Here is a 57,671-nt window from a genome sequence, read left to right as displayed (position 1 = left end):
CGTGGAACGGGACATAGCGCACCTTCCCCAGCTGGGGATCACTGCGGATCACCTCGAGGATCATCTGATCGATCTCGGAACGGTTCTCCTCCAGCGCATTCGCGATATTGCGGGTGTACCGGCCACACCGCAAAACCTCGGCGACCTCGTCCAGCACGGCCACCGTGATCGGGCGCTCGATGGCCTCGACGATGGCGCCGATCGACCGGTTCACCACGGCCGCGGTGATCCGGTCGCCGAACGCGCGGTCGGCCACCCGGCCCACCCGCACCGCGATCACCACAATGCGCAGCAGCCGGAAACCGCGGAAGAACGGACTGGTCACCGGGATCATGCCGAGGACCTCGTACCAGTAGATGAAGGGGAAGGTCCAGCTCCAGCCCTCACGCCGCCAGCGCCACAGGAATTCGGCGAGGAACACCGCGCAGATGCTGTAGTCCGTGACGCGGATCGTCCGGTAGGTGTGATCGGAGACCGGGAAGAACGTCACCCAGGTGACGAGCGCGACCGAGACCACCGCGAGCCCGAGCATGACGAAATCGGTCCACAGGGTGGGAGGCTTGTGGGGGATTTCATCCTCATCCGCAGCGCCGAGCTCGATCACGACGTCCCCTTCCTCATCGAACGGTCCCGCCAGCGTAGTCGGCGCAAACGACCGCGCGGCGGGCTGCGAGGGGCCGGGCGGCCGGGCCGGCTACTTCCCCGCCCGGATGATCGCCTCGATATTGCGTTCCGCCACAGCGGTGATGGTGAGCGACGGGTTCACCGTCGCGGTGCTGCCCGGGATGCCCGCGCCGTCCATGACGTACAGGCCCGGATGCCCGATGACCCGGCCGTAGGCGTCGGTGGCCTGCCCCAGCACCGCCCCGCCCAGCGGGTGCGCGGTGAAGAAGCCCTGCGCGTCAAAGCCGATCGGCGTGTAGGTCACCAGCGAGCGGTCTGCCTGCGCCACCCGTTGATCGACCGCGCGGCAGGCGGCGACCACCTGATCCTGGGCCGCTCGGGGCCAGCTCAGTCCCACCGCGTTGCGGCCGGCGTCGTAGCCGAAGCGGGCCCGGGTCGGATCCAGCGTGATGCCGAGCGAGGCGATGGCGCCGGTGTCCACCGGAATGCCCGGCACATACCAGCTTTCGAGGTGCAGCGGCATGCCCGCGTCGTCGAAGATGCGGCTGGCGCTGGGCACGCCACCGCCGGTCATGGACAGCGAGCTGACGCTGCGCGCCAGCACCACATCGCCATTGGTGCCCCAGCCGTCGCCCACGTGCTCGTTGAGGTTGCGCAGCGAGCCGGTGGCCTGGGCGCGCACCAGCAGTTCGGAGGTGCCCACCGAGCCCGCGCCGAGGAACAGGCGGTCGCAGGTGAGGGTGCGGCTGCCGAGCACCTGACCGGTCGGCGCCAGCTTGGTCACCGTGACCACATACTTGCCGCTACCGTCCTGGCCGATGGCGTCCACCCGGTGGCCCGGGTAGATGGCCGAGCGGCCGGTGCCCTCGGCGTAGCGCAGGTAGTTCTGGTTCAGATCGAACTTGGCGCCATTGGAATTGCCGAGATTGCTGCGCGACGCGGTGGCCGAGGCCCGGCTGGCGCCCGCCAGCTCGGCGCGGATCACATCCCAGTTGAAGATCGAATCATTGGCCTGCGGTTCGTAACCCGCGGCCCGCACCTGCTGATCCCATACCCGCGAATGGGTGAAGGGCATGGAGTCGTACACGTCCGGCGGCATGGTGGATAGTCGCAGCATCTGGCGGACCCGCGGGTAGTAGACCGAATCGAGTTCGTCGTAGTTCACCACGCCCCCGAAGACCTGGTCGAACAGGTGCCGCGGCGGCGCGACCATGGCGCCGCTGAACACGATGGACCCGCCGCCCACCGCGGCCGCGCGCCACACGTCGATGCCCGGATACTCCGTGACGTCCAGCACGCCACCGAAATCCGAGCACGGCATGGGCACCTTGGTGATGCCGGTGAAGCTGGTGCGATGCCAGAAGCCGCGCCCGTCGGGCAGGTCGTCGCCGGTGAAGATCTCCCGCCACGGGTCGTTGGGCCAGCGCGAGCCGCGCTCGAGCACGGCGTTCTGCACGCCTGCCTCGGCCAGCCGCAGCGCGGTCACCGCGGCCCCGAAGCCGGAGCCGATGACGATGGCCTCGCTGTGTTCCGGCGGATCCGGTAGCGGCGCAAAGATTTCCGGTACCCACGCCTGGTACAGCGCGTTCCACAACGGATTGGCCGACGCCGGTCCGGCGCCGCGACCGGCGGTACCCATCCCGACACCTGCCAGCAGAGCCGCCGAAACGGCAGCCTTCAACACGGCGCGCCTACGCAAGCGGCCACCTCCCTCATCACGCATGGCCGCGCGCGAGATTACCGGCCGGTCGGCAACGCCTCAACAGGTTGGTGGGAGATCACCACCGAGATATGTGGGCCGGCTATGTGTTTCCACACTTCACCGGCATCGCGGGACCGGGCGGAGGCAGGCCGGCGTCAGGCCCGGAGGCGCTCACGGCGGAGCTGGTCGACCTCCGGGAGATCCAGGGCCGGAAGCGAATCCACGCCCAGGGCCCGGGTCAGCAGATAGTCGGCGAGCTCGGGGTTACGGGCCAGGGCCGGGCCGTGCATGTAGGTGCCGAGCACCGAACCCTGGATGACGCCCTCGAGGCCGTCGCCCACCCCGTTGCCGACGCCCTTGGTGACGCGCCCCAGCGGTTTGGCGTCGCCGCCGAGTTTGGTTCCGCCACGGTGGTTCTCGAAGCCCGTGAGGGGCTGTGAGAGGCCCGGGACGAGGGGCTGGGTCGCCACCTCGCCGATGGCGCGCTTGTCCTGCGGGGAGGTGGTGACATCGAACAGGCCGACGCCGTCCACACGTTCCCCGGAGGAGGTCTCGTACCAGTGGCCCAGCACCTGGATGGCGGCGCAGATGGCCAGCACCGGAGCGCCGCGTCCGGCGGCCTCCTGCAGGCCCGGATGGCGCTGCAGGTGGCGGGTGGCCAGGCGCTGGGCCGAGTCCTCCGCGCCGCCCAGGGTGTAGACGTCCAGCGAGTTGGGAACCGGCTCGGTGAGCGGGATTTCGATGATCTCGGCGTCGTAGCCGCGCATGCGCAGGCGCTGGCGCAACACCACGGCATTGCCGCCGTCGCCGTAGGTGCCCATGACGTCGGGCAGGACCAGGCCGATGCGGACGGTCGATTCACTCATGGGCGGGTCCCCGTCTCCAGGTCGCGGTTCAGATCGCGGAACGCGGTGTAGTTGGCCAGCACCTCGACCCGTCCCGGCGGGCAGGAGGCGATGGCGTCCAGCGGATCCGCGACGGTGATGTGCTCGACGCCGGCGTAGGTGAGCCGGACCGCGAGATCGGTGGCGCGCTCGCCGGCGGCCACCACCTGGGTGCCCTCGAAGTGCTCGAAGCGGACGTCCCACAGCCAGGACAGGTCCTCGCCGTCGGGCACCTGGCCGTTGACCGCGATCACCAGACCCGTTGCGGTCGGATCGATCATGGACAGCGCCTCCTGCCAGCCGGCCGGATTCTTGGCCAGCAGCATGCGGGTGCGGCGGCCGTCGACCTCGACCGTCCGATAGCGGCCCGCGATCTCGCGCACGGTGCCCGCGGCGGCCGCGGCCGCGGCCGGATCCGCGCCCAGCGCCACCGCGGCGGCCACCGCCTGCGCGGCGTTGCCGCGATTGGCGCGCCCCGGAAGGGCAAGAGCGAGTGGGATTTCCAGGCCGTCCGGACCGGACAGCGTGTGCTCGCCGACCCGCCACTGCGGCACGGGCCGCTGGAAGTCCGCGCCCGTGCTGTACCAGTGCTCGCCCTCCCACACGATGGGCTCGCCGCTGCGCGGGCAGCTGGTGGCGTCCACCGACCAGCCGCTGCCGGCCGACACCCACACCACGTTCGGGTGGTCGTAGGCGATGGAGGTGACCAGCACGTCGTCGCAGTTGGCGATGAGCACGGCCGCGGGATGCCGCGCCATGCCCTCGCGCAGGCGGCGCTCGATCATATTGATCTCGCCGACCCGGTCCAGCTGGTCCCGGGAGAGGTTCAGCAGCACCACCACCGACGGGTTCAGCGCGTCGGCCACATGCGGCAGATGTAGTTCGTCCACCTCGATGGCGGCCAGCGGCGCGGCGCGGTGCGCGGTGAGCGCGGCCACGATCCCGGCGTCCATGTTCGCGCCGTCGGCCTGGGTGGCGACACTGCTGAGTCCCCGGCGATCCGCGCCGCCGAGGGTCTGCAGCGCCGCGGCGGTCATGCGGGTGGTGGTGGACTTGCCATTGGTGCCGGTCACCAGCACGGTGCGCTTGCCGCGACCCAGCTGGGTCATGAGGGAGGGATCGATCTTCAGCGCGATCAGCCCGCCGATCATCGAGCCGTTGCCGCGCCCGGCCCGCCGCGAGGCCCACGACGCCGCCGTCGCCGCCCGCAGCGCCAGCTGTCCGCGCATCGAGATGTCTGCCACGACGCGAGTTTATGGGGATGGCGGGCGGGACGTGCAGGCGGCATCGGGGCCCACGGCGTGATACGCGCCGCACTCAGCCGTTGTAGAGCATCTTTCGATAGCCCTCGCCCGTGTAGTACGCCTCGAGCTGCTCGAGGGTCTCGGGGGTGGCCGGCTGCACATCCTTCACCAGGCGCGCGACGCTGGGCATCGTGTCCTCGGGCCACTGTTCCGGTTGCCACAGCGCGCTGCGCATGAACGCCTTGGAGCAGTGGAAGAAGATCTGCTCGATGGCGACCTCGATGGCCAGGATCGGGCGATGACCCTTGACCACCATGTCGTCGAAATAGGGTGCGTCACGGACCAGCCGGGCGCGGCCGTTGATCCGCAGGGTGTCGCCGCGGCCCGGAATCAGGAACAGCACGCCGACATGCGGATTGCTCAGGATATTGAGGTAGCCGTCCGCACGGCGATTGCCGGGCCGCTCGGGAATGGCGATCGTCTTGTCGTCGAGCACCCGCACGAATCCCGCCGGATCGCCCTTCGGCGAGGCATCGCAGTTGCCGTCGGCATCGCTCGTGGCCAGCACCACGAACGGTGAGCGGGCGATCCATTCCCGATCCCGGTGATGCAGGGAGTATCGATCCTTGTTCCGCGGCCGCGGCGCGACCTCCCCCAGCAGTTCACGCAGTTCGACCGGGTCCGTGATCTCGCTCATGCCCCCGATTCAACGCGCGGTACGGGCCTCACACCAGCCTTTTTCGCCGGTGTGAGGAAGTACCTCAGGCGTCGAACATGTTCGGCTGTCCCGCCGCGTACCGCTGAATGTCCAGCTGCCGGAACGGCTCCAGCACCTCCGTGCGGTAGAGCGTGAACAGCTTGCAGCGCGGGGCATCCGAGCCCGCCACCTCCAGCAGCTTGTTCACCGCGCCGCGGGCCGCCTCGCACGCGCCCTCCATGGTGGCCAGGTCCACATTGGTGCGCACGTAATCGCCTGCCAGATACAGGTTCTGGAGCGAGTCGGAATGCGATTCCGGGCGCAGCGCCCAGGAGCCCGCCGTATTGATCAGCAGCGGATCGGCATTGGTGTTGCGCTGCTGCGCGGCGTCCCACGCGATGCCGGTGTCGAGGAACCAGGAGTGCAGATCCTCGTCGCGCAGCAGGTCGGCACGATCGTTGAGGTGTGCCTTCAGCTGTGCCCACACCTCGCGCGCGATCTCGTCATGGGTGCACTCCTTGGCCGTCTTGCCGTAGAGCATGCCGGGTGTGTTCCAGTCGGAGATGTCGACCGACAGGCAGTCCTGCACGGTGCCGTCGCCCAGGCCGGTGACCGGGGTGCGGTTCCAGAACTGGCCCTGCGCAATGGAGGTCAGCGACCACGGGGAGTCGACGTAGGCGGTGTGCCCGCGCGCGATATCGGTGGGGCGGCGGAGGAAGAACTGGATGCCGGTCATCCAGTCCACCGTCAGCTGGCTCATGCCCGCCAATTCCGGTCGCAGCGACAGGATTTCGGGCGTCCACAGGGTGCGGGCCACCTCCACGGGCAGTGCGCTCACGAAATGGTCGGCGGTGACCGTCTGGGCCGCGCCCGACGAATCCACCACGCGCGCACCGGAAATGCGCGCGCCCTCCAGATCCAGACCCCGGACCTCGGCGTTGACGAAGGTGACGCCGAGATCCCGGAGGCGGTTCACCCAGGGATCGATCCATGCCTCGTTGGTGGCCCCGTTCAACAGCCGGTCCAGCGCGCCGTCATTGCCGACCTCGAGCGGATTGCCCAGGAACTGCTCGCCCATGGTGCCGATGGTGAGGGTGCTGGCCTTGTCCTCCCGCGCGGCCACCAGCAGTGTGGTGAGCGTGCGCGAGAGCAGCATGCGGAATTCGTTGGAGCGCCTGCCCGCGCCCACGAAATCCCGCCAGGCCATGTTGTCCCACTGCCCGTAGCGGCGGGCGTCGCAGCTGGTGTTGAAGACCAGCAGGCGACTCGCGAAATAGAGGGCATCGCTGGTGCCCATTTTCGTGGAGGTCGTAATGGCCGAGCCCACGGTCTCGCGGAAGTCGTCCGGACTCGACCAGGCCTTGCCGAACTTGCCCATCGGAATGATGGTGTCGTCCGCGTCCTTGCGCGAGAACCGCGCCTCGGGGGCGGCGATCAGGTTGTCCCACACACCATTGGCGTTGCCCGCGAACGGGATTCGCCGCATGGTGTCGGGCAGGTGGCGGTAGAAGCCGGGAAAGAACCGGAAGCCGTGCTCGCCCCACAGCTCCGGCCGCCCGTCCTTGCCACTGCCCGGGACCGCGATGCTGCGTGCCTTGCCGCCCAGGGCCCGCCGCTCGTAGACGGTCACCTCGAAGCCGCGTTCGGCCAGTTCGTGCGCCGCGGTCAGACCCGCGACCCCACCGCCCAGCACCGCGACCCGCCGTCCGGTCTCGGCCCGGGCGGCGGTGGGGCGGGCGGCCCCCGCCGCCACCGCTCCCGCCATTGCCCCGGCTGCGACCGCTCCACGCAGCACTGTTCGCCGCGTGACGGACAAACGCTGTCCTGCCATACCCGTTACCTCCCACGCCTGGTCCGCATCCTATGGAGCTGTCGCAGACAGATGGTCGGTTGGGGTGGAAAATTTCATGCCGAATACCCGGAAGATGGGCGAACTACAGCAAATCGGACTGCTCAGCTAGGCCTCGACGAAATTCGGGTCCAGTTCTGACCGGCGTGTCGGCTCTGCGGGTCGGATGGGTGCGGGCGTGTCGAGCGCTGCCTCCGGCACCCGGACCCGGCGGCCCGCCGAGGTGGCCGTGAAGGCGCCGGCGATCACGATGACGGCCCCGAACAGGGACAACGCGGACGGAGTCTCGTGCAGGAACGCCCAGGAGGCGGCGATTCCCACCACCGGCACGGCCAGCGACAGCGGCGCCACCGTGCCCGCCGGATAGCGGCTCATCAGATAGGTCCACAGCCCCGATCCCGCGATCGTCCCCAGCGCGACGATGTAGGCCAGGGCCGCGTAGGCGGGCCAACCGGTCGCCGAGCAGGAGTCGATCAGATCGTTCCAGCCGGTGGCCGGACCCTCGGTGAGCGCGGACAGCACGAACATCGGGATCGGCGGCACCACGGCCATCCACAGCGTCAGATGCAGCGGGTTCACCTGCTCGGACGAGGCCGCGGCCAGCCGCGACCCGATATTGCCGAAGGCCCAGGCCAATCCGCCCAGCAGGGTCAGCACCAGCGGCAGCAGCGCCGCGTGGTGTGAACGGTCCCACCCGATCACCGCCATACCCGCCATGGCCACCGCGATCCCCGCCAGCTGAATGCCGCGCAGCCGCTCCCGCAGGAACACCGCGCCCAGCAGCACCGTGAACGGCGCCGACGACTGCAGCACCAGCGAGGACAGGCCCGTCGGCATCCCCGCGCGCATGGCGGTGAACAGGAAGGCGAACTGCAGAATCCCGAACCCGATCCCGTACAGCAGCAACCACTTCCACGGCACCCTGGGCCGCGGCACGAACAGCAGCACCGGAATCGCGATCACGGCGAACCGCAGACCCGCGAAGAAGAACGGCGGGAAATGATCCAGCCCCACGTGAATGGCCAGGAAGTTCAACCCCCACAGCACCACGACGGCGAGCCCGAGCAGTCGATCGCGATTGGTCATGCCGAAAATCTTGCGGACGCTAATAGATAAGAACAATCGAATAATTCTGCACCAACAATGTAGTACTACTTAACTATGCCCCAGCCCGACCCACCCCGCTCCGTCCCACCCCCACGCCGCATCCCCCGCGACACCCGCGCCGATGCCACCCCGGACGCCCCGGCGACCGCAGCCCAACCCGGCCCCGCCCCTACGCGGGCGCGACGCGTCAAACCGAGCCCTCCCGACGCGGCCCCGGTCCACGAGGGCGGCCGAAGCACGGGCGAAGCCGCGGAGGTCGAGGGATCCGGCGTGGCACGGGCCGACGGGCCGCTCATGTCACTCGAAAGACTGCGGGTGCTACGGGAATTGGCCGATCGCGGGACAGTTGCCGCAGTGGCGGAGGCGTTGTCGATGACGCCGTCGGCGGTGTCGCAGCAGTTGAAGGTGCTGGCGCGGGAGGCGGGGGTGGCGCTGCTGGAGCCGGACGGGCGGCGGGTGCGGCTGACCGATGCGGGGCGGGCGCTGGTGGTGCGGGCCGATGAGGTGCTCGAGGCCATGGAACGGGCGGTCAGCGAGATGGCGGAGTATCGGGGGTCGCCGCGCGGGCGGGTGCGGGTGGCCTTGTTTCCGTCGGGGGCGGCGCTGCTGCTGCCGCATGTGCTGGCCGAGCTGGCGGACAGCGGGGTGGAGATGGTGGCGCGCGACGAGGACGTGCCGCCCTGCGAGGTACCGCGTTTGCTGGCCGATTACGACGTGGCGCTCACCCACCGTGACGAGCGGGCGCCCTCGCTCAGCGGGCCACGGGTGTCCTCGCGGGTGCTCATGCGCGAGCCGATCGACGTGGTGGTCGCGCCCGATCACCGGCTGGCCCGGCAGGGCGCGGTGGTTCCGGCGGAGCTGTCCGACGAGACCTGGATCAGCGTCCGTACCGGCTTCCCGGTCGACGACGTGCTCCGCTCGATCGCGACCGTCACCGGCGTGCAGCCGCGAATCGCGCAGCGGCTCAACGAGTTCAGCGTCATCGAGGCGCTGGTGGCCACCGGCTACGGCGTCGCCCTCATGCCCCGCCACGCGGTCCGGCACCCCGACCTGGTCATGCTCCGGCTGGCCGGTGTCCGCGCCGCCCGCGTCTACGACCTGGCCACCCGCCCGCATGCCGACAAGCGCCCGGCCGTCGCCATGGTCATCGCCGCGTTCCAGGCCGCGGCCCGCCGCGCCACCGGGACCGAATAGCCCGGTCACGCCGCGCGACCGGGAATCGGAAATCAGCGGTTGACTTGGAGCGCACTCCAGGTCCTACCTTTGCGGCATGAGCATTCGACTCGGGTATCAGATGCCGAACTTCAGCTACGGGGTCGCGCCGCGGGACCTGTTCCCGGCGGTGGTGGCGCAGGCACGGGAGGCCGAGGCGGCCGGCTTCGACGCGGCCTTCGTCATGGACCACTTCTACCAGTTGCCGCTGCTCGGCGCGCCCGAGGAGCCCATGCTGGAGGCGTACAGCGCGCTGTCCGGCCTGGCCGCCTCGACCGAGCGAATCCAGTTGTCCGCCTTGGTGACCGGCAACACCTACCGTAATCCGGCGCTCACCGCCAAGACCGTCACCACCCTGGACGTGGTGAGCCGCGGCCGGGCCGTGCTGGGCATCGGCGCGGGCTGGTTCGAGCTCGAGCACCAGGCCTACGGCTTCGACTTCGGCACCTTCACCGAGCGGTTCGAGAAGCTCGAGGAGGCCCTCGAGATCATCACCCCGATGCTGCGCGGACAGCACTCCACCTTCGACGGCAAGTGGTACCGCACGAACAACGCCATGAACGAGCCGCGCGTGCGCGACGACCTGCCGATCCTGCTCGGCGGCGGCGGCGAGAAGAAGACCTTCGGCCTGGCCGCCCGCTTCGCCGACCACCTCAACATCATCTGCAATGCCTCGGAGATCCCGCGCAAGCTCGAGGCCCTGCACGCGCGCCTGGACGAGGCGGGACGCGACCCGAAGACCCTGGAGACCAGCTTCCTGGCGTTCGTCATCGTGGACGAGGACGGCGACCGCGCCCGCAAGACCCAGGCCGAGATGCTGTCCCGCATCGGCATCACCGATCTGGGCGCATTGCCCAACGAGGCCCTGCGCAACACCCCGGCGGACCGCCAGTTCGTCGGCACCCCCGATCAGGTCGCCGAGCAGATCCAGTCCCGGGTACTCGATCAGGGCATCGACGGCATCATCGTGAACATGGTCACCAACGGCCACGAGGCCGGCGCGGTCGAACTCGCCGGTCGCGCCCTGGCTCCCCTGGTCCGGGGCTGACCCGCTCCCCTTTCCGAGGCCGACTCATAGGAAATGCCCCGCGGTTCAATTGAACTGCGGGGCATTTCGTCGTCGATACCGGATCAGCCCTGCGGCCGGAAACCGTCGCCGTGCGGCGGATAGCCGCCATCACCCTGCGGCGGGTAACCGCCGCCCTGCTGCGGCGCGAATCCACCCTGCGGGGGCTGCTGCTGGAAGCCGCCGTGTGGCGGGAAGCCTTGCTGCGCAGCCTGATAGCCGAAATCGTCGGCCACCATGGCGGCCAGTTCCAGCAGGGCCCGCCGCGTCGGCTTGCCGACCAGTTCGAGGTCGATCTCCGCGCCCTCGGCCAGGTGGTCGTCGAACGGGACGACCTGCACCGCGCGGGTGCGGTCCAGGAACAGCTTGCGCAGCTGGTCCAGGTCCACCGTGGAGGAGCCCTTGCGAGAGGCGTTGACCACCACCACGGTTCGCTCCACCAGCTTGTGGTAGCCGTGGTGGTCGAGCCAGTCCAGGGTGGCCGAGGCACTGCGCGCGCCGTCGATGGCGGGAGAGGTCACCAGCACCAGCGAGCTGGCCATATCCAGCACGCCGGACATGGCCGAGTGCATCAGGCCGGTGCCGCAGTCGGTGAGGATGATGTTGTAGAACTGCTGCAGGATGCCGATGGCCTTGCGGTAGTCCGCCTCGGAGAACGCCTCCGACACCGCCGGATCCTGTTCACTGGCAAGCACTTCCAGTCGGCTCGGCGCCTGCGAGGTGTGGGCGCGCACATCCGAATACCGCGAGATGTGCCCGTCCTCCAGCAGGTTTCGCACCGTGGAGCGGGTCTGCCGGGGCACGCGGTGCGCCAGCGTTCCGAGGTCCGGGTTGGCGTCGATGGCGATCACCCGGTCACCGCGCAGCGAGGCGAAGGTGGAGCCCAGACCGACCGTGGTGGTGGTCTTTCCGACCCCGCCCTTGAGCGACAGGATCGCGATCCGGTAGTCGCCGCGGACCGGCTGGTTCACCCGGTCCACCAGTTGCCGGTACACCACGTCCGCGGCCGACTCGCCCGGGTTGATGGCACCGCCGGACGCCTTGTGCACGGCCCGCCGCCACCCGCTGCGCGGCGCCCGCTTGGCCCGCTTCAACAGGTTCAGATCATTGACCGAATGCCCAGGAGGCATCGGCTGCTGCCCGAACTGCTGCCCGAAACCACCCTGCTGCTGCGGAAAACCCTGCTGCGGCTGCGGATTCCAGCCGGGCTGGAAACCCACCTGGGGCTGCGGCTGGGATAGCTGGGTCTGCGGCGGCGCGGCCGGGGGCGGCGACCAGCTGTAGATCGGCCCGCCCGGTTGATCATTGGACGGCGCGAACTGCCCCGGCTGGCCGGGACCACCGAAATGCCCTGGCTCCCCGGGCTTCTCACCGCCTCCCGGCACGCCCGGCGGCTCGGGGAACACCCGGCGCACCATCCCGTCGCTGCCGATCTCCTGCCGTATCTCGCCGTAGGGCGTCTGATCGCGCACCTCGCCCAGCGGTGCACCCGGCGGCGGAAAACCGCCCGGCACACCGGAATTCGGCGGCGGCGCGAATTGCCCGGCATCCGGCGGCGGGAACGCGCCGGCGGGCGGGAAGCCCGGCTGACCGTACGGCCCGGGCCCGCCCGGCGCGAACGGATTGTGGCCATCGCCCGCGAACGGATTGTGGCCGTCCGGCCCACCGTAGGGCCCCGGGAAGGGACCGTTGGGCGGTGCGAAGGGGTTGGGCCCCTCACCCGGGTGCGGCAGGGCCTGGTCGATCGAATCCGGCACCGGCGGGAAGAATCCGGCGGCCTGCTCCTCGGAATCGCTCGCCGCGCCGTTGTTCTCGGCCGGTCCGTCGGTGTTCACCGCGTCCTGCTCGGCCTCGACATCGGCCACCTCGACGGCGTCGTCGGTAACCCCCTTGCCCTGCACAGGCTTCGAGGTCGAATTCTGATCTTTCGTGGTCACGTGTCCCCCATCTGCTCGACGGCTCGAACAGAGAGCTCGGCGCTAATGCGTCCCAACGCTAGCATTGTTGACCGGTCCGGACGCGGCGAGGCAGAGCCGCCTCCCGGCAGCTTCGGCGCACGGCTGAGTGCCGTTATCACTCCTGCATGCGTGCCTGCGTCGGGTGCCGAACCGATGCTGGACGTACCCGGTGAGTTACCCCGATCCTCGCGAAATCAGTCGTCACGTTCGCGAGGGTCGGGGGAGCAATCCCTCAGGCCCGACGGGCAGCGCGGTTGACCGCGGAGACGACCGCGCGCAGCGAGGCGGTGGTGATGGAGGTGGCGATGCCGACACCCCAGGTGACCTGATCGCCGATGGCGCATTCGACGTAGGCGGCGGCCTGGGCGTCGTCGCCGGAGGACATGGCGTGCTCGCTGTAGTCCAGCACGCGCACGTCGTAGCCGATGGTGGCCAGCGCGTCGACGAAGGCGGCCAGCGGGCCGTTGCCCTCACCGGAGACGGCGTGCTCGACACCGTCCACCTTGACCACGGCCTCGATGTGGTCGACGCCGCCGTCGGTCTCGGCGGCGGTGACCTTCTGACGCATGCGCTCCAGCGGCAGGATCGGGGTCAGGTACTCCTCGGAGAAGACGTCCCACATCTCCTTCGGGGTGACCTCGCCGCCCTCGCCGTCGGTGATCTTCTGCACGGCCTGCGAGAACTCGATCTGCAGGCGGCGCGGCAGCACCAGCCCGTGATCGGTCTTCATGATGTAGGCCACGCCGCCCTTGCCGGACTGCGAGTTCACCCGGATCACGGCCTCGTAGGTGCGGCCGACGTCCTTCGGGTCGATGGGCAGGTACGGGACCTCCCACACGATGTCGTCCACGTCGGCGCCCTGCGCGTCGGCGGCGGCCTTCATGGCGTCCAGGCCCTTGTTGATGGCGTCCTGGTGCGAGCCGGAGAAGGCCGTGTAGACCAGGTCGCCGCCGTACGGGTGGCGCTCGGCGACCGGCAGCTGGTTGCAGTACTCGACCGTGCGGCGGATCTCGTCGATGTTGGAGAAGTCGATCTGCGGGTCGACGCCGCGCGAGAACATGTTCATGCCCAGCGTCACCAGGCAGACATTGCCGGTGCGTTCGCCATTGCCGAACAGGCAGCCCTCGATGCGGTCGGCGCCGGCCTGGTAGCCCAGTTCCGCGGCGGCCACGGCGGTGCCGCGGTCGTTGTGCGGGTGCAGCGACAGCACGATGGAGTCGCGGCGGGCCAGGTTGCGGTGCATCCACTCGATGGAGTCGGCGTAGACGTTGGGCGTCGCCATCTCCACGGTCGCGGGCAGGTTGATGATCAGCGGCTTCTGCGGGGTCGGCGCAATGATCTCGGAGACCGCGTCGCACACCTCGCGGGCGTAGTCCAGCTCGGTGCCGGTGTAGGACTCCGGGCTGTACTCGTAGCGCCAGTTGGTGTCCGGGTAGCGCTTCTCGACCTCCAGGCACAGCTTCGCGGCGTCGGTGGCGATCTTCTTGACGGCGTCGCGGTCGGCACGGAAGACCACGCGGCGCTGCAGGATCGAGGTCGAGTTGTAGAAGTGCACGATCACATTGGCGGCCCCGGCGCAGGCCTCGAAGGTGCGCTCGATCAGCTCGGGCCGGGACTGGGTCAGCACCTGGATGGTGACGTCGGCCGGAATCGCGCCGTCCTCGATGATCTCGCGGACGAAGTCGAAGTCGGTCTGCGAAGCGGACGGGAAGCCGACCTCGATCTCCTTGTAGCCCATGCGCACCAGCAGGTCGAACATGCGACGCTTGCGGGCGGGGCTCATCGGGTCGATCAGCGCTTGGTTGCCGTCGCGCAGGTCCACGGCACACCAGCCGGGCGCGCGTTCGATGATCTTGTCCGGCCAGGTGCGGTCGGGCAGGGTGACCGGCTCGACCTCCTCGGCGAAGGGCCGATACCGGAAGACCGGCATGGAGGAGTTCTTCTGTGTGTTCCAGGCCGGCTGGTCGGCGGGCGCGGGCTTGGACGGCGCGGTGATGGACCGGGTACCGGATACGAAAGCGTCAGCGGCTGACATGGCGATTTATCTCCGAGGGTGTGGCTGGATCCCAGGTATGGGGTAGACCGGCACGGCAGATCCCCGCGACGGGAGCCGGTCCGAATCAGACCCCGTCGCGGCGGCCGAGGAGAAGTGCCCGCTGCATGATGGCGACGAGTTTACAGGGGCGCAATAGATGCCCGGAAGCAGGGGAGGCGGGCGCCACAGCCCGGGCGTGTCACTCATCGGCGGCGATCGGTGCCACATCGACCGACACGGTGATGGTCGATTCCTTGGCATCGGTATAGATGATGCCGCGCAGGGGCGGCACGTCGGCGTAGTCGCGACCCCAGGCGACGGTGACGTAGCGGTCGTCGGCGAACTGGTCGTTGGTGGGGTCGAAGCCGATCCAGTGCCCGGCGGCGCCCGGGAGCCAGACCGCGGCCCAGGCGTGGGTGGCGTCCGCGCCGACCATGCGTTCCTTGCCTGGGGGTGGATCGGTGGACAGGTAGCCCGAGACATAGCGGGCGGCCAGGCCCTGGGAGCGCAGGCAGGCGATGCCGAGGCGGGCGAAGTCCTGGCAGACGCCGTGGCGGGCGGCGAAGACGTCGGCGACGCTGGTGCTGACGGTGGTGGAACCGGATTCGTAGGCGAAGTCGGTATGGATGCGCGTGGTCAGTTCCCGCACCGCGTCCAGCAGCGGGCGGCCGGGCGGGAAGGATTCGGCGGCGTAGGCGGCGACCTCGGGGATGATCTCGGGCGGGGTCAGGTCGAGGGTGAATTCCACGGCGAGCGGGCCGTTCTCGGCGGTCGGGCGGGCCTGCTCCCAGGCCGGCTGCGCGGCCGGCGCGGCGGGCGCGCCGACTTCGACGAGGGATTCGCCGGTCACCTCCAGCCGGCGATGTTCGGCGGTGACGTGGAAGTAGAGGGTGGTGTTGTCGTACACGTCGGTGCCGACCGATCGATCCGACGGGAGGGGATCGACGCGAATGTCGTGGGACAGCAACCGCTGTCCCGGAAACTCGCGCGGTGTCAGGTAGGCACGGCCGTAGGAGCTGCTGACCACGTCCGAGTACAGGTAGACGGTGCGGTGCAGCACCCGGTAGCGGCGCATCAGCCCACCACCCGGGCGGAGCCCCACAGCGGCTGGATCTCGCGCGGCACCGACAGCCGGCTCGCCTCGAAGGATTCGGAGAGTTTGCGCAGCCGCAGGTGGACGCCGTCGAGCAGCTCGGCCAGTTCGGCGCGGCGGCCGTCGGCGACGGTCTCCAGCTCGGCCGGGTCGACGCGGCGCAGCATGCGCTGGGCATCGGCCAGGAGTCGTTGCGGGCGTGAGGATCCGGAGGCCCCGGGCAGTGCCGGGAAGTCGGCCTCGAGGCGTTCCAGCTGGTAGGCCAGCGAGCGCGGGTTGTGCCCGTCGAACAGCAGCAGTCCGGCGACGGCGGCGATGCGGACCGAATCACCGTGGCGGCGGCGGTAACTCACCGCGGAGACGGTGGCCTGCAGGACCGCATCGGTCACCACCCGGCCGACCTCCGGCGGGTAGGCGTCGGTGAGGGCGGCGGTCAGCAGGGCCGACAGCGCCAGCGCGCGCTCGATGCGCCGCCCGATGTCCATGACGTGCCACCCTGTGTCCCGCACGGCCGATTCCGCGTCGATGCCGGTCAGCGACAGCAGGGCGGACAGGGCGCGGGAGTGCACGGCCGACAGCGCCGCGCCACGGTCGCCGCGGACAGCCCGGTACTCCGACAGGGCTCGATCGATGGAGCCGAGCACCATCCAGGTGTCGGGTGAGAGCTGATCACGCACGGCGCGTGCGGCTTTCGCGTAGCGCTCCATGGAGAACGCGACCGAGCCGGGAACCTCACGGTCGACGGTCAGAGAGACCAGGTAGTCGTGGTCGCGGCGGGACGCGCCGGGCAGCGCGATCGGGACGGTCGGCTCGTCGGAGTACTCGCGACGCCGCGGCGGCTGGGATCCGGATCGGGTCCGCGCGGCGGACTGCGCCTCCGGCTGGCGGCGCCTGCGCCGGCGCTCCGGAGAATCACTGTGCACAGCAGTCGGTTTCGGTACGGCGGGCAGCTTCGGCTCGGCCGGGGTCGTGCCGGTCATGCGGGCGAGGGCGGCCATCAGGATGGGCATCGCCTCCGCACCCTCCAGCCACGGCCGGTAGCGGTAGTCCTGGTGGCGCTCGTGGATGGCGCTGAGCAGGCGCACGGTGACCTCGGCGCGCTCGCCGTAGCGGCCCAGCCAGAACAGGTCGTTGAGCACGCGCGGCGAGCTGACCACGTCCATCGGGGCGACCGCGACGACCCGGCGCTCGCGCTCCTCGGGTACCTCGGTGGTGGCCGCGGGCACGGCCGGGACGGCGGCGGGCGCGGCGCGCACCCAGACGTCCTTGGCCGCGGCCTCCCCCACCATGCCCTCGGGTCCGCCGCGCTGATGCAGCTGCCCCAATCCGCCCGGCATGATGCGGTATCCGACGCGTCCGGCCAGAGAGAACAGGCGGACGGCGACCGGGGCGGCAGCGAGTCCGCCGGAGCCGTCGACCGCGGGGGCGACCGAGAAGCGGGCCGGTTCCTGGCCGACCCACTTCCAGCCCTCGGTCTCGATGCGGGCCCGCCATTGCGCGCGCTGCACGGCGGTGAGGATGGGGCCGAAGACCGTGGTGCCGTCCACGGTGGAGCGCAGGATCAGGCGGTGCAGGTTGGCCGTCAGGTGGGAGCGTTCGGAATCGTCTCCGCCCCAGTAGGATTCGATTCCCGGCAGGGCGAGTTCCTCGTCCAGCAACCGCCGTGACAGGCGTGGCAGGAACGCGGCCAGCGCCGGATTCTCCAGCAGTCCGCTGCCCAGGGTGTTGACCACGGTGACCGCACCGCGCCGCAGCACCTCCACCAGGCCCACCACGCCCAGGCGCGAATCCGGCCGCAGGTCCAGGGGATCGGAGAACTCGGCGTCCACGCGGCGCAGCACCACGTCGACCCGTTCGAGCGTGCCCAGCGAGCGCATCCACAGCCGGCCGTCGCGCACCACCAGGTCGGCGCTCTCCACCAGCGGGAAGCCCAGCACGGAGGCCAGATACGCCTGGTCGAAGGCGGTTTCGGAGTGCACGCCCGGGCTCAGCACCACGACCACCGGGTCCTCGTCGGCGCCGCGCGGCGCGGCCTCGATGAGCATGAGCCGCATGGCCCGCACGAACGGGGTGAGCGGACGCGGGCCGGCCAGCTCGAAGGCCTCGGGAATGGCGGCGGACACCACACGGCGGTCGGCCAGCGCGTAGCCCGCGCCGGAAGGAGCCTGCGCCCAGTCGGCGAGCACCCGGAAGCCGCCGTCGCTCCAGCGGCTGACATCGCAGGCGTGCAGGAACAGCTGATGCCGTCCCGGCAGGGAAATACCGTGCGCGGCACGGACATAGCCGCGGTGCGCGAAGACCACCTGCGGTGGCAGCAGCCCCTCGGTGAGGGTGCGGCGCGCGCCGTACACGTCGGTGAGCACCGCGTCGAGCAGCCGGGAACGTTGCACCACACCGGATTCCAGCGCCGCCCACTCGGTGTCGGAGAGCAGCAGCGGAATCGGGTCCAGCCGCCACGGCGAGGGCGTCGCGGCCCCTTCGGAGCCGGTCAGTTCGGTGTAGGTGATGCCGTCGTCCTCGATCAGCCGCCGGACCCGGCCGTCGATGCGGTGCAGTCCGGCCCGGCCCTGGTCCAGGAAGTCGGCGGACAGGTCGGCCCACAGGCCGCGCAGGCGGCCGTCGTGATCGACGAGTTCGTCGTAGAAGCCGCCGGTGGCCAGGCCGCAGGCGTCGCGGGCGCCGGTATCGGCCGCGGCGGCACGGTAATTCGCGAACTCCTCGCCGGGTGGCACTGCGTCGAGCACTGTCACCGCTACCACATCCCCGGGTATGCCTATCGATCGCCGACGACGCCCCACACGGTCCGCGCCCGGCGCAGATCGAGTATTCCGGGCGCACCGACGTCTGTTGCCTGTATGGCCATTTTGGCACGCAAATCCGCGATATCGACCGGGCCCGGGGTGTGCCCGGAGGATTCGAATCGCCGATTGCGCCGGGATTGCGCCACCACCGAATTCACCGGCGGCCCGGCATAGAACATGCCGCCCGGATGGCTCACGTGATACGTGCAGCCGCCGCGGGACAGGCCGGTCTGCAGCTCGACCACGTCGAAGACGAGCGGCGCGTCCACCGTGATCGTCGGATGCAGGGACTCCGGCGGCTGCCACGCCCGATACCGCACGCCCGCGACCTGCACGTCCGCCCGCCCGGCCGGGATGAGGGGCAGCGGGAAACCGTTGCAGGTCACCGCATACCGGTCCCGGTCCGCCCCGGTCACCCGGACCTGCAGGCGCTCGACCGAGGAGTCCACGTATCGCGCGGTCCCGGAGGCGGTGGTCTGTTCCCCGAGGGTGTTCCACGGCTCGATCGCCCCGCGCAGTTCCACTTCCATATCCCCGAGTACCACCGTGCCGAAGCGAGGAAAACGGAACTCCGAGAACGGATCCAGCCAGCTGGTGTCGAATTCGATGTCGTGCGCGCGCAGATCGGCCGCCACCTCGGCGATATCGGCCTGCAGGAAATGCGGCAGCAGGTAACGCCCGTGCAGGATGGCGCCGTGCCGGAGCAGCGGCGCGGTGTAGGGGTGCTCCCAGAACCGCAGCACCAGCGCCCGCACCAGCAGCGACTGCACCATGGCCATGCGGAAGTGCGGGGGCATCTCGAAGCCGCGCAGTTCCACCAGTCCGAGGCGGCCGCGCGCCGAATCCGGGCTGTAGAGCTTGTCGATGCAGAATTCGGCGCGGTGGGTATTGCCGGTGAGGTCGGTGAGCAGGTGGCGCAGCGCGCGATCGACCGCCCAGGGCGGCGCGGCCGGCTCGCCGGGGTCGGCGGCCGCGGCGGCCCGGCTCAGGCGGGCGATCTCGGCGAAGGCGATCTCCAGTTCGTAGAGCGCGTCCTCACGTCCCTCGTCGACACGGGGCGCCTGGGAGGTCGGGCCGATGAAGCGGCCCGAGAACAAATAGGACAGCGCCGGATGCCGCTGCCAGTAGGTGAGCAGCGACACCAGCAGGTCCGGGCGGCGCAGCAGGGGCGAGTGCGCCGGGGTGCGGCCGCCGAGCGTGATGTGATTGCCGCCGCCGGTGCCGCGGTCGGTGCCGTCCACATCGAAGGATTCGGTGCTCAGCCGCGCCAGCCGGGCCTGCTCGTAGAGCGTCTCCAGCAGCCGCGACTGCTCGGCGAAACCGGTGGTGGGCTGGACGTTCACCTCGATCACGCCCGGGTCGGGCGCCAGGGACAAGGTACGCAACCGGTCGTCCACCGGGGCCGGATAACCCTCCAGCACGACCGGCCGGCCGACCGCGGCGACGGCCTCCTCGACCCGGCGCACCAGATCGCAGAACGCGCCGAATTCCTCGACGGGAGGCAGGAATACGAACAGCCGGCCGTCGCGGACCTCGGCGACCAGCGCGGTGATCGGCGCGCGCTCCGCGGACTCCACCACCGCGGGCGGCTCATCCGCGGCCAGCGGCGGGCGCGGCGCGAACGGGTCCGCCTCGGGTCGCGGCGGTGGCGCGTTCCAGGTGACGGACCGCAGCGGCAACCGGAGTCCGGCCGGGGAATCGCCCTCCGTCAAGACGATTCGACCGCGCCGCAGCTTCCAGTCGGCGCTCGCCCACCCGGCCTCGTCGTCCCGGCGGTACAGCGACAGCACGTAGGCGGCGGGCTCGCCGACAGCGGCATCCAGCCGAGCCAGCAGCGCGCTGCGCGCCGACGGCGAATCCGAGCCGCTGTCCAGATCCTCGTCCGCACCGACCGGATCACCCTGTGGCGCAACGGCCTTGGCGGCCATCCGGAGCAGCGAATCCTCGTAGGCGGGCCGCACCTGACCGTCCGGCAGGCCCAAGCCCCGTGCGATGTGGGCGATCACCGCTCGCGCGGCGGCCTCACCCACGTCGCCGGCCTGCGGGAGCCAGGGATGCGCGAGCAGGTCGGGGTGCCGCCACAGTGGTTCGTCGTCGTCGCGCCAGGTCATGGCGATTTCCCAGCGCGGCAGGGGTTCTCCCGGATACCACTTGCCCTGGCGGTACTGCACCAGGCCGGTCGGCGCGTAGATACGGCGCAGGCGCTCGGCCAGGTCGGCGGCGCGTTCGCGCTTGCGCGGGCCGTCGGCCTCGGTGGTCCATTCCGGACCGGTCTGATCGTCGAGGGAGACGAAGGTGGGTTCACCGCCGATGGTCAGGCCGATCCCGGCGGCCTCGGTGCGGGCGTCCACGACCGCGCCCGCGGCGCGGATGCGCTCCCACTGGGAATCGGTGTAGGGCAGGGTGACTCGCGGATCCTCGTGGATCCGGCGCACGGTATTCGAGAAGTCGAGACTGGCGGCGACCGGGTCGGTGGATCCGGTGATCGGTGCCGACGAGACCGGATGCGGGGTGGCGGCCAGCGGAATGTGGCCCTCCCCGGCGAACAGGCCGGAGGTGGGGTCCAGGCCCACCCAGCCCGCGCCGGGCAGGTACACCTCGGTCCAGGCGTGCAGGTCGGTGAAATCGGCGAGCGGCCCCGAGGGTCCGTCCAGAGACGGCACGTCCTGGGCCAATTGGATGAGATACCCGGAGACGAAGCGGGCGGCCAGCCCGAACTCCCGCAGAATGGACACCAGCAGCCACGCCGAATCCCGGCACGAGCCGAGGGCGGCGCGCAGCGTGTGATCCGGCGACTGCACGCCCGGCTCCATCCGGACGGTGTAGGCGACATCATGGCGCAGCGCCTGATTCACCGCGATCAGGAAGTCGATGGTGCGCGGCCGATCCGCCGGCGTGTGGCGGCGCACCCAGTCCCTTACCGAAGCGCCGGGGCCGGAACCGGATTCGCCCTCGTCCACCGGCCGCAGATAGGGCTCGAGGTCGGCGGACAACTGCGGCGAGTAGCCGAACGGGAAATGCTCGGCGTGCTCCTCGACGAAGAAATCGAAGGGATTGATGGCGTCCATATCGGCGATCAGCCCGACCACGATGGACAGTTCCGGCGTGGGCTCGTGGAAGATCAAGCGCGCCAGGAAATTCCCGAACGCGTCCTGCTGCCAGTTCACCCAGTGGTTCCCGGGGCTCACCCGCATCGAGTACGCCTCGATGGCGGTGCGGGTGTGCGGGGCGGGTCGCAGGCGGACCACGTGCGGATGGACGCGCACGGGATGGTCGAAGGAATAGGTGGTGCGATGTTCGAGGGAAACCTTGATCCCCATCTGTCCAGTTCACCACGCGAAGGCCGGGACACGCGGGAGTTTTTCCGACAGCTAGCCTGGCCGGGTGAGCTACGACCTCGTTCTGCTGCCCTCCGGAGCCGCCGTGTCCCCCGCCGAGGTGGACACGTATCTGACCGCGCAGGACGGCAGACCGGCCGGTGACGCCGTCACCGGAATCGCGGCCGAGCTGGACGAGCGCAATGGCGAACTGCCCGAGGCGGACAGCTTCCTGGGCTCGCCCGCCGGCGACGGCGTGCTCGGCGACGCCCTGTTCGTCTCCACCCCCTACGACGCCATCGGCCATGTACGCGGGCTGCTGTTCGAGCTGGGCACCCCGCACGACTACGCGCTGTGGGACCCGCAGCTGGCCTGGTTGGTGGATCCGGCCGAATCGGTCACCGCCGCCGTCACGCACGGCGGGGCGGGTGAATTCCCGTACCTGACACGGCAACTGGTGGAGCTGTGGATTCCGGAGCTGGGACAACCCGGTCCGTATCTGATCGTGGAAACCGGAGATCAGATCTACATCCAGACCTATCGGCATCAGGACGGGCATTACGACCTGGAATACCGGGACGGGTCCGCCGACAAGCATTTCGCCGCCACCGCGAACGACCCTCGAATTGTGGCCGATCTCATCTGGGGCTGGGCCACCGGAGATCGTTCGGGATTCGCCGCACTGGATTGGCAGCGTCTCACGTTCTGACCGTCGAATAACGGACCGATTTCAATTTCCACTTCCAACCCCCCGGAATGAAGGCTGCGCACGCACAGGAAAGCTAGCATTTCGCTAATTGCACGCGGTGTTTCCGAGCTTGTACGCATTACTCACCGAGGCGAGGAGCGAAACATGAAGCTACGCCGGTCGAAGCTACGCCCATCCTTGAAGAACGGGACCTTGCGTAAGGGCTTGGCAGTCGTGGCCGGTTTGGCGGCTACTTTCGCTATCGCCGTGGCATTGCACGCCAGCGGGGCCGGAGCCGATATCCCCAGGAACGTTCAACACATTCCCTGCCCGCAGCCGGCGGCGCTCCCCGCGCCGCCGACCTGGACATAACCCGATCCGGTACCCCACTTACAGGGCGCGACGCCCGGAAAGGGCGCGGCCCAGGGTCAATTCGTCGGCGAATTCCAGATCGCCGCCCATGGGCAGACCCGAGGCCAGGCGCGTCACACTCAGTCCCGGGAAATCGCGCAGCATGCGGACCAGGTAGGTGGCCGTCGCCTCGCCCTCGGTATTCGGATCGGTGGCAATGATCACCTCGGTGACATCCACGCCGTCGTCCTGATTTCCGATGCGGGTCAGCAATTCCCGGATGCGCAACTGATCCGGTCCGATACCCGACAGCGGGTCGAGCGCGCCGCCGAGCACGTGATAGCGCCCGCGGAATTCCCGGGTGCGCTCGATGGCCTGCACATCCTTGGGCTCCTCGACCACGCAGATCATGGTGCGGTCGCGGCGCGGATCGGCGCAGATACGGCACAGTTCACCGTCGGAGACGGTGCCGCAGACGGCGCAGAACCGCACGCCGTCCCGCACCTTCTGCAGGGCTGCCTGCAGCCGGTCGATCTCCGGCGGCTCCACCGAGAGGAGATGAAACGCGATGCGCTGCGCGCTCTTCGGGCCGACGCCGGGCAGCTTGCCCAACTCGTCGATGAGATCCTGAACCGGACCCTCGTACACCTACCCAGCCCCGATCAGAGTCCGGGCAGCGCGCCGCCGCCGAGACCGCCGGCCAGCGGGCCCAGCCGCTCGGCGGCCAGGTTCTGCGCGGTCTCCATGGCGTCGTTGAGCGCGCCGATGATCAGATCCTGCAGCGTGTCCACATCCTCCGGATCGACCACCTTCGGGTCGATGGTCAGCGCCAGCACCTCGCCGGTGGCGCGGATCCGGGCGCGCACCAGGCCACCGCCCGCCTCGCCCTCGACCTCCGACTCCGCGATCTCCTGCTGCGCGGCCATGACGGCCTGCTGCATCTGCTGGGCCTGGGCCATCAACTGCTGGAAATCGAAACCTTCACCGGGCTGCACGGCGCGTCCTTCCTGGGGGATGGTGATCGCTCCCCAGCCTAGTCGGCGACGCGCGCCGCGCTGCTTGACTCTCCCCTCGCTGGAGGGTGTTCGCTAAGGGCATGACGGCAACGGTTCCGATCGGCGAGTTCTCCCGGCTCACCTACCTGACCATCAAGACGCTGCGGTACTACCACGAGATCGACCTGCTGGCCCCGGTGGCGATCGACCCGGGCTCCGGCTATCGGTTCTATTCGACCGAGCAGGTGGACCAGGCGCACCTGATCAAGCGGCTGCGCGAGCTGAACATGCCGTTGCCGGAGATCAAGGCGGTGATGGCCGCCCCGGATCAGGCGGCGCGGGACGCGGCCATCCGGGCGCATCTCGAGCGCATGGAGGCCGAGCTGGTGCGCACCCGCGACGTGGTGGCCTCGCTCCGGGCGCTGCTGCTGCCGTCGACCGGGATCAGCGTCGAATACCGTTCGGTCGCAAGCTATCCGGCGCTGGCCATGACGGCGGAGGTGGCGCGCGAGGACTGCGATGCGTGGTGTGAGCACAGCTACGGAACCATGTACGCGCAACTGGCCGCGGCGAACCTCGCACCCGCCGGACCGGGCGGCGCCACCTACGCGCCGGAGTTCTTCGAATACGACCGCGGCGAAGTCGTCACCTTCGTGCCCATCGACGAGCGGCACCGGGACCGCGTCGACGCCGGGACCGTCCTCGACCTGCCCGCCCGCCGGTTCGCCATCGCCGTCCACGCGGGCCCGTTCACCGAATTCGACCGCACCTATGGCGCGCTGGGCAGCCATGTGGCCGAACACGACACCGCGCTCATCGAACCCGTGCGCGAGATCTACCTGGTCGGGCCCGGTGATGCCGAGCCCGCCGACTACCGCACCGAAGTTTGCTGGCCCATCGGCCGGCTCTGAAGAAGGAGAGAATCCATGGCACTGTCCCTCGGCAATATCGTCTTCGACTGCCACGACGCCGCCGCGCTCGCGGGCTTCTACGCGCAGCTGCTGGACCGCCCGGTCGACGAGGGCGCGAACGAGCATTTCGCGACCATCGACAACGCCGCCGCCACCCCGACGTTCATGTTCGCCCAGGTGCCGGACAAGAACCCGGGCAAGAACGTCGTGCACGTCGACCTGAGTGCGGGCAGCGCCCTGACCGCCGAGGTCGAGCGCGCGGTTGCCCTCGGGGCCAAACATCTCGCGGACTTCGACGAATACGGCGTGAAGTGGGCGACGCTGGCGGACCCGGAGGGCAACCTCTTCGACATCGGCGGCGAGGGCTGACCCCCTAGCTCGCTAGGCGAGCTCGCGCTTCAGGTTCTCGAGCACCTCGGCCTGGATCTTCTTCAGGCCGAGCGGCGCGAAGATGCCCTCGAAGATGCCGCCGATGCCGCCCGCGCCCTTCCAGGTGGTGCGCACGGTGACCAGCGAGCCGGTGCCCGAGGGGGTCACGGTCCAGGCGGTGACCATGGAGGAGTTCGAATCCCGTTCCGTCACCATGGAATCGGAGACCGAGATGGCCGCGCGCACATTGCGGGAGCGCTTCTCGGTGGCCTGCAGCGTCCACTCGGCGACGGTGCCGGCGCCCTGGCCGCCCTCGACCACCTTGTAGTCGCGGTAGTGCGCGGAGAGGATCTTGGGCCGCACTGTCTCGTAATCGGCGATCGCGTCGAGGGTGCGCTTCGGATCCGCCGCGACGACGATCGAACTGGAGGCGCTGACCTGTCCCACCATGTGCTCCTTAGTGATTGCGCGGGCCGACCGGCACTCTGCCCTGCTACCGCTCGGTCATGCTACGCCGCATCCGGCTGCGCCGGTTCGCTGCGCCGGGTCGGGTCGGCCACCTATCCTGGGTGCACTACTGCGGGGGAGGACGCGGTGATGACGCGGTTCGTGACCTGGATCCGGCTCAATATCGACGGTGTCGTGACGCTGGTCGTGGCGGCCACGGCCATTGTGGTCGAGGCCTTCGACAAGTTCGCCAATCTGAACGCGGTGAGCGGCGCGACGCTGCTCGTGCTGAGCCTGCTCGCGCTCACCCTGCTGCGCGACCGCAATCGGACCTCCCGGCTGGTCCGGGAACTGGCGGCGGTCCGGCTGCTGCACGGCGCGGAGATCGATCAGGCGCACGCCCGGGCCCGGCGGGACACCGACAACTGGATCTACAAGGGCGGCACCGGAACCTACCTGCGCGCGGTGACGCTGCCGTATTTCCTCGGGCGGGCGCGGGACGAGAGCCACCTGCTGAATCTGCGGGTAGAGGTGCTGGACCCGGGCAATGAGCAGCTGTGCCTGGCGGACGCGCAGTACCGCAACTCGCTCCAGCCGCAGGGCGATGCCAGCGGGCGACCGTGGACGGCCGACCGCATTCGCAAACAGTCGTACGCCACGGCGCTGGCCTGCGCCTGGTATCGGCAGCAGTCGGAGTTCCTGACCGTCGAACTCGGGCTGTCGTCGACGCTGTCGACCTACCGCTGGGACATGTCGGACAACGTGGTGATCATGAATCAGCGCGGCTCGAAAACCCCGGCGCTGCTGTTCGAGCGCGGCAAACCCCAGTATTCGGATTTCACCCGGGAATTGGCGGTGAGCTTCAAACAGGCGCAGCCGGTGCAGCTCAGTCGCGACGCCGATCTGCGGCCGCCGAGCGAGCCGACGATCGGGCAGGTGCGCAGGCTGCTGGAAAGCCTCGGCCTACCCCTGCCCACCGTGTATACCGACGATGATGTCATCGAGATCGTGGAATACGCACTGCGCCCGGTGAATACGTTCTAGCCGGTGAGCAGCAGCCCCGCGGTGGCGGCGGCGGTCGCGGCCACCGCGAGCACCAGGCCGGTCAGCAGGAACCGGCGCATGGGGACCCGTACCGCGTGGGTGCGGCAGAACTCCAGGCACAGCAGCGTGGCCAGGGAGGCCCACGGGGTGACCACCGGGCCCGCGTTGGTGCCGATCAGCAAGGCCAGCAACTGGTTCCGCTCACCAGGTGAGATCACGGCCTCGCCCGCGGTATAGGCGGGCAGGTTGTTGACGATATTGGACAGCGCCGCGCCCGCGCCGGCGGCCCGGAACACGCTGGGACCGCTGGAGTCCTGCCCGATCAGATGATCCATCACGGTCGACAGGCCGTGCGCGGACAGCGTGGGCACCACCAGGAACAGCCCGGACACGAAAACCAGCAGCTGCCAGGGGAACAGCGACAGGCGCAGCGCCGACCGGTCGCAGATGGCGAAGGCCAGCACCGCGATGGCCGCGGCCACCGTGGCCGCGATCCCGATCCGATCCCCCACGAACGGAATGGCCAGTACGAACAGCACACACGCGCCACCGGACGCGTACAGCAGCACCCGTTCCCGCAGATCCGCCGGGCGGATCGGCTCCGGCACCACATACCGGTCGGCCCCGCGCTCCGACCGCCGCCAGTACCACCACCACAGGCACAGCATGGTCACCGCGATCGAAAGCAGTTGCGGCAGCCACATTCTGGCCGCGAAACCGGTCGCGTCCAGCGCTACCCGATCCGCCGCCAGCAGATTGGTCAGATTCGACACCGGCAGCAACAGGCTCGCCGTATTCGCCAGCCACAGCGTCGTCATGGCCAGCGGCAGCGGCGGAATCCGCGCCGGCCCCGCCAGCGCGATCATCACCGGTGTCAGCAGCACCGCGGTCGTATCCAGATTCAGCACCGTCGTCGTGGTCGACGCGAACAGCACGCACAGCAGGAACAACCCGGCATAATTCCCACCGGCGATGATCGCCAGCCGATGCGCGATCACATCGAACACCTTGGCCCGCCGAGCCAGGTTCGCCAGCACGATCACACTGCCCAGAAACAACAACAACGGCGCGATCCGCCGCATGTTCTCCGCCGCCTCATGCCTGGGCAGCAGTCCCGTCGCCACACACAGCAATCCAACGATCAGCAGCCCGATCCGGACCGAATCCAGCACACTGGGCCGCCGGCGCGCGACCGAGTCTGCCCGGGTGGGCGGCGAACCGGATTCCAGCTGTTCGGGCATTGACCAATGATCGCAGGATCAGCGGGAAGGTCGCACGGGCCGCGGACTGTCGCGCGGGCCGGGAAATTCGGAAGAGGTCAATTCGATTGGCCCCGGGACGCTTTCGATGGCGGGATACTGGCAGGGTGACGCTGTGGGGTGGGCGGTCGCGGATGCTCTTCACGAGTTACTCTCCGGCCGACGAGCGGTGGGCCATCTGGCTGGCCTGGCAGCTGGAGCATGCCGAGGCGCGGTATCGAACCGTGGTGTCGTCGTGGGATTTCGATCCGGCGACCAACTATGCGGACTTCGTGCAGCGCGGGGTGCGGGAGTCCGATCTGGTGGTGGCGGTGCTGACGCGGGACTACGTGTCCTCGCGGCACGCGAACCGGGAGTGGCAGGCCGCGCTGGATGTGGATCCGGGGAAGCTGCTGGCGCTTCGGGTCAGCGAGTGTGCGCTGGAGTGGCTGCCCACGGGTGTCGCGTGCCTCGATCTGCTCGGAGTGAACGATGCGGCCGAGATGCGGCGCGCGGTACTGGACCGGGTCGAGCGGATGCTCTCGGACCGGTGGACGCCGCGGCGGCAGCCGGACCCGCGCGCGGACGACATCTGGTCGCCGGCACCGGAATCCACCGTGGTCCGCCGGCGCCCGCTGTCGCCGCCGGCCTTTCCGGTGGACACGGCGGCGAGTCGTCCGCATGCGGGGCTGTCGATCCTGCATGTCGGTGGCCCGCGGTTCGGCCGCACCCTGTCGTCCGCCGATGTCCCCGCCGATCCCGAAGGCTTGCAGTCGCATATCTATGGCGCGGTCACCGAGCTCATCGACCGGCAGGCCCCCGCGCCGGATCTGATCGTGGTGAGCGGCGACCTCACCGAGTCCGCCCATCCGGCCGAGTTCCGCAAGGCCGTCTCGTTTCTCACGGGGCTGCGGGTCCTGCTCAAGCTGGAACCCGACCGGTTGGTCGTAGTCCCCGGCAATCACGACATCTCCAGACTCCTCTGCCGGGCCCACTTCCTCGACTGCGAGGCCAACGACCGCCTCCCCCGGCCGCCCTATTACGCGAAACTGCGGTTGTTCGAGCAGATGTTCAACACCCTGTACCGCGGACTCGACAATCTGGTCTTCGATGTCGGCCAGCCCTGGACCCTGTTCCCGGTACCCGAATTGCGGCTCGTGGTGGCCGGGCTGAATTCCACCATGGCCGCCACCCACCGCCCCGAGGACGACTACGGCTCCGTCGGCACCGAGCAGCAGGACTGGTTCGCCGAGCACCTGCGCGTCCAGGAGGCGCAGGGCTGGTTCCGGCTGGGCGTCGTCCGCCACGATCCCGCCCCCGGCCCGAACGTCTCACCGTACGACCCGGGCGTGCTCCGCGACGCCGAACGCACCTTCCGCCGCCTGGGCCCGCGCCTGAACCTGCTGCTGCGCGGCCCCGGCCGGGCGGGCCGCTCGCTCGCCCATCCCACCGGCACCATGCCCGTGCTACCGGCTCCCGCCCCGGGCCAGGCCGAACTCCTCCACATCACCGCCGCCGGACTCACCCGCCACCGATGCGACGAATCCTTCGAGACCCCCGCCCTGCAACAGCTCATCTGGACGAATTGCGCTGTCGCGCTGTCGAGCCGGGCCACGCCCCCGGAGCTGCCGGCACCCCCGCCCGAACCCCGGCGGCCCGAACTCCGGGCGAGCGAGACCGCCAGGCCGCACGACATGCTGCTGGAGCAGGTCGCCGAGGTGTGTGAGGTCCGCTATCCGGGGGCGCGCATCCGCCGCATCGCCTCCGACCCGCCGTACCTGCTGGTCACCGTGAAATCCGAGCCGGTGATCGAGCAGCTCATCATCGGCGCGCACGTGGGCGAGGTGACCGGCCAGGTCCTCGACGAATTCCTCGGCCCGGAACCGAAACCCGGCTCCCAGCTCATCTACCTGGGTCCCGCGCCGAGCCGGGAACTGCTCGACCGCGCGGCCGCCGAGGGCGTGCGGATCCGCAGCTTCCCCGACTTCCAGGGCATGGCCAATCTCGGCGACTATCTGCGCAAGCAGTCGGCGCGCCTGCGCGACGACCCCGCCTACGCGCCCGATCTGTATGTGCCGCAACGCTTCCGCGTGCTGGCCCCGCACGGCCGCGAGGTGCAGAGCGACCTGGTCGCCGAGCTCATGCGCCTGGTGACCGCCGACGACGGCCGATTCGTGCTGCTGCTCGGCGATTTCGGGCTCGGCAAGACCTTCGCCCTGCGCGAGCTGACTCGCCGCATCACCGCGAACGCCGGCCGGCTCGTCCCCATCCTCATCGAACTACGCGACCTGGACCGCACCAGCTCTCTCGACACCCTGCTGGCCGCGCACCTGGCCAACAACGGCGAATCCCGCATCGATCTGCGCGCCCTGCGCTACATGCTCGAACAGGGCCGGGTGGTGCTGCTCTTCGACGGCTTCGACGAACTGCTCACCCGCCTCAACTACGACAGCGCCGCCGAGCACATGGCCACCCTGCTGCAGGCCGCGGTGGGCCGGGCCAAGGTCGTGGTGGCCGGGCGCACCCAGCATTTCAAGTCCTACGACCAGATCGCCACCGCGCTGCAGACCCAGGAGGAACCCCATCCGGATCGCTACCTGCTGAGCGTGGAGAACTTCACCGCTGAGCAGGTGCACGCCTTCCTGGTCAATCGCTACGGCACCGCCGGCCCCTCGGCCGACGCCCGGATGCGGCTGCTGCGCGGCATTCCCGGCCTGCTCGAGCTGGCCTGCAACCCGCGCATGCTGAGCTTCATCGCCGATCTGGACGAACATCGGCTGCGCACCGCGGCCGGGGCCCGCCGCATCATCGGGCCGACCCGGCTCTACGAGGAGATCCTGACCAGCTGGCTCGGCTACGAGATCGAACGCTCCCCCGAGCGCGCCGGCTCACATCCCATCCTGCGCATCGACGAACTGTGGCTCGCCGTCACGTATTTCGCGCTGCGGGTGTGGGAGACCGGGCGGCCGTATCTGAATCTGGCCGAGCTGACCGAGGTCGCGCACGCCGCCGTGGAGCAGATCGACGCGAGCCGGCTCAATGTCGCGCAGTTCGTGCACACCCTCGGTTCGCGCAGCCTGATCGTGCGGGCGGAGGACAACCGCTTCGGCTTCATCCACTCCTCGGTACGCGACTGGCTGGTGGCCAAGCAGGTCGCCGCCCAGCTGAGCACCGGAGTCACCGCCCCCGCGCCGCTGGCGCAGGCGCAGCTGGAACCGCTGGCCGTCGAATTCCTCTGCGATCTGGGCGAGGTCGAGCTGCTGCAGGCCTGGGTGGAGCGCACCCAGGACGATCCGGACGAGCACGAGATCACCCGGACCAATGCCGCCAGGATCGCGGCCCGGCTGCGCATCTCGCCCGACAAGGACCTGCGCGGGCTGGACCTGTCGCGGGAGGATCTGTCCTTCCGCAATCTGCAACAGCTCGACTTCACCGGCGCGAACATGACCGAGACCCGGCTGACCGGCGCGGTGCTGGACCAGGCGGTCCTGCGCGGCGTGCGATTGGCGGGCGCGCAACTCGACCAGGCCTCCCTGGTCGGCACCGATCTCCGCGGAGCGGATATGACCGAGGTCCAGCTCACCAGCGCCAACCTGCAGAACGCCGACCTGCGCGGGACCCGCCTGCACCGGGCGCACCTGGATCAGGCCTCCCTGGTGCGCGCCAACCTCGGCCGCGCCGACCTGACCGGGGCGCGACTGGCCCGCACCGATCTCACCGGGGCACGCGGCGAGGGCAGCCGCTGGAGCAGGGCCGCCCTGCTGGACGTGATCGGCAGCCCGTTCGGCACCGAACTGGCCGGGTCCGGACGGGTGCCGGGTACCCCACCGCTGACCGAATTCGCCCCGGCCGCAATCGGTGTCAAGCACGGGGTGGACGCGCAGAGCGGACGGCTGCCCCGTCCGCTGGCCTACAGCCCGGACGGCGGCACCGTCGCCGTCGGCTGTGATTCCGGCAGTGTGGTCGTCTACGGCGCCGACACCGGGCGCACGCTACGCACCTTGCACGGACATCGCGCCCGCACCTTCGCGGTCGCCTACACCGAGCAGGTCCTGGTCACCGGTTCGGCCGACGGCACCGTCCGGATCTGGGACGCGGCCAGCGGGGCCGTGCGAAAGATCCTGTCCGGCCATGAGAATTGGCCATGGCCGCTGGAAACCGATTCGGCCGGAACACTGCTCGCCACCGGTGACGCGGCCGGGGCGCTGCGCATCCGGCAGCTCCCCGACGGCGAACCGCTGCACGAGTTCCCGCCGCCGGACGGCCGGCCGCAACGCATCTACAGCATCGCCTTCCACCGCGACCGGGTGGCCGCCGCGTATCACGATGGCGCGGTGCGCATCTGGCAGCTCTCGACCGGAGCCGAGGTCGCCGGCTTCCGGGGCGCGCCGGGCCCGATTCGCCGCATCTGCTGGGATCCCGCCGGCGCGCTGCTGGCCGCGGGCGGCACGGACGGCGTACTGGGCCTGTGGAATCCGGCCACCGGCGAGCGGATCAGCGACCTCGCCGGGCACCGGCACATCGTGTACACCATGGCCTTCCACCCGGTCGAGCCCATCCTGGCCAGCGGCGACACCGCCGGCGGAATTCGCCTGTGGGACACCGGCACCGGCGAGACGCTGCACAGCCGCACCGAGCACGGCAGCGCGCGCATCCACTGGCTCGACTTCGATCCGGCCGGTGACATGCTCGCCTCCGGCGACACGGCGGGCGCGGTCTACGTGCGCGACGGCCGCACCGGCGCGCCGCTGCACCGGCTCACCGGCCACACCGGATCCATCTGGCCCTTCGCCTTCCGCCCCGACGGCACCCAGCTGGCCGTCGCCGACGACCAGTTCGCGCTGCGCATCTGGGATCCCGCCACCGGCGAGCGCCTGCACACCCTCAACGGGCACGGCCGCCATGTGCGCGCGGTCTCCTTCAATGCCGACGGCACCCTGCTCGCGGGCTGTGGCAACGACGGCAGCGTGCGGCTCTGGGACGCCGCCACCGGGCGGCTGACCCAGCGTCTGCAGGGCAGCGCGGACGGGCTGATCACCCTGGAGTCCGGCGTCTTCAGCCCGGCCCACCCCGCCCAGCTGGTGACGGTGGGCAATGCCGGGCGGCTGCGGGTGTTCGATATCGACGCCGCCACCGCGGAACGCGACATCACCGTCGACTCCGCCCCGGTGTGGGCCATCGCCTACGACCCGGCCGCCCGCTACATCGCCACCGCCAATGACGACGACACCGTCACCCTGTGGACCCGCGAGACCGGCGGCGAGCACGCCGTCTGCGCCGAGCATCGCGGCCGGGTGCGCTCGATCGCCTTCGACGCGGCGGGCGCGACCATGGCCACCGGCTGCGACGACGGCCATGTCCGGCTCTGGGACGTGGCGTCCGGGGACCTGCTGGAAACGCTGTCGGACCCGGTCCTCGACGGTGCGAGCGGCCACCGGGTCTACGGGGTGGTCTTCCGCGGCGACCGGCTGGCCAGCATCTCCTGGGACGGCACGATGCGGATCTGGAGTCTGACCGGCGGGCCCCCGCTGCACCGGCTGGACCTGCACCGCGGGCGGCTGTGGTGCGTGGCGGTGGATCCGGTGTCGGGCACGCTGGCCACGGCGGGCGACGATCTGGTCATCAACCTGTGGGACATCACCAGCGGCCGGCACCTGCACACCCTCTACGGCCATCGGAACCGGGTGCGGTCCTTGGCTTTCGCCCCGTCGGGCCGGCTGCTGGCCAGCGCCGGGAACGACGGTTCGATCATGCTGTGGTCGCTGACGGATCCGGCCGCGGCTCCGCAGCCGCGCGGCACCCTGCTCGGGCTGCCCGAGGGCTGGGTGGCCTTCACACCGGACGGCCGCTACAAGACCGAGGGCCTGACCGCGGGCCAGTTCTGGCACGTGATCGGATTGTGCCGTTTCGAGGCGGGCGAACTGGATCCGTATCTGCCGCAGATCCGGCAGATGGAGCTCGACGACCCGCTGTAAAGGGCTCGGCCGCACCGTAACCCAATTGTTAGCTGAAGTAACAATCATCACGCCGGGGACGGGAATACCCTCGCTACACGGCAGGTCGCACCCGCCGACACGCATGCAAACTGTGCGTGAAAACCCGCCCCGCCGGTGCTCCCCTGCTGGCCGTACCGGTCGGTGCACGCTAGGTTTCCGAAGGTGGCAGTGAGTCTGTTGGGGAAGGCCGGCCGCGCACCGGCCGCACAGGAATCAGGTTTCGCCGCGCATCGGGCCGGAGTCGATCGCCTCCTGGCCTCGTACCGCGCCATCCCGCCGGATGCGAACATCCGGCTGGCCAAGAAGACGTCCAACCTCTTCCGAGCCCGGGCGCGCAGCACCGCGCCCGGGCTCGATGTGTCCGGATTGACGCAGGTCATCGCGGTGGACCCGGGGGCCCGCACGGCCGACGTGGCCGGCATGACCACCTACGAGGACCTGGTCGCCACCACCCTGCGCTACGGGCTGGCACCGTTCGTGGTGCCGCAGCTGAAGACCATCACCCTGGGCGGCGCGGTCACCGGACTGGGCATCGAGTCCACCTCGTTCCGCAACGGTCTCCCGCACGAATCCGTGCTCGAGATCGACGTGCTCACCGGCGCCGGTGAGATCGTCACCGCCACCCGGGACGGCGAACACGCGGATCTTTTCCGCGGATTCCCGAATTCCTACGGCACGCTCGGGTACTCGACCCGACTGAAGATAGAACTCGAACCGGTGCTGCCCTACGTGGCATTGCGGCACATACGGTTCCACGATCTGCGGGAGCTGGAGGCGACGATGACACAGATCATCGCGGACCGCTCCCACGACGGCGAACCGGTCGACTACCTCGACGGCGTGGTCTTCACCGCCGACGAGAGCTACCTGATCCTGGGCCGCCAGACCGACGAGCCCGGCCCGGTCAGCGACTACACCGGCATGGACATCTACTACCGATCCATCCAGCACGATTCCGCACGGCCCAAGCGCGATCGGCTGACCATCCACGACTACCTGTGGCGCTGGGACACCGACTGGTTCTGGTGCTCACGGGCATTCGGGGCGCAGAACCCGCGGATCCGGCGCTTCTGGCCCCGGCAGTACCGGCGCTCCAGCTTCTACTGGAAGCTGATCGCGCTGGATCACCGGTACGCGATCGGCGACAAGATCGAGGCGCGGCACGGGAATCCGCCGCGCGAACGGGTGGTGCAGGACATCGAGGTGCCCATCGAGCACACCGCGGATTTCGTGGAGTGGTTCCTGCGCGAGATCCCCATCGAGCCGATCTGGTTGTGCCCCTTGCGCTTGCGCGACAACCCCGCGGAGGCGCAGGACGCGGCCGAACGCCCCTGGCCGCTCTATCCGCTGGAGCCCGGTCGCACCTACGTCAATGTCGGTTTCTGGTCGGCCGTGCCGACCGTGCCGGGACAGCCCGACGGCGCGGCCAACCGTGCCATCGAGCGCAAGGTGTCCGAACTGGACGGTCATAAATCCCTGTATTCGGACTCCTTCTACGGCCAGGATGAATTCGCCTCCCTCTACTACGGCGGCGATACGTATCCCACCCTCAGGAAACGCTACGACCCGGATTCTCGTCTACTGGATCTGTATTCGAAGGCGGTGCAACGCAAGTGACCACGTACAAGGACCGTTCCGACGTATTCGCCGAGCTCGGAACCAAACTCAGCATTGCCGAGATCTTCGAGACCCTCCTCGACGGACCCGTACCGATCCGCCTGACCTGCTACGACGGCAGCAGCGCCGGCCCGGAGGACTCGGAATTCGGCCTGGAGATCACCACCCCGCGCGGCGTCAACTTCATCGCCACCGCGCCCGGCGACCTCGGCATGGCCCGCGCCTACATCTCCGGTGACCTGATCGCCCACGGCGTCGAACCCGGCGACCCCTACGCCCTGCTGAAGGCCATGGCGGGCATGAAGTTCCGCCGCCCCACCGCCCTGCAGCTGGTGGTCATCGCCCGCTCGCTGGGCTGGGAACTGCTCAAGCCGGTGCCCCCGCCGCCGCAGGAGGCCATGCCGCGCTGGCGGCGCATCGCGCTGGAAGGCCTGCGGCACAGCAAGACTCGTGACGCCGAGGCCATTCACCACCACTACGACGTCTCCAACACGTTCTACGAGTACGTGCTGGGCCCGTCCATGACCTACACCTGCGCGGCCTACGAGGACCCGGCCTGGACGCTGGAGCAGGCCCAGGAGAACAAGTACCGCTTGGTCTTCGAAAAACTGAACCTGAAGCCCGGCGACCGGCTGCTCGACATCGGCTGCGGCTGGGGCGGCATGGTGCGCTACGCCGCCAAGCGGGGCGTGCGGGTCATCGGCGCCACCCTCTCGGCCGAGCAGGCCGAGTGGGCGCAGGCCAAGATCGCCGAGGACGGCCTGTCCGACCTCGCCGAGGTGCGCCACAGCGACTATCGCGATGTGCGCGAGGACGAGTTCGACGCGGTCTCCTCCATCGGGCTCACCGAGCACATCGGCGTGCACAACTACCCTGCCTACTTCGAATTCATCAAGTCGAAGCTGAAGGTCGGCGGCCTGTTCCTGAACCACTCCATCACCCGGCCGGACAACACCCGCATCACCAAGGCGGGCGACTTCATCGACCGCTACGTCTTCCCCGACGGCGAACTGGCCGGCTCCGGCCGCATCATCTCCGAGGTCCAGAACGTGGGCCTCGAGGTGCTGCACGAGGAGAACCTGCGCCGGCACTACGCCCTCACCCTCGCCGAATGGTGCGACAACCTGGTGAAGAACTGGGATGCCGCCGTCGAGGAGGTCGGCGAGGGCACCGCCAAGGTGTGGGGCCTCTACATGGCCGGCTGTCAGCTCGGCTTCGAGCGCAATGTGGTGCAGCTGCACCAGATCCTGGGCGTCAAGCTCGGCGCGGACCAGGCCTGGACCGTGCCGCTGCGCCCCTGGTGGAAGGCGTAGGAACCCTCGTAAGACGACGCAGGCGTGCGGCTTTCGCCGCACGCCTGCTTTCGCTGCTACGAGGACAGGCCCGCCACCGGAATTCCCAGGCGCGCGGTCATCCACGGGAATGACGAGGTGAAGGCCGCCGCCGCGAACTGCCAGGTGTGCCCGCCCTCGGTGGTGTGCACCGTGCAGTTGATATTGACCTGCCGCCCCTGGGCACAGAGCGCCTCGGCCGCGCCGACCTCGCCGGTGTCGTAGACGCCGTCCTTGCCGCCCATGCCGACCTTGCTCTCGTCGATCGACTGCTGCTGCACGTAGGCCTTCGCCTTGGGGTCGGAGGCCATCTTCTTCTGCCACGCGGGCGGCGTCAGATCGTCGAACAGGCCGGCCGTATCGGTATACGGGCCGTGCTTCTGCATCACGGTGGTGGGATCGAAGGCCGCCCAGGCCTGCTCGCTGCCGCCGAAGAGCCGCTTGACGGTCTGCTCCTTGTTGCCCGCGGCCGGACCGAGATCGCCCGCGATATCCACGAAGGTGCCGAACAGTTCCGGATGCATGGTCGCCAGATCCACCGCGCAGGTCCCGCCCATGGACCATCCGACGATCCCCCACTTCGCGGGATCCGCGGACGCGCCGAAGGTCGATTCCACATAGGCGGGAACATCATTGGTGAGGTGGTCGGCCGCATCGCCGCGCGGGCCGTTCACGCATTCGGTGTCGTTGTTGAAACTGCCACCGGAATCGACGAACACCAGGATCGGCGTCCGGCCGTTGTTGGACTTCGCGAAATCGTCCACGCTGGGCATGATCTGACCGCTGCGCACCCAGTCCGCCGGCGTATTGAACTCGCCGCCGATCATCATGACCACCGGCAGGGTGGGCGGCTCGTCGCCCTGGAACCAGGCCGGCGGCAGGTACACGTATTCGGTGCGGTGATTGAAGTGGCTACCCGATTCCGGAATGTCCACCGGCACGATCCGCCCGGTTCCCACATTCGTGTTCCGCAGCGACGCCAGCGAATCCAGGCTGGCCTGATGCGGCAGCGGTTCCGCCGTCATGGCAGCCCACGCCGCGTTCGCGGTCGGGTAGTACCCCACCCACTGGTTCAGCACGACACCCACGTTCAGCAGCGCCGCCGGCACGGCCAGCACGGCCACGATCCGCTGCCACCAGCCACCGGTTCGGATGCCGACCACCGCGGCGGCGAGCGCCGCCCCCGCCAGGCCGATCGCGATCCACAGCAGCACCGGCGCCGGATCCGACGCCAGCCCCTCGTCGTTGGTGTACATCCAGGAGGCCCACACCAGCCCGAGCGCGAACACCACGCAGACCGGCACCCACAACAGCCACCACCGGCGGGTGAAGCGCGCGAACGCCACCACCAGCAGGAAGACCGCGACGAAGGTGATCACCTGGGGCAGCCAGCCGTGCAGCAGTGAAACCCCGTGGTGGAAGCCGCCCCTGAATCCGGTCTGGGTCTGTGCGGGCAACTGCGGTGCCGGAGGCACGGCGGGCGGGGACTGCAGCATCGTCGTCACAGGCACGTCGGCGATTCTCGACACCATTCCTCGAGAAACCCTGTGAATAGGCTGCATGAAGCCTGGATGCTGGGCGAGCTCACTCGAATTCGCCGGTCGTACCGCTGAATCCGCTGTTCAGAGCAGGGAATCGAGAAATCGGCGCGGCAGCTCCGGCGCCTCGGTACCGGCGTCCAGCGGCATCTCGTGGCGCATGGTGCGCAGGATGTTCACCACGCCCGGCCCGGCATCGAGCAGCGGCCGGGACCAGCCCAGCCCGGCGCAGCGGACCACCACCGGGGTGAGCACCGCGATGGACTCCCCGAGCCAGCCTGAGACCGACAGGCATTCGGCCAGCAGCAGCGCCGCGTCGAGTTCGGCGCGCGGCCGATGCTGTTCGCGGATGCGTGAATACAGGGCGCGGGCGCGCTTGACCGCGGTGTCGTCGGCACCGAGCGGGGCCAAGTCGTCGGTGGCGCGGTCCTCGCCGCGGTAGTGCCGGGCCAGCAGGGCACGGATGGTGGCGATCTCCTCCGCCTCGGCGGCCAGCGCCGCCGCGCCGGTGGCGTGCCGCAGCGCGCGGGCCATCGGATCGGTGACCAGGCCCGCGGTCAGCGCATCGGCGGGCAGGCCCAGCCGCAGGCGTTCGGCCCGGACCTGGGCGGCCAGGCGGGTGAGCCGGCGGTCGGCCGCGATGCGCGCGCCTTCGTCCAGGCGCGCCGCGGCGGTCTCCAGGTCACCGCGGACCGCCTTCACCCGGGCCCCGCTCACGAAGATGGTGACCAGGAAGTCCACCGGGCCGACCCGGGCGGTCAGCTCGTGGCTCTGATCCAGCAGCCGCTCGGCGCTGTCGAGGTCACCGCGCCGGTAGGCCACCTCGCCCAGCAGCGCGGCCGCCACCCGCGCCGAGTTCGAGCGGGACCCCGCGCGGTCGCGGGCGATCTGCCACGCCTGCTCGAAACACCGGGTGGCGGTGTCGATATCGAGCTGCTCGTAGGCGGCGTCGCCCTGTGCGCAGCGGCCGAACACCTCGCCCAGCGGATCGGCCGACCGCACGTGATAGGGCGCGGCCCACTCCTGCATGTCCCGGGCGCCCTCGAAGTCGAAGTCGCACAGGCGCACGAAGGAAGCCAGATTCGCGGCCGTCGACACCGTCCACGCCGGGAGGTCGTCGGCCAGCTTGAGGCATTCGGTGATCTTGTCCAGCACACCCTCGGTGCGGTCGCGGGCCACCTGATCGGCCGCGGCCAGCACCGCCGCCTGACAGCGCTGGTTCACCGCCTCGGCGTCGTCGGTGCCACTGCGCGCCAGCATGTTCGACAACCGCCCCAGCGCGGTCCGGGCCGCACCGGACTGCTGCAGGTTCACATTGGCCCGGGCCAGCGCCATCAGCAGCTTGCTACGCGAAGCCACCTGCTGCACCGGCAGTTTCGACACCGTGCCGAACAGGGTCGCCAGCCGAGCGCTGTCGATCAGGTCCATGCCGCCCTTCTCGACCAGGTCCAGCGCGTACTTCAGGTCGGTGGCGGCCAGCGCGTGATCGACCGACTGCTTGATCAGATTGTGCTCGGCGAACCAGCGAGAAGCCTTGCCGTGCAACTTCTTCAACTGCCCGGGCTGGGCCCGGTCCAGGCGGGCGCGCAGGTGCTCGGCCACCACCGGCTGCATCCGGTACCAGCTCGGATCGTCGGCGAGCCGGTGCACGAACAGTTCCCGCCGCTCGGCCTGATCCAGCAGTTCGGCTGCGTCCTTCGCTCCGGACAGCGCCTCGGCCAGCGAGGCGTTCACGCGTTCGGGAACGGCTATGGCGCTGAGGAATTCGAGCATGTGCGGCTCGATGGTGTCGAGCACGTTCTCGGCGAGGTACTCGCGAATCTCCTTGTTGTCGCCGGAGAGTCCGGTGATCAGCCGGTCCACGTCGTGATCGGCCGACCGCAGCGAGAGCCCCGCCAGCTGGATCGCGGCGGGCCAGCCGTCGGTGGCGGTGTGGATCTGCTCCACCTGCCGCTCGCTCAGCTCCAGCGCCATGCGCTCGACCAGGATCTGCCGGGTCTCCGCCTCGGTCAGCCGCAGCTGACGGGATCCGATCTCGACCAGTTCGTCGGCCACCTGCAGGCGGCTCAGCGGCAGCCCGGTCCGCTCCCGGCTGGTGATGACGAAACGCAGGTCGTGCGAACAGTTGTCGAGCAGCGACTCCATCGCCCGCTGCGCCCCCGCGTCGGTGATCCGATGCCAGTCGTCCACCACCACGACCACCGGGCTGCCGCTCGCCTGCACCTCGTCGATCAGCGCCGACACCGCGTACGGCACCGCCTCGGCGGGCCGTTCCTCCAGCAGTTGCTCGAGCCCCGCGCCGATCTCGGGCCGCACCTTGCGGATGGCGGCGATGATGTGGGCCAGCAGCCACACCTCGTTGTCGTCGTCGCGGTCGATGCCGATCCAGGCCACCGCCACCCCGCGATCGGTGAGCTCGGCACACCACTGCGCGGCGAGGGTGCTCTTGCCGAATCCGGCCGGGGCGTGGATCACCGCCAGCCGGCGGCGACCGCCCGCGCGCAGCGGTTCCAGCAGCCGGGGGCGTGGTATCGGCTCGCGCGCCGGGGTCGGGGGCAGGAATTTCGTTGCGGCCGTGGGCGGCAGCGTATTGCCGACGGCCCCGAACTCGGTGGTGCCGGAGGCCGCGAACACGGCGCTGGGATTGCCCTGCGGCCGCAGCGTCAGCGAGTGGGTGCGCGGGGCGGTGACCACGGTGTGCGTGCGCCGGCGCGAATATGTCCGGGTGGCAGCGGAATCCGTGCCGTCCACTCCGGGCTGTTCACTCTCGAGCAGCGCCATCTCGTCCGGGACCTGCCCGTGCTCACCCTGCACGGTCCGCAGCAGCTCTCCGAATTCCACGGCGCTGCCGGGCCGATCACGCGGATCCGGCGACATGGCCGCCTCGATCGCCGCCGCCACGTCGGCCGGAATCTCGAGCTCCCGCAGATCCGGCACCGGCTGGCTGGTGATGCGCAGGAACTGCGCCACGATCTTCTCCCCGGCCTGCCGTTCGAAGGCGGCGTGACCGGTCAGCAGCGCGAAGAGGGTGGAGCCCAGCCCGTACACATCCGAGCGCACGGTCGGCTCGTCACCCTTGAGCACCTCGGGCGCGGTGAACGCGGGCGAACCGGTGATCAGACTCGTCGAGGTGCGGAAACCTCCTGGGATACGGGCGATTCCGAAGTCGGTGAGCTGCGGTTCCCCGTAGCGGCTCAACAGCACATTCGCCGGTTTCACGTCCCGGTGCAGCACTTCGGCCCGGTGCGCGGTCTCGATGGCCCCCGCCAGCTTCACCCCGACCCGCACCGAATCCGTCCAGGACAGCGGACCGCTGTCCCGCACCACCTGTTCCAGGGAACCACGGGTGGCATAGGGCATCACGATGAAGGGCCGCCCACTGGGCGTCACATCCACCTGCAGGATGTCGACGATGTTCGGATGCCCCGACAGCCGGCCCATGGCGTGTTCCTCACGCAGGAACCGCTCCCGGCTCTCGTCGTCGATCTCGGTGGAGAGCACCTTGACCGCCACCACCCGGTCCAGGGCGCGCTGGGCACAGCGGTACACCACCCCGAAACCGCCCCGGCCGATCTCCTCCGCGTCGAACAGGCCCATGGCCTCGAGCTCGTCGTCGAGGGTCATGGGAAGGTAGGACTGCGTGGAGTCTTCGGGAGGGGCCTGCTCACTCCGCGAGCCGCCCGGGCGCGCCTGTGGATTCATCTGGACCTGCCTCCGGTGTTCTCCCGCGCATCTTCCAACGTAGCGCGGACCGCACGGGCGTGTGGACCTTTCACTCAGCTCCGGGCGTCCCGTCCGGTCCTCGTCACACACCTGTAAAACACCCGGCCCGGGCCGCGTATTCGCGACCCGGGCCGGGTGTTTCAGCGCTGGAGCGCCGATGTCACTTGCGCAGCGAAGCCGGAACCTCGAAGCGGCTGCCGAACTTGGCGGCCAGCTCGTCGGCGCGAGCCACGAAGGCTTCCTGTCCACCCGGGTAGCCCACGATGAACTGGTGGGTGCCACCGGTCCAGGCCGGGAAGCCGATGCCGAAGATCGAGCCGATGTTGGCGTCGGCGGTCGAGGTCAGCACGTTCTCGTCGAAGCACTTCTGGGTCTCGATGGCCTCGGCGAACAGCATGCGGTCCTTCAGGTCCTGCAGCGAGACGCCCTCGGGCAGCTCGGTGGAGGTCTTGAAGGTGGAGCGCAGCTCCGACCACAGGCCGGTGGCCTTGCCGTCGACGTAGTCGTAGAAGCCCGCGCCGCCGGCCTTGCCCTTGCGGTCGAACTCGCCCACCAGCTTGTCGAGGATCTGCGCGGTCGCGCCGGAGGCGGCGTCGATCTCGCCACCGGCGGCCACGATGGCCTCGGCGGTCTCCTTGTAGATCTTCTGCATGGTGGTGAAGTTCAGCTCGTCCGACAGCTTCAGCGGCGCCGCCGGGTAGCCCGCCTGCAGACCGGCCTGCTCGATGGTCTGCGGGTCGATGCCCTCACCGAGCATCATGATGGCCTCGTTGATGAACTTGCCGATCACGCGCGAGGTGTAGAAGCCGCGCGAGTCGTTCACCACGATCGGGGTCTTGCGGATGGCGAGGGTGTAGTCGTACACCCGGGCCAGCGCCTCGTCGGAGGTCTTCTCACCCTTGATGATCTCGACCAGCGGCATCTTGTCGACCGGCGAGAAGAAGTGGATGCCGATGAAGTCCTCGGCCCGCTTCACGCCATTGGCCAGCAGGGTGATCGGCAGGGTCGAGGTGTTGGAGCCGAGCAGCGCGTCGGCGTCCACGATGTCCTCGATCTCGCCGAAGACCTTCGCCTTGAGCTCCGGGTTCTCGAACACGGCCTCGATGACGAAGTCCACGCCCGCGAAGTCGGCCGCGTCGGCGGTCGGCTTGATGCGGTCGAGCAGGGTCTTCGACTTCTCCTCGGTGGTCTTGCCACGCGAGAGCGCCTTCTCCTCGAGCTTGACCGAGTAGTCCTTGCCCTTGTTGGCGGCCTCGATGGTGACGTCCTTCAGGACGACGTCGATGCCGGCCTTGGCGGTGACGTACGCGATGCCCGCGCCCATCATGCCCGCGCCGATCACGCCGACCTTCTTGATCTCACGCTTCGGCACGTCCTTCGGACGCGAACCGCCGTTGTTGATGTGCTGCAGGTCGAAGAAGAACGCCTGGATCATGTTCTTGGCGACCGGACCGGTCAGCAGGGACACGAAGTAGCGCGACTCGATCAGCGAGGCGGAGTCGAAGTCGACCTGCGCGCCCTCGATGGCGGCGGACATGATCGCCTTGGGGGCGGGCATGTTCTGGCCCTTGAGCTGCTTGCGCAGGTTGGCCGGGAAGGCCGGCAGGTTGGCGGCCAGCGACGGGGTGGAGGGGGTGCCGCCCGGGATCTTGTAGCCCTTGACGTCCCACGGCTGCACGCCCGCCTCGGGGTTGGCCTTGATCCACGCCTTGGCGGCCGGGACCAGCTCCTCGACGGAGGCGACGGTCTCGTGAATGAGGCCGGTGGCCTTGGCCTTCTGCGCGTTGAACTTCTGGCCCTGCAGCAGCACGCCCATCAGGCCGTTCGCGATGCCGAGCATGCGGGTGATGCGGGTGACGCCGCCACCGGCCGGGAGCAGGCCCAGGGAGACCTCGGGCAGACCCAGCTGCACGGCCTTGATGTCGGCCGCGATGCGGTGGTGGGTGGCCAGGGTGATCTCCAGGCCGCCACCCAGGGCAGCACCGTTGATGGCCGAAACCACCGGCTTGCCAAGGGTTTCCAGACGACGCAGGTCGTCCTTGATGAAGGTCAGTTCCTCCATGATGGCCGCGGCGTCCGCCGGGGTGGTCTGCATCATGTTCTTGAGGTCACCGCCGGCGAAGAAGGTCTTCTTCGCGGAGGTGATGACGACACCGGTGATGTCGTCCTTCTCGGCGACCAGGCGGTCCACCGTGGCCCGCATGGAGTCCTTGTAGAGCTGGTTCATGGTGTTGGCGCCCTGGTTCGGGTCGTCCATGGTCAGCACGACGATGCCGTCGGCGTCCTTTTCCCAGCCGATCATGTTCTCGGTCATTGTTTTCGATTCTCCTGAAGATGAAAGTCGGTGGGCGTCAGACGCGCTCGATGATGGTGGCGACACCCATGCCGCCGCCGATGCAGAGGGTGACCAGCGCGTAGCGCGCGTTGCGGCGGTGCAGCTCGTCGACCATGGTGCCGGTGATCATGGCGCCGGTGGCGCCCAGCGGGTGGCCCATGGCGATCGCGCCACCGTTGACGTTCAGCTTCTCGTCCGGGATGTTCAGGTCCTTCTGGAACTTCAGGACGACGGAGGCGAAGGCCTCGTTGATCTCGAACAGGTCGATGTCATCGACCGTCAGGCCCGCCTTGGCCAGCGCCTTGTGCGCGGCCGGGGTCGGACCGGTCAGCATGATGGTGGCGTCGGCGCCGGAGGTGGCGGTGGCGACGATGCGGGCGCGCGGGGTCAGACCCGAAGCGGCGCCGGCCTCCTCGGAGCCGACCAGCACCAGCGCGGCGCCGTCGACGATGCCGGAGGAGTTACCACCGGTGTGGACGTGTTCGATCTTCTCGACGTAGGTGTAGCGCTGCATGGCGACGGCGTCGAAGCCGCCCATGTCACCGATGCCGGCGAAGGCCGGGTTCAGCTTGCCCAGGTCGGCGGCGGTGGTGCCGGGACGCATGTGCTCGTCGTTGTCCAGGACGGTCAGGCCGTTGATGTCCTTGACCGGGACGACGGAGCGCGAGAAGTAGCCGTTCTTCCAGGCCTGCTCGGCCAGGTTCTGCGAGCGGACCGCGTAGGCGTCCACGTCGTCGCGGGAGAAGCCCTCGATGGTGGCGATCAGGTCGGCCGAAATGCCCTGCGGCACAATGTAAGCGTTGTAGCTGGTCCACGGGTCCATGAACATGGCGCCGCCGTCGGAGCCCATCGGCACGCGGGACATGGACTCCACGCCACCGGCCAGCACCAGGTCGTCGAAGCCCGAGCGGACCTTCTGCGCGGCCATGTTGACGGCCTCCAGGCCGGAGGCGCAGAAGCGGTTGATCTGCACGCCGCCGACGGTGTCGGGGAGGTTCGCGGTGAGCACGGTGGTGCGGGCGATGTCGGCGCCCTGATCACCGACCGGGGAGACGACGCCCAGGATGATGTCCGAGATGCGGTCCTCGTCCAGGTTCGGGAACCGGTTCCGCAGCTCCTCGACCAGACCGGTGGTCAGATCGATCGGCTTGACCGAGTGCAGCGAGCCCTTCCGGTTCTTGCCGCGCGGGGTGCGGATGGCCTCGTAAATGTAGGCCTCTGTGGTCATATCGGAGTTTTCCTCTCTTGGGTGCGCCGTCACCGCGTTGTGCGGGCAGTGCCATGGCTATAACCTCGCCGACCGGCCCCACGACCGATCGCCTAGACGCTGTACAAAACAGCGTCCCGAGCAGGCTCGTTGACGCTCCGGAAGCCCGTACGCCCGGGCATACCTTAGAACCTCGCGAAACCGATACTCACGGCCACCCGATCATAGTACCGAACTATGCGAACTCCGGTTAACTTAAGTTGCCCCGCAGTGGAACTGTCAACCCTCGAGAGGTGTGGCCCCCAACTCCGCCCGCAGCAGTGCTAGCGCCACCTCATCCGGGTCGCGGCGCTCCTCCGGAGGCACCGGCTTCGCCGACTCCTCCAGCATCTCCCGCTCCTCCTCCGGCGTAGTAGCAGGTGGGACGCCGTCATAACCTACCGGTGAGTAGTCCCCCGGCCCCGGATCGTCCGGAAGATCCGGCCCGTCAGGCAGCGGAATATCGTCGTCCGGCGGCGCGAACCGGGCGCTGTCCGCATCGAACGGATCCCCGCCCGCCGGACCCGGATCCGCGGGCGCCGGAGCGGCGGGCGCCGCGGTGCTCCCCCACCCAGCGGCCGCCGCGGGCTCGGCGACCGGTGCGGCCGCGGCCGCCTTGGCCTGACTCGGGCGCGAGAATTTCGGCGCGGCCTTCTTGGGCGCGGGCTGCCCGCCCGCCGGGGCCCGCCCCGCCGCCTTGGCCGCCGATCCGCCACCGGCGGCCGGTCCCCCGACCTCCCACCGCACATCGTGGTCGCGCCCCAGCACGGCCCGGACCGCCGACCGCACCGCGTCCAGGTTCTGCGGCTGCGACAACCGCTGCGCCAGCGGCGCGTGCAGGTGCGCGAAAACGATCGTCTCCCCTTCGACCCGCGCCACACTGGCGCCGGTCAGCAGGGCCTGCACCGCGGCACCGAAGTCCCGCACCTTGGCCCTGATGTCCGCCCAGGCCGCCTCGATCTCCTGCAGCACGGCGTCACCCACGGGCGCGGCGGCCGCCGGAGCAGCGACCTCGGCCGGTGCCGCGACCGGCTCGGCCGGGGCGGCCTGCCGAGGCGCGGCAACCGGCTCGGGCGCGGGGACAGGCGCCGGCGCGGGGGTCACGACCGGCTCGGCCTCGGCCACCGGCTCCACGACCGGCGCGGCCGCGATCGGATCGGCAACCGGCGCAACGGATTCGGCCGCCACCGGCGCGGGCATGGGGTCAGGAGCAGCCGGAACCGATTGCGGCGCAGGGCCTTCCGCTACCGGGGTCGCCGCAACCTGCGGTGCGGCGCTGCCCACCGGGCTCAGCTCAGGCGGCCGGACCGCGGTGCCGCCGGTGACGGCCTGCGGTGCGGGATCAGCGGACTGCACCGGCGCGGACGCCGTCTCGGCAGCGGAAGCTGCCGGCGTGCCGGACTTTTCGGCGCGCAGCGCGGCCAGGGCCGCGGCTCCGCGCCGGCGGTTGTCGCCGCCGGCCGAGGGCACGGCGGGAGCGGCGGATGAGGCCGCGGCCGGGGAGGCCGAGGGGGCCTGCGCCTGCTGCGGGGCGGCGGGGATTGCGCCGCTTGCCATTCGGCGCTCCAGCAGCTCGAGGCGCTGGAGGGTGGCGGTTTCGGCGTCCGAGGCCGCCGGAAGAAGCATGCGGGCACTGATGACTTCGAGCAGCAGGCGCGGGTTGGTGGCGCCGCGCATGTCGCCGAGGCCCTCGTGCAGGAGTTCGGCGTGGCGGGCCAGGGTGGCGGCGCCGAGGCGCTCGGCCTGGGAGCGCATGCGGTCGATGACGTCTCCGGGCCCGGTGACCAGGTTGCGGTCGGTGGCGTCGGGGACGGCGCGGAGCAGGATCAGGTCGCGCAGCCGCTCGAGCAGGTCGGTGGCGAAGCGGCGGGGGTCATGGCCCGCCTCCACCACGCGGTCGATGGTGCCGAACAGGGCCGCGCCGTCGGAGACGGCAAGCGCCTCGATGGCATCGTCGATCAGGGCGACATCGGTGACGCCGAGCAGCGAGACCGCACGCGCATAGGTGACGCCATCGGGACCCGCGCCCGCCAGCAGCTGGTCCAGCACACTGAGGCTGTCGCGGGGGGAGCCGCCGCCGGCGCGAATCACCAAGGGGTACACCGACTCTTCGACCTGCACCCCCTCCTGGTCGCAGATCTTGCCGAGCAGTCCGCGCATGGTGGCGGGCGGGAGCAGCCGGAAGGGGTAGTGGTGGGTACGCGAGCGGATGGTGGGCAGCACCTTGTCCGGCTCGGTGGTGGCGAAGACGAAGATCAGGTGGGCGGGCGGCTCCTCCACGATCTTGAGCAGCGCGTTGAAGCCCGCGGTGGTGACCATGTGCGCCTCGTCGACGATGAAGACGCGGTACCGGGATTCGGCCGGGGCGTAGAAGGCGCGGTCGCGCAGTTCGCGGGTGTCGTCCACACCGCCGTGGCTGGCGGCGTCGAGCTCGATGACATCGAGATTGCCGGATCCGCCCGGGCCGAGCGCGACGCAGGACGAGCAGACGCCGCACGGCTTGGAAGTCGGGCCCTGCACGCAGTTCAGCGAGCGCGCGAGGATGCGCGCGGAGGAGGTCTTGCCACAACCGCGCGGTCCCGAGAAGAGATAGGCATGACTGATCCGCCCGGTGTCGAGCGCGATACTCAGGGGATCGGTGACGTGCTCCTGACCCACCACTTCAGCGAACGTTGCCGGTCGGTACTTCCGGTACAGAGCCACGTGGAGAGGTTACCGGGGCGCACCGACAGGCGGTGCCGCGCCGCCGGGCCGGTCGTCCGGTACGCCGCTGATGTCCGGCCGCCCACTCGGACTATGGCGTAAATCACACTCATTCCTGAGGCCCGATCAGAACCGACCGTCCCGAACGGCTATCTCGACAACTCCCACAGCAAATTCTCAGCGTGTCCATAGCGGCCATTTGTCCAAGACCTCTGACCTGCTATGTCACCTGATACAGACTTACGTTCTGTTTCAACTCCAGAGATCCGACATAACGATCCAGTCAATCGATGGGGCAAGATCGCAATCGCTTGGCTACCGTGGACGACGGCAACTTCGGTAGCCAAACCTTCATCAGGTTGGTCGCCCCGGCCGGTCCCTCATCCCGGCCGGAGCACAACCAAATCCCCCGGAGGACATGCCTCGTGCAGCCGTGTGACGACATCGCCGCAGCCTGGCTCTCCAGTACCGAATTCGCCGGCGATGCCGCCGCGGTCGGACTGCTCAGCCGGGCCATCAGCCCGCACGATTACGACATCCGGCGCGACTCCCTACCCGTGTCCGCCGCTGCCGATCCGGCCACCGCGGGCGCGATTCTGGAACTGCTGCAGCGCGGCCAGGTGCCGACCCTGGCGGCGATCCACACCCTCATCGTGCAGAACGACATGCGGGCCGAGGCCGAGCGCATCGAGCGGCTGGGCCGGCGAGCACAGCGCAGCATCGACGATTTCGGACGGGTGCTGGCGAAACTCACCGACAACTACTGGATCGCGCACGGCACCGGCCCGACCCGGCGCGACATTCTGCTCTCCGAACCGGCGATCGCCCTGATCCGCGAGCGGGTGGGCGATATCCCGCCGACCGCCATCAAGCATCTGTGGCTGATCGAGCGCGCCCAGCGCGCGGGCTGGATCGCCTACAACGCCGCGCCCCGATCCCTGTGTGCCGGAAGGCGCTTCCATGCCGCCCGGTACGGTAACCGGGTGTCGCTGCGACCGGTGAACACCATCGGCACGCTGGTCGCGGCGTATCTGCGAGACCAGGTGGCCGAGCAGGGCCGCCCGCCGCGCTGGTCGGTACTGGCCTACGAATTGCGCGACGATCGGGGGCGGCGCGTGTTCAACGACACAGCCGACGCCCGGGCCCAGCAGCAGTGGCTCGTGACCGCCGAATGGATGGCGCTCGACGACGGCAATCCGGTCGCCGGCCCGCGCGGATTGCGTGCGCTGGCCAAAAAGGTCAAGGATCGTCGCAGCTAGGGCTGTTAACGGCAGGTATCCGAAGCCTCATTTTTGTAACAGCGCCTTAACGTGAGGATTCGGTAACTTCCACGCAACGCGATCACCGCGTGGAAGGAGTTACCGCATGACACCTCATCTCGACCCGGCGGCGACGGCCTGGCTGCTGGCCGCCACGGCGCTGGTGCTGCTGATGACACCCGGACTGGCGATCTTCTACGGCGGCATGGTGCGGTCCAGCGGTGTGCTCAACATGCTGATGATGAGCTTCATCTCGATTCCGCTGGTCGCGGTGGCGTGGCTGCTGTTCGGGTACAGCCTGGCCTTCGGGGATGACGCGGGCGGCGGGATCATCGGCGATCTCGGGCATTTCGGGCTGGCCGGAATCGACCCGAACACGCTGCACGTGGTGGACAACAAGAGCGGGGCGGCGGTGCCGGAGCTGTTGTTCGTCACCTTCCAGCTGACCTTCGCGATCCTGACCGTGGCGCTGATCAGCGGCGCGATCGCCGATCGCGCCAAGTTCTCGGCGTGGATGATCTTCGTGCCGGCCTGGGCGCTGATCGTGTACGCGCCGATCGCGCACTGGGTGTGGACGCCGGACGGCTGGCTGGCCAAGCTGGGCGCGCTGGATTACGCGGGCGGTCTGGTGGTCGAGATCGCCTCGGGCGCTTCGGCGCTGGCCATGGCGCTGGTGCTGGGACCGCGGGTGGGCTTCAAGACCGATGCCATGCGGCCGCACAATCTGCCGTTCGTCCTGCTGGGCGCGGGCCTGCTGTGGTTCGGCTGGTTCGGCTTCAATGCGGGCTCGGCCCTGGCGGCCAATGGCATTGCCGCCGCGGTGTTCCTGAACACGCTGGTGGCGGGCTGTCTGGGCATGCTGGGCTGGCTGGTGGTCGAGGCGCGGCGCGACGGCAAGCCGACCACCTTCGGCGCGGCCTCGGGCGCGGTGGCCGGTCTGGTCGCGATCACGCCGTCCTGCGGCGAGGTGAGCACCATCGGCGCGGTGATCGTGGGTCTGGTTGCGGGCGTGGTGTGTTCGTTCGCGGTGAGCTGGAAGTTCAAGGGCAACTACGACGATTCGCTGGACGTGGTGGGCGTGCACTTCGTGGGCGGCATCGTGGGCACGCTGCTCATCGGCTTCCTGGCCTCGGCGGTCATGACCGGTGGGCCGAAGGGTCTGTTCTACGGCGGCGGACTGGGTCAGCTGGGTAAGCAGACCGTGGGCGTGCTGACGGTGGCGGCCTTCGCCTTCGGGGTGACCTTCCTGCTGGGGAAGGTGCTGGACAAGCTGATCGGCTTCCGGATCACCAAGGAGGACGAGATCGGCGGCATCGACTTCGCGCTGCACGCGGAGACCGCCTACGCCGAGGGCGTGCACGGGCACGCGCCGAGCCGGATCACCAAGCCGCACGGGCACTGAGCTGTGCGATATTTCGAGCCCCGCTGCGTCGCGCAGCGGGGCTCGAATGCGTTGCGGTCCGGTTCAGTTCACCTTGCTCGCGGGAACGCTGAAGGTATTGCACTGGAGGGTGCGGTCCTTGTCGTACCCGATCTCGAACCAGCCGCCCATGTTCTGGGCGGTGCCGTGGTCGCGCATGTCGCCGGGTCCGTCGCCGCGGTGATAGGCGTCATTGCGGGCCACGCCGATTTGTGCGCTGGTCAGCGAGCCGCCATTGCTGGAGGACGACAGGTACATGCCGTCGAAGCACTGGGCCTGCAATTCGGTGCGGCGGGACAGTTCCAGGCCGGTGTCGCTGCGGGAACCGGCGTCGCGGCGCTGCTGGTGCACCTTGCCGAGAATGCCGGCCTGGGCCTGGACGTGATGGCCGTATTCATGGGCGAAGACGGACAGGTAGACGACCCAGTTGTTGCCGAAGAGATCGGTTTGCAGCTGGCTGATCGGCATGTAGATGGTCATGTCCGCCGAGCAGTAGAAGGCCGCGAAATTGGTGCTGTTCCCGGTGCACAGGGTGGTGATTCCGGTGGTGTCGGCGGACACGTTCAGCTTGGGCGTCTCGAACGGCAGATTGATCTTGTCGAACAACGGTTTCCACGTGGAGTGCAGGCAGTCCGCCGCGGTTTCGAAGAACTTGCGCGCCACCTCGACCTGGGTGCCCCACGGCGTGTACGCGCACTTGGCCGGCAGCAGCGTGTAGTCGGCATTGGTGAGCAGCGGGTTGTCGGCCGTGGCCGCGACGCCGTGGTTCTCACCGGTGTCCCCCGAGTAGCTGGTCTTGACGGTCGAGCCGGCATTGATGGAATTCAGGCCGGTACTGATGGCGGTGCGCAGCAGCACGCCGGTCACCAGCAGGACCAGGGTCACCACCAGCACACCGATCCGGCCGCGGCGCGGCGGCGCGGGCCGGGTCATCGGGATCGCGCCGGTCGGCGGGGCGGCGGTGGGCGGCGGCATGGGTGCGCGGTAGGCGGGCCGGGCCGGGTAGCCCGGCGGCTGGCCGTAAGCGGGCGGCTGGCCGTAGCCGGGCGGCGGAAAGCCTTGGTGCGGTGGATATCCCGGCCGGGACGCACCGGCAGCGGGCGGGGGCGGATATCCCGGGCGCGGGGACGGATACCCGGGCGGCGGCGGAGTGGGCCGGCCCGGCTGCGGCGAATATCCCGGCGGCCGTTGGTATCCGGGCGGCTGCTGCGACCCGCCCGGCGGCGGGGTTCCGCGCGGTGGCACGGGACGCCGGCCCGGGGGTGTCGGTCCGTGTTCGGACGGTGGGCGAGTCATCTCCCCCGCACCCCCTCGTTCCTCAGAGATAACCTGCCGGCTCCATAGACCTGCGACTTGCCGCTGAGGAAGGATAGCAAGCTGGCTAGAGTAGCCAGTCATGCAGATTTTTCGGGGGGCCGCCCTGGTCGCGCTGCTGCTCGCGGTGGCGGGTGTGGCGGCGCCGGCCGCGGTGGCGCAGCCGGCCGGTGTGGATATCACCGCCGAGGTGAATCTGGGCGACGACGGTCTGCTGCGGGTCACCGAAACCGTGAAAGTGCCCGAGGGCGGCGAGTTTCGGCAGGTGCTGCCGCTGCGGGTGCAGGTGGGCGCAGGCGTGCAGCGCAACTTCCAGGTGACCGACGTGTCCGCCGACGGGGACGGCGATGCCAAGGTCGCCGACGACCGGTTCACCATCGAGGCCCGGCCGGGTTCGGCCACCTTCAAGTACACGGTGCACAACACCGTCAGTGACGCTTCGGGCGCGCAGGTGTTCCAGTGGACCGGGGTGCTGAATACCGATGTGGCGTCGATCAATGCGACGGTGTCGAGCCCGAGCTTCCGCATGGGCATCACCAAGTGCACGGTGGGCCCGCCCGGAAATCCCCAGGACTGCGCGGATATTCGTGTGGAGCCGGACGGCTTCGCGCATCTGGAGAAGACGGACCTGCACAAGGGCGACATCCTGGATGTGACCTTGCAGCTGCCGCCGAGCACGGTCAAGGCGAATGCCGATGTGCGCGACGACAATGCGCCCGGCGCCTTCTCGCCGACCGGTCCGGTGTTCGCCGCGTTCGGCGTGCTGCTGGCGGCGCTGGCGGCGGCGGCCGGGTATGTGGTGTGGTCGCGCCGGTCGGCGCCGGCGGGCACCGAGGTGCTCGATCCGCTGGTGCGCGCGGGTGACCACGTTCAGTTCACCTCACCCGACGGGATGCTGCCGAGCACGGCCGGGCTGCTGCTCGACGGCCACGCCGATGTGCCCGACATGGCGTCGACCGTGGTGGATCTGGCGGTGCGCAACTATCTGTGGGTGAGCGCTGCCGGCGATTCGGATTGGCGCTTCTCCCGGGTGAATCCGCCCGACGGGCAGCTGACCGCCTACGAGCGCGCGGTGTACGCGGCGCTGATTCCGGAGGGCGTCGAGTCGGTGCTGCTGTCCGAGCGCAAGGGCCGGGTGGATGCGAGCGCTGTGCGGGCGGCGCTGATCGGGGATGCCGTGGCAGCCGGGGTCTTCATCGATCGGACCCGCCGGGGTTTCGAGTTCTGGCTCGGGGTCGGGCTGATCCTGCTCGGGGTCATCGCGACCGTGGCGCTGGCCTTCGGCCCGCAGCGGCACGCGTTGGTCGGGGCGGCCATCGCGCTCGGCGGGGTGGCGGCGCTGCTGCTGCCGCGTTATCTGCCCGCCCGCACGGCGCTGGGCCGGGAGCTGACCGGCCGGGTCCAGGCCATGCAGCGCGGGCTGGACGCGATTGCGCCGCAGCGCATCCCGGCCGCCGATCAGGAGCTGGTGTTCTCCCGGGCGCTGCCGTTCCTGGTGGCCGCGCGCCGCGGGGACCAGTGGGTGCGCACTTTCCGCGACTTGGATCCGACCGCGGACGGGAGCCCGGGCCTGTACTGGTTCGGCGGCTTCGAGGGCGATCGCGCGCTGCAGCGTTTCGGCGCGCATTTCCCGTATTTCATCACGGCCGTCGAAGGGTTGTTCCGGACCGCCGACCAGCGCTGACCCGCATAACGGCCTAGCCGCCGGCGTGCACCGCCAGCGCACGCCGGGCGTAGGCGCGCACATCGGCATCGCTGTCCGCGCGGGCGGATTCGAGGGCGGCCAGGGCAGCGGCGGATTCCGGCCAGGTGCTGAGGGTCAGCACCGCGGCCTTGCGGATGTCGGGATGGATATCGGCGAGGGCCCGGCTCAGTGGTTCGACCGCTCGATCCGGTCCGGCCGCGGCCAGGCCGCGCGCCGCCCCCTCCCGGATCTGCCATGCCGAATCACCCAGTGCGGCGGTCAGTGTCGCGGCGTCGGAGTCGGCGCCCAGTCGCGACAGCGCGGTGAACGCGGCCGCGCGGACCAGTGGGTCGCGGTCCGTGGTGAGGGCGCGGACGGTGTCGGCACCGCCGAGTCCGATGGTGGCCAGACCGCGCGCGGCGGCGATCCTGACCTCGCGATTGTCGTCATGCGCGGCGGCGGTCAAGGCGGTCCAGTCGTCGAGGGAGACCAGGGCGTGCACGGCCTGGATGCGGACGCGGTGGTCGGCGTCGACGGCGGCCTTGGCGAAGAGCTCCACCGAGCCGGACCGCAGGGCGCGCAGCAGGTCCACCACCGCGGTGCGCACGATCGGGTCGGGGGAATCAGCGTGTCGCGCGAGACCGGTTGCGGCGGGCAGGATTTCGGCGAGTTCGCGCAGACCGGACACGGCGGCCGAGCGCACTTCCGCGTCCTCGTCCGCGAGCGCCGCGATCAGTTGTTCGGCGAAGCCGTCCGGCGTGTGCTCGGTGAGGACCGCCAGGGCGGTGGCGCGGACCCGGGGATCCGCATCGGAGAGGAACGGCAGCAACTCCGGGATAGCGGGTGCGTCCAGGCTCAGCAGTAGCGCGATCCGGGGTGCCACAACGTCTTTCGTCACGACGCCCGCGGCCGGTGCGTGGGAGCGCACCTGCGCGCCGAGGTTGGGCGGGGTGCCGATGAGCGCGGGCTGGTCCACCGGGACGATGGTGTCGTCGGTGCCGGGCAGATCGTCCAGCCCGGGCACCGGAACGAAATACGGTGCGACCGGCCGCTTCAGGAATTCCATCCGGCCGTCGGCGGTCTTGCGCAGGTTGAGGTGGTACCGCCATTCGACGTCGTCACGTTCCGGGAGGTCGGCGCGCTCGTGGTAGAGGCCCCAGCGGGATTCGGTGCGGGTGAGCGAGGAGCGGGCGGCCATGTCGGCGCAGTCGCGAATGAAGGTGACCTCGGCGCAGCGCATGAGTTCGTGCGGGGTGCGCGCGCCCATGGCGGTGAGGTCGTCCAGCATGCGATCGAAGGTCTCGATGGCGAGGGAGAGCTTGGTGGCCGTCTTGGGCGGGGCGACATAGTCGTTCACGAACCGCCGCAGCTTGTATTCGACCTGCTGCTGCGGCGGCCCGTCGGGATTGCGCAGCGGGCGGTAGACGAGTTCGTGGGCGGCGGCGAGCTGGTCGGCGGGCAGCTCGCCGGGAGCGGTGACCTCGCTCAGGGTGGATGCGGCGTGCGCGCCGGCCAGGTCGCCGTAGACGAACGCGCCGATCATGTAGTTGTGCGGGACGCAGGCCAGGTCACCGGCGGCGTAGAGGCCGGGCACGGTGGTGCGGGCGTGTTCGTCGACCCAGACGCCGGAGGCGGAATGCCCGCTGCACAAACCGATTTCGGAGATGTGCATCTCGATGTCGTGGGTGCGGTAGTCGTGGCCGCGATTGGCGTGGAAGGTGCCGCGGGTGGGGCGTTCGGTGGTGTGCAGGATGCCCTCGAGGGCATCGAGGGTCTCCTCGGGCAGGTGCGAGACCTTGAGATAGATGGGGCCGCGGGCGGATTCGATCTCCCGCTTCACCTCGGACATCATCTGGCCGGACCAGTAGTCGGAGTCCACGAAACGCTCGCCGAGTGCGTTCACCTGGTACCCGCCGAACGGATTGGCCACATACGCGCAGGCCGGACCGTTGTAATCCTTGATGAGCGGATTGATCTGGAAGCATTCGATGCCCGAGAGCTCCGCGCCCGCGTGGTAGGCCATGGCGTAGCCGTCACCGGCATTGGTGGGGTTCTCGTAGGTGCCGTAGAGGTACCCGGAGGCGGGCAGCCCGAGGCGGCCGCACGGGCCGGTGGCCAGAATCACGGCCTTCGCGCCGACCGCGACGAATTCACCGGTGCGCGTGTTCAATGCGGCCGCGCCGACGGCACGCCCGTTCTCGGTGAGCACCCGCACGGGCATCAGCCGGTTCTCGATTCTGATGCGCTCGCGCATCTTCCGCTGCCGCAGCACGCGGTACAGCGCCTTCTTCACGTCCTTGCCCTCCGGCATGGGCAGCACGTACGACCCGGACCGGTGTACCCGGCGCACGGCGTATTCGCCGTAGGCGTCCTTCTCGAACTTCACGCCGTAGCGCTCCAGCCGCTGCACCATGGCGAAGCCGCGGGTGGCGGTCTGATAGATGGTGCGCTGGTTGACGATGCCGTCATTGGCGCGGGTGATCTCGGCGACGTAGTCCTCGGGTTCGGCCTTGCCGGGAATGACGGCGTTGTTGACGCCGTCCATGCCCATGGCCAGCGCGCCGGAGTGGCGGACGTGCGCCTTCTCCAGCAGCAGTACGTTCGCGCCCGCTTCGGCGGCGGTGAGCGCGGCCATGGTGCCGGCGGTGCCGCCGCCGATCACCAGCACGTCGCAGTCGAGGCGGGTGGTTTCGGCGAGATCGGGGATGTCCATTACTTGGTTGCCTCCGTGAGGTCGCCCGAATGATCCAGGGCGGCGATGATGTCGGTGCGTAGCGCGCTGCGGTCGACCCCGGTTTCGCGCGGACGCGGGACCTCCAGCAGCGCGCGCAGGGGTTCGCCGGCGCGGCCGAGCACCGCGATGCGGTCGCCGAGCAGCAGCGCCTCGTCCACGTCGTGGGTGACGAAGACGAGGGTGGCGGGATGCTCGCGCCAGGTGTCGATCAGCAGGCGCTGCATGGTGTTCCGGGTCTGGGCGTCCAACGCGCCGAAGGGCTCGTCCATCATGACCGCGCGGGGCGCGCCCGCCAGTCCGCGGGCCAGCTGTACGCGCTGGCGCATGCCGCCGGACAGCGATTTGGGCAGGAAGTCGGCGAAGCCGGTGAGCCCGATCTCGGCGATCCAGCGGTCGGCCAGCGCGCGTCGTCCGGCCCGTGGTTCGCCCCGGAGTTTCAGGGCCAGTTCGATATTGGCGCGCACGGACTTCCAGGGCAGCAGGGCATTGTCCTGGAAGACGACGGCGCGGTCGCGATCGGTGCCGGTCACCTCGAGCCCGTCGGCCAGCACCCGGCCGGTGCCCGGCCGCAACAGGCCCGCCAGGGCGCGCAGCACCGTGGACTTACCGCAGCCGGAGGGTCCGGTGAGGATCAGGATCTCGCCCGGTCGCACCGTCAGCGACAGGTCGGTGATCACCGGCGCGCCCGTGTACGACAGCCCGACCCGGTCCAGGGTCAGATCGATTCCGGCAGTGCTCATTTCACGGACTCCTCGCCTCGTGGCAGCCAGTGCGTGACGCGCCGCCCGAGCAGTTCCACGGCGGCGGAGGTGGTGTAGCCGAGCACCCCGATGGTGATGATGCCGACGAAGACGCCCGGGTAGTCGACGATGGTGTACGCCTGCCAGGTGCGGTAGCCGACACCCAGCCGGCCCGAGATCATCTCGGCCGAGACCACGCAGATCCAGGCCACGCCGATGCCGGTCGACAGTCCGCCGAAGACGCCGGGCAGGCTGCCCGGCAGCACGACTCGCCACAGCACGTCCCAGCGCGTCCCGCCCTGTGTCCGCACCGATTCCTCCCAGATGACCGGCAGCGCGCGCACCGCGTGCCGGGTGGCGACCATCACGGGGAAGTACGCGGCCAGGAAGGTGATGAAC

Annotated in this window: 37 protein-coding genes (2 of these 37 only partly in view); 12 read left to right on the top strand and 25 right to left on the bottom strand. The window is 69.6% G+C overall.

Annotation, left to right across the window (positions count from 1 at the left end):
- The 7 genes from ABZV44_RS21620 to ABZV44_RS21590 form a co-directional block, all read right to left on the bottom strand.
- A protein-coding gene (locus tag ABZV44_RS21620; RefSeq protein WP_354838901.1) for an ion transporter crosses the window boundary here: on the bottom strand, positions 1-604 show its 5' portion. It extends 185 nt beyond the left edge of the window; only the first 604 of its 789 coding nucleotides appear in the window; the start codon lies at positions 602-604; its stop codon lies off the left edge, out of view.
- A gap of 90 nt (positions 605-694) precedes the next feature.
- On the bottom strand, positions 695-2,263 hold the full coding sequence (locus tag ABZV44_RS21615) for a GMC oxidoreductase (RefSeq protein ID WP_354838898.1): 1,569 nt from the start codon (positions 2,261-2,263) through the stop codon (positions 695-697).
- A gap of 218 nt (positions 2,264-2,481) precedes the next feature.
- Positions 2,482-3,192 (bottom strand): glutamine amidotransferase, encoded by a 711-nt coding sequence (locus ABZV44_RS21610; RefSeq protein WP_354838895.1) that lies wholly within the window; start codon positions 3,190-3,192, stop codon positions 2,482-2,484.
- Positions 3,189-4,439, bottom strand: a complete 1,251-nt coding sequence (locus ABZV44_RS21605) for a MurT ligase domain-containing protein (RefSeq protein ID WP_354839110.1) — start codon at positions 4,437-4,439, stop codon at positions 3,189-3,191. The genes ABZV44_RS21610 and ABZV44_RS21605 overlap by 4 nt, the downstream gene beginning before the upstream one ends.
- A gap of 88 nt (positions 4,440-4,527) precedes the next feature.
- Positions 4,528-5,151, bottom strand: coding sequence for a pyridoxamine 5'-phosphate oxidase family protein (locus tag ABZV44_RS21600; protein WP_354838892.1), 624 nt, complete (start codon positions 5,149-5,151; stop codon positions 4,528-4,530).
- Positions 5,152-5,215: 64 nt separating this feature from the next.
- The gene (locus ABZV44_RS21595) at positions 5,216-6,982 is read right to left on the bottom strand and encodes an FAD-dependent oxidoreductase (RefSeq protein ID WP_354838889.1); all 1,767 of its coding nucleotides are present in this window, start codon (positions 6,980-6,982) and stop codon (positions 5,216-5,218) included.
- 126 nt (positions 6,983-7,108) lie between these two features.
- Positions 7,109-8,086, bottom strand: a complete 978-nt coding sequence (locus tag ABZV44_RS21590) for an EamA family transporter (protein WP_354838886.1) — start codon at positions 8,084-8,086, stop codon at positions 7,109-7,111.
- A 315-nt stretch (positions 8,087-8,401) separates the two neighbouring features.
- Between ABZV44_RS21590 and ABZV44_RS21585 the strand changes: the two genes are divergently transcribed.
- Positions 8,402-9,301: a LysR family transcriptional regulator gene (locus ABZV44_RS21585; protein ID WP_354839107.1), complete on the top strand. Its 900-nt coding sequence runs from the start codon at positions 8,402-8,404 to the stop codon at positions 9,299-9,301.
- A gap of 76 nt (positions 9,302-9,377) precedes the next feature.
- On the top strand, positions 9,378-10,367 hold the full coding sequence (locus ABZV44_RS21580) for an LLM class F420-dependent oxidoreductase (RefSeq protein ID WP_354838883.1): 990 nt from the start codon (positions 9,378-9,380) through the stop codon (positions 10,365-10,367).
- 83 nt (positions 10,368-10,450) lie between these two features.
- Here ABZV44_RS21580 and ABZV44_RS21575 read toward each other — a convergent pair whose 3' ends face one another.
- The 5 genes from ABZV44_RS21575 to ABZV44_RS21555 form a co-directional block, all read right to left on the bottom strand.
- Entirely contained in the window at positions 10,451-12,322 is a 1,872-nt protein-coding gene (locus tag ABZV44_RS21575; RefSeq protein WP_354838880.1) for an AAA family ATPase, read from the bottom strand.
- A gap of 253 nt (positions 12,323-12,575) precedes the next feature.
- A complete protein-coding gene (gene leuA / locus ABZV44_RS21570; protein WP_354838877.1) occupies positions 12,576-14,378 on the bottom strand; it encodes a 2-isopropylmalate synthase in 1,803 nt (600 codons plus the stop codon).
- Positions 14,379-14,577: 199 nt separating this feature from the next.
- Positions 14,578-15,453 carry a transglutaminase family protein gene (locus tag ABZV44_RS21565; RefSeq protein ID WP_354838874.1) on the bottom strand — a complete coding sequence of 292 codons (876 nt, stop codon included), beginning with the start codon at positions 15,451-15,453 and terminating at the stop codon, positions 14,578-14,580.
- A complete protein-coding gene (locus ABZV44_RS21560) occupies positions 15,453-18,221 on the bottom strand; it encodes a circularly permuted type 2 ATP-grasp protein (RefSeq protein WP_354838871.1) in 2,769 nt (922 codons plus the stop codon). The genes ABZV44_RS21565 and ABZV44_RS21560 overlap by 1 nt, the downstream gene beginning before the upstream one ends.
- Before the next feature lie 23 nt (positions 18,222-18,244).
- Entirely contained in the window at positions 18,245-21,592 is a 3,348-nt protein-coding gene (locus ABZV44_RS21555; protein WP_354838868.1) for a transglutaminase family protein, read from the bottom strand.
- Positions 21,593-21,656: 64 nt separating this feature from the next.
- Here ABZV44_RS21555 and ABZV44_RS21550 point away from each other — a divergent pair, with 64 nt between their 5' ends.
- The gene (locus ABZV44_RS21550; protein WP_354838865.1) at positions 21,657-22,298 is read left to right on the top strand and encodes a hypothetical protein; all 642 of its coding nucleotides are present in this window, start codon (positions 21,657-21,659) and stop codon (positions 22,296-22,298) included.
- A 369-nt stretch (positions 22,299-22,667) separates the two neighbouring features.
- On the opposite strand, the gene recR is transcribed toward ABZV44_RS21550, so the two are convergent.
- Complete coding sequence (gene recR / locus ABZV44_RS21545) at positions 22,668-23,276, bottom strand: recombination mediator RecR (RefSeq protein WP_033090831.1); 609 nt, start codon at positions 23,274-23,276, stop codon at positions 22,668-22,670.
- 14 nt (positions 23,277-23,290) lie between these two features.
- Positions 23,291-23,623 carry a YbaB/EbfC family nucleoid-associated protein gene (locus tag ABZV44_RS21540; RefSeq protein WP_354838861.1) on the bottom strand — a complete coding sequence of 111 codons (333 nt, stop codon included), beginning with the start codon at positions 23,621-23,623 and terminating at the stop codon, positions 23,291-23,293.
- A 101-nt stretch (positions 23,624-23,724) separates the two neighbouring features.
- Here ABZV44_RS21540 and ABZV44_RS21535 point away from each other — a divergent pair, with 101 nt between their 5' ends.
- Complete coding sequence (locus ABZV44_RS21535; protein ID WP_354838858.1) at positions 23,725-24,534, top strand: MerR family transcriptional regulator; 810 nt, start codon at positions 23,725-23,727, stop codon at positions 24,532-24,534.
- 15 nt (positions 24,535-24,549) lie between these two features.
- On the top strand, positions 24,550-24,903 hold the full coding sequence (locus ABZV44_RS21530; protein WP_354838855.1) for a VOC family protein: 354 nt from the start codon (positions 24,550-24,552) through the stop codon (positions 24,901-24,903).
- A 12-nt stretch (positions 24,904-24,915) separates the two neighbouring features.
- Here ABZV44_RS21530 and ABZV44_RS21525 read toward each other — a convergent pair whose 3' ends face one another.
- Positions 24,916-25,350, bottom strand: coding sequence for an SRPBCC family protein (locus ABZV44_RS21525; RefSeq protein WP_354838852.1), 435 nt, complete (start codon positions 25,348-25,350; stop codon positions 24,916-24,918).
- Positions 25,351-25,500: 150 nt separating this feature from the next.
- Between ABZV44_RS21525 and ABZV44_RS21520 the strand changes: the two genes are divergently transcribed.
- Positions 25,501-26,394, top strand: coding sequence for a hypothetical protein (locus tag ABZV44_RS21520; RefSeq protein ID WP_354838849.1), 894 nt, complete (start codon positions 25,501-25,503; stop codon positions 26,392-26,394).
- Here the strand turns inward: ABZV44_RS21520 and ABZV44_RS21515 are convergent.
- On the bottom strand, positions 26,391-27,635 hold the full coding sequence (locus ABZV44_RS21515) for an SLC13 family permease (RefSeq protein WP_354838846.1): 1,245 nt from the start codon (positions 27,633-27,635) through the stop codon (positions 26,391-26,393). The two genes, ABZV44_RS21520 and ABZV44_RS21515, sit on opposite strands and share 4 nt — an antisense overlap.
- 152 nt (positions 27,636-27,787) lie before the next feature.
- Here ABZV44_RS21515 and ABZV44_RS21510 point away from each other — a divergent pair, with 152 nt between their 5' ends.
- The 3 genes from ABZV44_RS21510 to ABZV44_RS21500 all read left to right on the top strand — a co-directional run bounded on the left by ABZV44_RS21510 (position 27,788) and on the right by ABZV44_RS21500 (position 36,558).
- Positions 27,788-33,607 carry a pentapeptide repeat-containing protein gene (locus ABZV44_RS21510; RefSeq protein ID WP_354838843.1) on the top strand — a complete coding sequence of 1,940 codons (5,820 nt, stop codon included), beginning with the start codon at positions 27,788-27,790 and terminating at the stop codon, positions 33,605-33,607.
- Between the two features lie 189 nt (positions 33,608-33,796).
- On the top strand, positions 33,797-35,245 hold the full coding sequence (locus ABZV44_RS21505) for an FAD-binding oxidoreductase (protein WP_354839104.1): 1,449 nt from the start codon (positions 33,797-33,799) through the stop codon (positions 35,243-35,245).
- Entirely contained in the window at positions 35,242-36,558 is a 1,317-nt protein-coding gene (locus ABZV44_RS21500; RefSeq protein WP_354838840.1) for a class I SAM-dependent methyltransferase, read from the top strand. The genes ABZV44_RS21505 and ABZV44_RS21500 overlap by 4 nt, the downstream gene beginning before the upstream one ends.
- Before the next feature lie 56 nt (positions 36,559-36,614).
- Here the strand turns inward: ABZV44_RS21500 and ABZV44_RS21495 are convergent, their stop codons facing one another.
- The 5 genes from ABZV44_RS21495 to ABZV44_RS21475 all read right to left on the bottom strand — a co-directional run bounded on the left by ABZV44_RS21495 (position 36,615) and on the right by ABZV44_RS21475 (position 48,121).
- Positions 36,615-38,087 (bottom strand): alpha/beta hydrolase-fold protein, encoded by a 1,473-nt coding sequence (locus ABZV44_RS21495; RefSeq protein WP_354838837.1) that lies wholly within the window; start codon positions 38,085-38,087, stop codon positions 36,615-36,617.
- A 111-nt stretch (positions 38,088-38,198) separates the two neighbouring features.
- On the bottom strand, positions 38,199-41,738 hold the full coding sequence (locus ABZV44_RS21490; protein ID WP_354838834.1) for a protein kinase: 3,540 nt from the start codon (positions 41,736-41,738) through the stop codon (positions 38,199-38,201).
- A 259-nt stretch (positions 41,739-41,997) separates the two neighbouring features.
- The gene (locus tag ABZV44_RS21485) at positions 41,998-44,151 is read right to left on the bottom strand and encodes a 3-hydroxyacyl-CoA dehydrogenase NAD-binding domain-containing protein (RefSeq protein ID WP_354838831.1); all 2,154 of its coding nucleotides are present in this window, start codon (positions 44,149-44,151) and stop codon (positions 41,998-42,000) included.
- Positions 44,152-44,188: 37 nt separating this feature from the next.
- On the bottom strand, positions 44,189-45,400 hold the full coding sequence (locus ABZV44_RS21480) for an acetyl-CoA C-acetyltransferase (protein WP_354838828.1): 1,212 nt from the start codon (positions 45,398-45,400) through the stop codon (positions 44,189-44,191).
- A 258-nt stretch (positions 45,401-45,658) separates the two neighbouring features.
- A complete protein-coding gene (locus ABZV44_RS21475; RefSeq protein ID WP_354838825.1) occupies positions 45,659-48,121 on the bottom strand; it encodes a DNA polymerase III subunit gamma and tau in 2,463 nt (820 codons plus the stop codon).
- 425 nt (positions 48,122-48,546) lie between these two features.
- Between ABZV44_RS21475 and ABZV44_RS21470 the strand changes: the two genes are divergently transcribed.
- Both ABZV44_RS21470 and ABZV44_RS21465 read left to right on the top strand, forming a co-directional pair.
- A complete protein-coding gene (locus tag ABZV44_RS21470; RefSeq protein WP_354838822.1) occupies positions 48,547-49,380 on the top strand; it encodes a hypothetical protein in 834 nt (277 codons plus the stop codon).
- A 106-nt stretch (positions 49,381-49,486) separates the two neighbouring features.
- Positions 49,487-50,782, top strand: coding sequence for an ammonium transporter (locus ABZV44_RS21465; RefSeq protein WP_354838819.1), 1,296 nt, complete (start codon positions 49,487-49,489; stop codon positions 50,780-50,782).
- Between the two features lie 63 nt (positions 50,783-50,845).
- Here the strand turns inward: ABZV44_RS21465 and ABZV44_RS21460 are convergent, their stop codons facing one another.
- Positions 50,846-51,775, bottom strand: a complete 930-nt coding sequence (locus tag ABZV44_RS21460) for a neutral zinc metallopeptidase (protein WP_354838816.1) — start codon at positions 51,773-51,775, stop codon at positions 50,846-50,848.
- Between the two features lie 421 nt (positions 51,776-52,196).
- Between ABZV44_RS21460 and ABZV44_RS21455 the strand changes: the two genes are divergently transcribed.
- Positions 52,197-53,798, top strand: a complete 1,602-nt coding sequence (locus tag ABZV44_RS21455; RefSeq protein ID WP_354838813.1) for a DUF2207 domain-containing protein — start codon at positions 52,197-52,199, stop codon at positions 53,796-53,798.
- 13 nt (positions 53,799-53,811) lie between these two features.
- On the opposite strand, the gene ABZV44_RS21450 is transcribed toward ABZV44_RS21455, so the two are convergent.
- The 3 genes in view from ABZV44_RS21450 to ABZV44_RS21440 are tightly spaced (each overlapping or abutting the next) and all read right to left on the bottom strand, a layout consistent with a single transcriptional unit that may run on beyond the window.
- Positions 53,812-56,511: a fumarate reductase/succinate dehydrogenase flavoprotein subunit gene (locus tag ABZV44_RS21450; protein WP_354838811.1), complete on the bottom strand. Its 2,700-nt coding sequence runs from the start codon at positions 56,509-56,511 to the stop codon at positions 53,812-53,814.
- Positions 56,511-57,272, bottom strand: a complete 762-nt coding sequence (locus ABZV44_RS21445) for an ABC transporter ATP-binding protein (RefSeq protein WP_354838809.1) — start codon at positions 57,270-57,272, stop codon at positions 56,511-56,513. The genes ABZV44_RS21450 and ABZV44_RS21445 overlap by 1 nt, the downstream gene beginning before the upstream one ends.
- On the bottom strand, positions 57,269-57,671 hold the 3' portion of the coding sequence (locus tag ABZV44_RS21440) for an ABC transporter permease (RefSeq protein WP_354838806.1). It continues 470 nt past the right edge of the window; the window shows 403 of its 873 coding nt (coding positions 471-873); its start codon lies off the right edge, out of view — the gene reads right to left on this strand; the stop codon is at positions 57,269-57,271. Before ABZV44_RS21440 ends, ABZV44_RS21445 begins: the two co-directional genes overlap by 4 nt.

This window comes from Nocardia sp. NPDC004860 (genome assembly GCF_040609015.1).
Classification (GTDB): domain Bacteria; phylum Actinomycetota; class Actinomycetes; order Mycobacteriales; family Mycobacteriaceae; genus Nocardia.
This window is presented reverse-complemented; position numbering and strand designations above follow the sequence as displayed.

What these genes read in the sequence shown, in the direction of transcription:
- ABZV44_RS21590 (WP_354838886.1), bottom strand. Translation starts at nt 8,086, where the DNA reads ATGACCAATCGCGATCGACTGCTCGGGCTCGCCGTCGTGGTGCTGTGG.
- ABZV44_RS21465 (WP_354838819.1), top strand. Translation starts at nt 49,487, where the DNA reads ATGACACCTCATCTCGACCCGGCGGCGACGGCCTGGCTGCTGGCCGCC.
- ABZV44_RS21535 (WP_354838858.1), top strand. Translation starts at nt 23,725, where the DNA reads ATGACGGCAACGGTTCCGATCGGCGAGTTCTCCCGGCTCACCTACCTG.
- ABZV44_RS21510 (WP_354838843.1), top strand. Translation starts at nt 27,788, where the DNA reads ATGCTCTTCACGAGTTACTCTCCGGCCGACGAGCGGTGGGCCATCTGG.
- ABZV44_RS21580 (WP_354838883.1), top strand. Translation starts at nt 9,378, where the DNA reads ATGAGCATTCGACTCGGGTATCAGATGCCGAACTTCAGCTACGGGGTC.
- ABZV44_RS21450 (WP_354838811.1), bottom strand. Translation starts at nt 56,511, where the DNA reads ATGGACATCCCCGATCTCGCCGAAACCACCCGCCTCGACTGCGACGTG.
- ABZV44_RS21565 (WP_354838874.1), bottom strand. Translation starts at nt 15,453, where the DNA reads ATGCGCCGCTACCGGGTGCTGCACCGCACCGTCTACCTGTACTCGGAC.
- ABZV44_RS21490 (WP_354838834.1), bottom strand. Translation starts at nt 41,738, where the DNA reads ATGACCCTCGACGACGAGCTCGAGGCCATGGGCCTGTTCGACGCGGAG.
- ABZV44_RS21515 (WP_354838846.1), bottom strand. Translation starts at nt 27,635, where the DNA reads ATGCCCGAACAGCTGGAATCCGGTTCGCCGCCCACCCGGGCAGACTCG.
- ABZV44_RS21600 (WP_354838892.1), bottom strand. Translation starts at nt 5,151, where the DNA reads ATGAGCGAGATCACGGACCCGGTCGAACTGCGTGAACTGCTGGGGGAG.
- ABZV44_RS21610 (WP_354838895.1), bottom strand. Translation starts at nt 3,192, where the DNA reads ATGAGTGAATCGACCGTCCGCATCGGCCTGGTCCTGCCCGACGTCATG.
- ABZV44_RS21460 (WP_354838816.1), bottom strand. Translation starts at nt 51,775, where the DNA reads ATGCCGCCGCCCACCGCCGCCCCGCCGACCGGCGCGATCCCGATGACC.
- ABZV44_RS21485 (WP_354838831.1), bottom strand. Translation starts at nt 44,151, where the DNA reads ATGACCGAGAACATGATCGGCTGGGAAAAGGACGCCGACGGCATCGTC.
- ABZV44_RS21595 (WP_354838889.1), bottom strand. Translation starts at nt 6,982, where the DNA reads ATGGCAGGACAGCGTTTGTCCGTCACGCGGCGAACAGTGCTGCGTGGA.
- ABZV44_RS21445 (WP_354838809.1), bottom strand. Translation starts at nt 57,272, where the DNA reads ATGAGCACTGCCGGAATCGATCTGACCCTGGACCGGGTCGGGCTGTCG.
- ABZV44_RS21480 (WP_354838828.1), bottom strand. Translation starts at nt 45,400, where the DNA reads ATGACCACAGAGGCCTACATTTACGAGGCCATCCGCACCCCGCGCGGC.
- ABZV44_RS21520 (WP_354838849.1), top strand. Translation starts at nt 25,501, where the DNA reads ATGACGCGGTTCGTGACCTGGATCCGGCTCAATATCGACGGTGTCGTG.
- ABZV44_RS21605 (WP_354839110.1), bottom strand. Translation starts at nt 4,439, where the DNA reads ATGCGCGGACAGCTGGCGCTGCGGGCGGCGACGGCGGCGTCGTGGGCC.
- ABZV44_RS21455 (WP_354838813.1), top strand. Translation starts at nt 52,197, where the DNA reads ATGCAGATTTTTCGGGGGGCCGCCCTGGTCGCGCTGCTGCTCGCGGTG.
- ABZV44_RS21615 (WP_354838898.1), bottom strand. Translation starts at nt 2,263, where the DNA reads ATGGGTACCGCCGGTCGCGGCGCCGGACCGGCGTCGGCCAATCCGTTG.
- leuA (WP_354838877.1), bottom strand. Translation starts at nt 14,378, where the DNA reads ATGTCAGCCGCTGACGCTTTCGTATCCGGTACCCGGTCCATCACCGCG.
- ABZV44_RS21530 (WP_354838855.1), top strand. Translation starts at nt 24,550, where the DNA reads ATGGCACTGTCCCTCGGCAATATCGTCTTCGACTGCCACGACGCCGCC.
- ABZV44_RS21555 (WP_354838868.1), bottom strand. Translation starts at nt 21,592, where the DNA reads ATGGGGATCAAGGTTTCCCTCGAACATCGCACCACCTATTCCTTCGAC.
- ABZV44_RS21585 (WP_354839107.1), top strand. Translation starts at nt 8,402, where the DNA reads ATGTCACTCGAAAGACTGCGGGTGCTACGGGAATTGGCCGATCGCGGG.